Consider the following 55,079-nt stretch of genomic DNA (forward strand, 5'->3'; position numbering starts at 1 on the left):
CAAAATCCACCGGCACCCGCACCCTCACCCGATGGTGCGACTCCTCCACCCAACAAATCACCACCGTCCTACAAGCCCCCACCTGCCCCGACTCCGGCTCCGGCCGATACACCGGCCCCCACACACCTCAGAAACCACCCTCCGCGCCGCCAGCGGCCGCACCAGACGCCTCCTGCACCCAACCCGGCCGCTGGTCGAGGCCTCTGGAGTTCTGCGGCAGTTGCCCCTCGTTAATTCATTGGTTGTCTATGTTACGAAATGCATTGTGCGCGGGGCAGTCTGGCGACGCTGTTGCGCTATATGGTGAGCCTCACGCGCATCAGTTTCTGCGCTGCCGACTGGGAGGAGCCTTCATCATGACCAACGAAGACCACGCAAATCTTGCCGCAGGGCCGAATGGGCCGCTGCGGCAATGGTCCGCGAAAACGCTACGGGTGGCGCTGGCAAGAGAAGGCATTTCCCGGCTCAAGCTCCATCAACGCTTGGTAGAGCGCTTTGGAGATAGCGCACCATCGCAAACTACGGTGTACCGGCTGATGTCAGGCGAGGCGTTGCCCCGGACAGATCACCTCATCATGATCGCCGAACTGCTGGCCATCTCACCACGGGTGCTAGTTCCGGACGACCACCGGCTGCTCACGGGATAGGCCCCCGGGGCGATACAACAACCGTTTTCAAACACCACCTCCTCTACCTATGTCGAGTGGGGAAGGAGGTGGTGCTGGTGGTCGGGGTACTAGGCCAGTCTCGAAGCCACCGCGCCCCGGACGCCCCGCGAGGCAGGGAACCTGCGGTGCCCCTGGGCAGGTCAGTGCACGTTGGCCGGGTACAGCGAGCAAGCCGGACCAAGCTTGACGCTCACGCGCCCGCGGCGGTGTCTACACCGCATTCGTCGCACCGCTCCCCGGCCTCGGGTGGTCCTCGGCGCTGGAAGGTGCAAAGCCCCGTCATGGTCGCTCACGTACCCGCACACCGCTGGCTCGGCTCGTTCCGTCTGATCGGCGTCGAGGACCAGGGCGGCCAGGAATGGCACCTCTGGGCCTGTGCTCTGGTTGACTCGCCGTCTGCCCTGACGACACAGCACAGAGCGTCCTCGAGGCCTCTGTGACGGCGACGGCGTGACCAAGTTCGACGTACGTCCCGACATCCAGCCGTGCGAGGACACTCATCGTGTGGCCGCCGCTTCCGGCCCGACTGTCCCGACTCTGTTCAGCCAATCATCGAGTGCGTCCACTAGATCCTCTGCCCGAGCGTGGATCTCCTCGCGCGCATCGAAGTTGTGCTCGTCGTGACGACGGTAGGCCGATGCGCTGTAGTCGCTCAGATCGCAGTCAGCCGGGCAATCGTCACTGCATTCGTGCATGACGTGGATGCCGTCGAACGCGGCCCGCAGCGAAGCCAGGGCGTCGAGCACCCCCGCTGGCGGGGTCGGTGTGCTCATTTGCCCACCCACTCGTTGCCAAGGCCGACCAGCTCGGGCCGACCGGGGGCATCAACGATCGTGATCTCGAAGCAATAGCCCAAATCGTTGCCGATGCCATGGCCGTCCCCGGTGAACTCCTCAAGCTGCTCCCACAGCTGCTCTAGTTCCTCGAACGGCTCCACCTCGACCGTCTTGACCTGTTTGGACGTGTGCCCATCGCTGTAGGCGTTTTCCACCTTGATCGTCAACGTCAACGACGCGGCGGCAATGTCAGCAGTCAACAGAACTCCCCTTTCCGGGAATTTCGGGGCCCGCCGGAATGGCTTGCCCAACACCGCCAACATACCGCCAACTACCGACACTTCGCGTCAGCCGAAAGCTCCAGCGCCACAGCCATAGCCGCGCCTAGAGTTCTCCGAGGATCTCAGCGCGATAATTCCGGCCCACTGTCGACAGCGCGGCCTGCCAATCCATGCCCAGCGCGTCAAACAGGTGGCGCACATCGGCGAGCATGTCCGTCGCCGCGGTCTCCAGTTCAGACCCAAGGCTGGCGCCGCCCAGGTGCGTGGCGTACCCGACCAACGCCCGTGCACCCCACCGAGCTCGTAGATCGTTGTCGGCCTGCGGGTCCACCATCGTCAACGATCCCCTCGGCACATCTGCAACCAGGTCGGCGAGCTCCTGCGCACATTTCACGGTCAACCGCGTCGCGCGGTACACCTGCCGACCCGAGGGGGCCACCCCGTACACCGGCTGGTCACCATCACCGGTCGTGCTGCCGCGCTCCCAGGGAAACAGGCCATCAAGGTCCGGCCAGCACAACTGCACCGCGGAACCCGCAGACCCGTACACCTGTCGCACCATCGTCAGATCGTCGGTACGGGTCATTTCGACCGCCACCAGATCCACATCCCCGACAAGCACGTCCTCGATGCGCTGCCCCGCCACAATCCCCGCCCCCGCGTCGACCATCCTCCGCGAGACCATGTTGAGCACTTGCTGGCCAACCGGGAGAGGCAGGCCGTAGACCGCCAAACTCCGGCAGGTGTTTTGCCGACAACCCCACCGTGTACGCGAACGGCACACCCTCATCGTCCGACGTCGGAAACACCCCGATCACCGTCCACCCATGCTTGGCGATACTGGCACGAGTGTCCTCGACAACCCCCGCCCGACCAGACCCATCACCCGCATTCTGAAAGCGCTCCACGGGATACAGCCCCTTTCCAGAGCCTCCGAAGGCCCGCCCGCATGGCTTGCCCAACAGCCCCGAGTCTACGGGCCCGCCCCGACACTCCGGCATCGCTGAATACACCTCGGGCACACCCGATTTAGGAACTCACCGCCTCCACACACCTATACCGGGAGGGGAGGCGGTGTGCGGAGCGCAAAGCCAAGCGGTGGCGCTGGACTGCTGCCCAACGCCACCGCCACCACTCCGCCTAGCGCGTCGCTGACTCCAGTTCCGAGGCCAGGAATCGCACCTCGATACCGACCAACGCTCCCGTTGCGGTATCCACGCGGCGGACATCCCGCAGATCGCCCTGCGACCCTGAAACCCTGCACAATGCACCCTCAAGATTCTCGGTAGCAGAGACTCCCGCGCGAACCTTCACATACGAGCCAACAGCGAACATCGCTAATCCCCTCCCGGGATCTTCCGGGGGCCCGCCGGAATGGCTTGCCCAACGACATTCACATTACCGGCACCCACCGACAAATCCGGGCCAGTGACCCCCGCTAGACCAACACTCAAACCCTCACCAGCCCAACAGTTGTCACCACTTCCCCATCCCATACCGGGTGGGGAAGTGGTGACCGGGCGAACGCGGTTACGAGCGCGCGAGAATGCGGGACGGATCATGCCGACTCGGCCGCTCCGCGGTGGGGCACTCCGAGGAAGTACCCCACCGCTCGACCGTCAGTCGACCAGGCTGGAAACTCGCGCCACCTCTGCATCCTCATCGAGGGCCGGCGCCGAGCGCCCCGCTGTCAAGATCTTGTCTACCGCCGTGAACACCGCCCGGATATGGCGGTCGGTGACCTCTTCATCCCCCAACCAGTCTTGGATGTAGGCGCGTGACTCCTCGGGCGCCCACTCCCTCAGACCGGTCTCATGGGCCAGCAGATATGCCACCGACTCAGCCTGGAATTCACGGACACCCCGACACAGCGACTCACCCTCGCCCCGGGACGCCCCGGTAGTGTGGCCAAGCATCACATGCGCCAACTCGTGAAAACCGGTCTTGGCAGGAAAAACTGAGACCGGTGAGATCGCAACCTTACGCTCGTAGGAATACCCCTGGGTGTTGCCGCTGATCATCTCGAACGGCACCTGCTCGATGTCGAGCACCGATAGTGCGCGCTGCCAATCCCATTCGGGCAGCTCCGGCCACACCACATCTTCACCAACAGTATTCGAGTATGGAAAGGTGCTTCGCTTCAACCGAAACCGGCACACAACAACCTTTTCCTCACCGGTCTCCTCATCGGTCTTTCGGAACGGAGCCGGATGCAGCACATACCGGCCGCCACCCTTGACAGGGATCCGGCCCAGGCGCTTCCACACACTGAACGGGGCGCACGGCTCGCTCACCCCCTGGGCCCACAGCAGCATCTGATTTTGCAGCGAGTACTGATAGAACCGGCAATACGTCGTGCCCATCTGCCCGGGCAGCGTGAGCGCCTGAGTCAACAAGGTCGGCCAGTCCACCTGTCCGCTACCGTCGACAGCTGGCGAGATCCGTTCCACAGTGGATGCAGTCATGACACGTTCCCCTCTCGGGAATGCAGGGGCCCGCCGGAATGGCTTGCCCAACAACAAGAAATCTACCCGCACCCACCGACAAAACCCGGATTGCTTGCGAGCGGCGGCAACCACGGCGAAAGCAACAACAACGCAGCCTCAGCAGCAGCGGGCCCACCAAAACAGACCCGCCACCTCCCCACCTCATACCGAGAGGGGAGGTGGCGCGCCGGCCCCAACCGACCGCGCCACCTTGCCCGGCTACGCCCTCTCGGTATCCACCACGTCGTGATCCAGCAGTGCGTCACTCAGAGCGCTCCGGCGACTCGCCAGCTCCATCAACGCATCGACGACCAGCGATTCATCGACCTGAGACTCTGCATCCTCGGCGTTGCGGGCCCGCACAGTCACCCGCACACGCACGGTCGCGCTCACCATGTTGTCCCAGTCACTCATCCTCGGACGCAATCCCTCGCCAACCATGAACGCGTCAAAGTCCGAGCACAGCGAGTGCTCATCGGCGAACTCGTGCGATGCATCCACAATGCGCTCCAAGCGGTCCTGATGAACCTGCAGCGCCGAGCGGGCAGCGTCCCGTTCAGCACGCGCATCCTGGGCCTCCCAATACGACGAGGCAAGAGCCGAAACCCACTCCGGCATCAGTTCATCGGTCGGGATCGGACCCGAGGCCACCTGCACCTCAGAAATCGGACCAGCCGACACCACCGCGCACGCTTCGGCCTGCACGATGGCACACCGCCGCTCCCGCCCCACCACAACCCGCTCAACCACCAGCCAACCCGGCACCGGGCCGCTGTCCACCGTGGCCGCCCACACCGCCGCCCCCGGCTGCACACCACAACCAAGCAGCTCCGCAACAGAACGCGACACCGCCACGGCCGAACCCTCAACGACAGCAGTCAAGATAATCCCCTCTCGGGATCTTTGTGGGCCTGCCGGATGGCCTGCCCTACACCAGCGATTCTACCGCCACACCCCGACACAATCTGACCAATCAGCCAGCGCCACAGCACTTTTCTTACCCACCAACTACCCCACCCCTATACCGGGTGGGGTAGTTGGTGGGACTGCTGACCTCAGCCACGCGAACGGGCCCCACCGACGACGCGATTCGTCGGTGGGGCCCGTCGCCCCTGCTGTCGCCCCTCTACGCCGCTTCGGCCGGCGGGTCTTGCTCCTTCAGTGCTTCATTGATCGCCTTGTTGACTTCTGCGAGTTCAGCACGCGCCGCAATGAGTTCTGCAGGTTCGCTGACATCGGTAGCCCCGGCTGTGTCGCGGGCCTCCTGCGCCTGGCGCTTTGACTCCGCCAGCTTCCCGCGCGTCTGGGCCATCTCACGCGGCACCCCGGCAACCCAAGCAGCCACCATGGCCTCCGCCCAGGCCTTCACCGCCTCAGGCCCACGCCGGCACACCTTGCCGGGCAGAGGTTCAGCCCACAGCAGCCCGTAATCGACGTCGAGTTCCAACCGCTGGCCCGGATCGGTATCGGCGATCCGGATCGATACCCGGCGACCACTCCACTCAGCCCGGTAGCGAGGGTAATGCCGGCTCGGATCTCGACCAGCACAGGCGTCCTCAGCCACCCGCGTCAGATCCACATCACCCATGCCATCGGCGCAATGTTCGGTGAATGTCGTCAATCGCTGCAGCCGACTCGTAGCGGCCTCGGCAGCCCTGTCACTGTAGGCCGCCGAATTGAGCAATGTCCGCACGTTCTGCTGAACTGTGACGTGCGCCAGGCGCAGGGTACGCACGCGAGTCTGCAGCTCGTGCTGACGCAACAGCAGCTCGTTTCCGGCGGCTGCCGCCTTCAACTCACCAAACGTCAACGTCTCATCGCCAATGTCCTCGATCTCGCGTGCCTGGCCATCCATTCGGTACAGCTGAGAAAATCCGCGCGATTTTCTTTCGACCGTGCCGAACATGAAAGCGTCGAATGTTCCACGCGCCACGTGTGAATGGATCCCGACAACATCATGCTGATTGCCGTGGCGCTGCCCCCGCCCATTGCGCTGCTCCCACGCGGCAGCCGTCCAAGTTGGGTCTGCGTGGTGAAGGGAATGGAGCCGGTTTTGCAGGTTGGTCCCAATGCCGACCTTGGCCGTGGAGCCCAGGAGGGCCGCGACCCGGCCGTCACGGCACGCAGCGAACAGCGCCTCGCGCGCTTTCGGCGTCGTGGCTTCATGGACAAACCTAATCTTCTCGGCCGGAACACCGCGCGCTATCAGCCCGTCGCGGATCCGCCCATAGCTCTGTGCGTCGCCCTTTTTTGGTGTGCCCAGATCACACATGACCAGTTGGAACGCACCCGGATTCGGCGACCCTTCATACACCAGATCCCGTGTGTTGTGGTAAATGTCGGCCACCAGCGCTGCCACGCCTTCCAACTTGGGTGCCGTCTCCCGGATTCCCACCAGGTTCGGATCCAGCGCGACCTTGCGCCCATCCCCGCAGATCAACAACATGTTGTCCGCGTTAGCCGACGGCAGGCGCTTTTGCATGGCATCGACACGCTCCACCAGCGTCTCCATGAACGCCCGCTGTCCGGCAGTGCGTTCGGTCAGATGAGTGTGGTTGCTGGCCTCCGGACGGGACAGCCCGACGCTGTCTGCGCGCACCATCGACATGAAGTCCGACAGCATCGTGCGCAGCTCGGGGACGTTCTGAATGGTCCCTGGCCGCCGCCGTGACCGGAATCCCGACCCGTCCGGGGTGGTCTCGATGAGCACCTTGTACCGCACGAACTGAGCCGCCCAGGCGTCAAAGTGACCTAATCCGGTGCGGGCCAACTGCTCTGGGGCCAGCATGGTTTGCCACACGAAAGCCTCAGCGAGCGTGTTGGTGAACGGTGTACCGGTCATCAGGCACGCGTGCGGCCGGTCGGGGTTAGCCCGCCGCAACAGCGACAGCTTCAGGTACAGGTCCAACGCCCGTTTACTGGACCCGAGGCTGAACCCATCCGCTCGAGTGATCACCGGCAGTCGACGAAACTTATCGGCCTCGTCGACTTTTCCAACTGGCTTCCCGGCTGCAATGGAGTTGGCATGCGCTTTTACGTTGCACACATATGTGTGCAACGTTGACCGTTGGTATGAACCCAATAGCCCGCGCCACGAGGTGGCGTACCGCGCTGGCCCACCCGAATCAAGACACCGTCATGTGACTAGAGGTAGCAGACGAGGCCCAGTCCCGGAGCGCCGTCGGGCGGCTACGGATTCTTTCCGGCGCCTGGGTTTGATCGCTGCCGCGACATCTGCGCCAGCCAGGCGGCGACCGCCAGCACCGCCACAGCTTCGACGATAACGCTGATGAGTGCGTAAGGCGCTGGTTCCCAGCCCGTCTCCACGAATCCGAACAATCCCACTGTTCGCGACAGCCCGAACGCCGCCAGCGCGCCTGCCGACAACAGGCCCGACGCCCATCCGAACCACCTCGGAGCACCCACCGCCAGCAGGACGCCGACAGCGCAGAACACCGAAGCCTGCACCAGGAACCCGGTGCCGACTGTCGGGATGTGACCGTAACCGTGCAGGTAGAGGTACGCGTGCACACCGCCGCTGACAACCATGGCCGCCGCGATCACCAGACGATAGACGAGAGTCACAGCAGAGTCCGTTCTTTGAGCGCGAGCGTGTGCTGGCCGGTCTGATAACTCACCTCACGGATACCGAGCGCGTCGTGCAGCTTGCCGGCCGGCAGTGTCAGCGGCTTCGGCGCCGGACCGTCGCCGGGATGCGGCAGCGGATAGGCGGTGGTGGTCCCGCTGTGGAAGGTGACATTGCCTTCCGTCTTGGAAAACACCTGGTGCACATGGCCGTTGAGGCAGGTCACCGAGGCGAACCGCTTCAGGTAGCTCAAGGCCTGCGTGGCATCGTCGGTCCCCCAGCCCCAATCCGGATACATCGCGAACAGCGGAATGTGGCTGAACACCACGATCGGCGTATCACTCGACAGCGAGGCGACGTCCTTCTCCACGAACTCGAGCTGATCGACGCCGAGGTGCCCGAGCTTCTTGAGGTTCAGCGTGTTCACCAGCGCGATGACGTGCACGCCGGCGATGTCGAAGCTGTACCAGCCGTCGCCGCGGGTCCCCGCCCCGAAGGTCTTGCGGTATTTGGCGCCGGCGTCGTCGGCCGAATCATGTTCGCCCGGAACGGTGAACACGTGCGGGGTCCGCAGCCCGGTCATCATCTGCCGGACCTGATCGAACTGCTCCGGGGTGGCCAGATGCGTCAGATCGCCCGTGTGGATCACGAAATCCGGCGTGTAGCCCAGGTTGTTGACGGTGTCGATCGCATGGGTGAACGAGCCCGCCACATCGGTGTTGGCGGCACCCGTGAAGCCGATGTGGCTGTCGCTGACCTGCGCGAAGCGCAACGTGGGCTGCGCCGCCGGCGCGGATGAGCCGCTGCCCGCAACGTGCGACAGCACTTCCCCACCGACCACCGACAACCCGACAGCGGCACCGAACCACGCCGTGTGCCGGAGCAATTGGCGACGGTTCATCTGCTGCGGGTCGCGCTGCGACGAGTCGTCGGTCATCGGACCACCACCGTTCCGTGCATGAAGGGGTGAATCCCGCAGACGTAGGTGAAGGTGCCGGGCGTGGTGAAGGCGTAGCTGAAAGTGGCGCCGGAACCCATTGTGGGAGAACGGAACTGGCCACCTTCGGCGACGACGTTGTGTGGATCTTCGTCGTGGTTGGTCCAGGTGACCGTCGTTCCCGCCGGCACCGTCAGGGTGTCGGGCGCGAACGCGAAGTTGTCGATGTTGACCGCGTTCGGGCCCGCCGGCATCGGCGCCTGGTGGCCCGGTTCGGGCGGGGACATGGTCATCGACCCCATGGAACCCATGGTGGGTCCGGAGCCCGCGCCGGGTCCGCTCATGCCGGGTGTCCCACTGACGTCGGAGCTGAAAACTGGTGTGGGTGCTGCTTTTTGCTGCGGTGCGGTCGAGGTGCATGCGGACAGGAGCAGGGCGGCGCCGCAGAGCGCAACCAGGGTTCGTCGTGACACGACGGGAACCTCCGTAGTCGTCGGGTGCGGGTGCGCCTGCGCACCCTCACCAACAGATACGGTGGCGGGTTACACGTCTCAGGCCGGCTGGCTCGGAGGCGTGGGTGCGAACACCTCGATGACGCCGGCCACTTCGCGAACATCGAACTTCGGCAAGGGTTTTGGCGCGATCGGCAATTGATGGGTCAGGACGTGCCCGTCCGTGGCGAACGACGTGGAATGGCACGGGCACCGTAGCCGGTCGTCCGGTCCGTCGAACCAGAGTCGGCAGCCCTGGTGCGTGCAGACACCAGAGATGCCCTGCACGTTCCCGTCGACCCGGCGCACGAATCCCACGACCGAGCCGAGGTCGAACGGATGCACCGCGCCCTCTGCCACGTCGGAGCTGTCGGCGACCTTCTGCCAGCTGCCGGCGGCCGGAACCAGCTCCTGGCTCGCGGTGTCCTGCTTCGCCGGCTCACCGCGGCCGCTCATCAACGCCCGGTCGACCGCCACTGCGGCGACTGCGGCACTGGCGGCCGCCGACGTCCCGACGATCACCTGACGACGGTTGGCGCGCAGCCAGGTGGGCGGCGGCGCGTCGTCGCCGTCGAACTGCGCGGCGAGTCGGCTCTGCAGGTCGGCGAGGAACTCCGGTCGTGGCTCGTCGGCGCCGGGCCGGGCGGCCTGCAGGTCGATCGCGGTACGCATCTGCGCCGCGTCGAAGTCGTCGGGCGTGAATCCCGTCGGCTTGCGCCCGCGCAGCAGATCGTCGAGGTATCGACGCAACCCGCGCGCGTTCATGGCTCGCCCTTCTCGTTGATCTGTGCCGCCAGCCGTAATGCCCGGTGTTGCAGCACCTTTGCGTTGGCGACGCTGACACCGAGCTCCGCTGCGGACTCCTTGATGGACCTGGTCTGGAGAAATCGCAGCTCCAGTATGCGTCGATAGTTGTCCGGCAGGGCGTCCAACACCGCGGCGACACGGTCCGGCGCGGTGCTGATGGACTCTTCCGCCTCCGGCGGCGCCTCGATATCGAGGTCGATGCAGGTGATCTCCCGCCCCATCGTCTCGCGCCAATGCGCGGCGAGCACGGTGCGTGCCGTGCTCCGCAGGTAGGACCGCACCTCGGCGGCACTGGCCGTCAACCGCAGCGGTCGCAGCGCGGCGAGAAACACCTCGGCAGTGAGGTCCTCGGCATCGGCCTGATTGCCGACCCGCGCGTAGATCGTGCGGTACACCCACGTCGCGTTGTCCTGGTAGACGGACTCCCAGTCCGGATACCGGGAATCCGACGAGACGACACGCAATGACGGTCGGCGTGCAGGATCACGCTGCGCTGACACATTAACCCCGTCTCATCGGTGCGGCCCGGCACACCCCAACGCCACTTCAATTTGTAAATAGCCACCAGGGTTACACGAGGCTGTCGACGTCAGATCAAGCTCGCAAGGGCGCAAACGCGAAGTCACGCAACCCCTCCCGCGGGTGGACCGATGCGGTGAATCCGAGTTCTCGGGCCGCACGTGCCGGATCGGCGACGATGTGCCGCACGTCGCCGTTGCGGTGCTGCCCGGTGACTACGGGTGGCTGCGCGCCGCGCGCCGCGCACAGCAGTCCGGCCACATCGCCGATGTCGATCGGGTGCCCGGAGCAAACATTGAACGCACCGAAACCACCGATGTCGGACTCCACCGCGGCAACGTTGGCCGCTGCGACATCGTCGACGTGGACGAAGTCGCGCATCTGTCCGCCGTCCTCGTAAATGTTTGGGATGGTGCCGTTTTCCAGCGCCGACCGGAAGATCGCCGCCACGCCGGAGTAGGGCGTGTCACGCGGCATGTGTGGGCCGTACACGTTGTGGTAGCGCAGCGCGATGACGGAGCCGCAGACCGCGTCGGCCCAAGCCAGCGCGTAGTGTTCCTGCGCGGTCTTGCTCGCTGCGTACAGACTGCGCGGTCGTAACGGCGAGTCTTCCCCAACCGTGCACCATTGGAGCTCTTCGCCGCCGATCGGGCACCGGTGCTCGAATACTCCGGCATCCAGGTCGGCGCGGCGGCGCGGCAACGGGTCGACCGGCCCATGCCGGCGACATTCGTAGCGGCCCTGCCCGTAGACCACCATCGATGACGCCAGGACCAGCCGCCGGCAGCCCGCGTCGTACATCTGCGCGAGCAGTACCGCGGTGCCGTAGTCATTGTTGCTGCCGTACGCCGGCGCGTCCGCCGCGTTGATGCCAGCCCCGACAACGGCGGCCTGGTGACACACGACATCAATGCCTTTGAGCAGAACCGACAGCGCGTCGGGATCACGCACATCGTTGATCCGACATCCGTCGGGCGGGTGCGCACCCGAGCCGTGCGCAGCGTAGAGCATCGAGTCGATCGCCACGACATCGTGGCCGGCGGCGGCTAGCGCCGTCCAAACACGAGAACCGATGAATCCGGCTGCGCCGGTGAGCAACACTCTCATGACACCTCGAACGTTATGGTAGGTAGGCCAGTGGCGCCGTCGGGCGACGGCGGAGCTTCCTCTGATGTTTGAACCGCGCCGGTGTTATCGGTGGCGCGCGCGGTGATGGTGTGGGTGCCTTCGGAGGCTGCGTCCCACTGGTAGCTCCATAACCGCCAGGTATCGTTCGAATAGCTGGCCCCGAGACGTGCTGGGCGCCAGTCGCCGTCGTCGATACGGACCTCGACCGCCCGGATTCCTCTGCCCTGCGCCCACGCGACCCCACCGAAAGTGGTGGGGCCCGAACGGATCCGCTGGCCGTTTCGCGGAATATCAATGCGTGACTGGGTTTTGATCGGGCCATGTGCCGACCAGCCGAGTCCAGTCCAGAACGCCTGAGCCTTGTCGAAGCGGGTCAATTCCAGTTCGACGACCCACTTGGTGGCCGAGACGTAGCCGTACAGCCCCGGAACCACGAGCCGTGCGGGGTAACCATGGTTGATCGGCAAGGGTTCGCCGTTCATCCCGACCGCCAGAAGTGAGTCTCGACCATCGGTGAGTGCCTCAACCGGCGTGCCCGCGGTGAACCCGTCGATGGAGGTCGATAGCACCATGTCCGCATCGGGGTGAATTCCGGCTGCCGCCAGCAGATCACGCACGCGGTAGCCGGTCCACATGGCCGTTGAGATGAGATCCCCGCCCACCGGGTTGGACACGCAGGTAAGCGTGACCGCCTTCTCCACAAGTGGGAATGCGCGCAAATCGTCGAACATGTAGATGATTTCGCGATTCACCATGCCATGGACGCGCAGTCGCCAATCAGCACGACTGAGCTGTGGTACCACCAGGGCGGTGTCGATCCGATAGAAATCAGTGGTGGGGGTGATGAATGTCGGTAGTGCTACGCCGGGCGGCTGCACCTCGGTCGGCACCAGCGGAGCCCGTACCGCGGCGCTCGGCGTGGCGGTGACGGCTCTTTCGCCGGCCACCGAGTGTGCCCGCCGCGATAGCAGGATTCCCGAACTCGCGCCGGCGGCGCCGAGCCCCAGAAGCCCGAGCGCGGTCAGCCACATCCGGCGACTCGTGTCGGTGTTGTCGACTGTTGACGTGGAGCCCCGGGTCGTCTGCCGGGTGGTCAACATCCGTAGCGCGATGACCGCGACGGCGACCCCGATCGCGGTGGGAATGAAGTCGACCGGTGTGGCCTCGGGGCGCAGTAATATCGCTGCGCACCCGAGTACACCACCGGCCGTGATCACGGCGCTTCCGACCGGTCGGCGTCGAGCTTCAGATATTCCCGCGAACGCCGCGATAGCAGCGACAGTCAGAATGACCGCCACCACTAGAAACAGTTTGTCCGCCGTACCGAATGTCTGGATCGCCCATTCTTTGACCGACCCGGGTGTCAATTCGATAATTTCGGCACCCACCGCAGTCACAGGGTCAGCCGCCGGCCCGAATAGTACGGCCAGGATTTCACTGATACCGAGTCCTGTTGCGGCACAGGCTATCCCGGTCAGCGGCCGCAGCAAACCGTTGTTCAGTGACACGATGTCACACTACCGCCGAAATCCCGCGTCAGATCTTACGAAGTGCTGACACGTAATCATGCCGGCACCTCAGAGCGGGTTACGACCCGAAAAGGCCACCACGCGCTCAGTGGGGCTGGCATCGGTCCCCACTTCAACCTCCGGGCCGAACATGCCTTGAGGTTGTAGCGCCGGAACCAGCTGAGATCCGACGGCCTCGGCCAGAGCCGCCTCGGAGACGTCGAATTCGACCGGTTGGTCGATGGCCACCGCGAGATCCCAGCTATGAATTAGTGTCGAATACGTGATGATGCCGATGGCTTGAGCGGCCGGCATCGACCCGAGCACGGTGGCGACGGGCATGTCCCAATCGGTCACCGTCGCCCACGCCTGCTGAGAACGTTTGATCGACCGCTCGACAACGGCGACCCAGTCCGAACCGAGAATGTCCGATCCGCTGAAGAGCTCCGCCTCGGTCGGGCCGCCCAAACCGTCAACGGCCGCGGCGAATGCATCAATCGAGGCGATCGTGTGGCTCAGCATCGACCGCACCGACCATCCGCTGCACGGGCTGGGACGGTCCAGATCCGACACTGCCAGCGTCGCTACCAACCCCGCCAAACGGCCGTCGGCCCGTCGCAACAGTTCTAACGATTCCATCGCACTTCCTCTCAGTTACTAACGGTTACTAAAATCAGTTGCCGTTAGTTTCTACCCCATCGGACGTAACGGTGTCAATACCGTGCTACCGTTATAGCGATGGGCGGCTGGTCAAGACTCGACAGCGCTCAAACTCTCGGTTTTCCGCTGGCAGACGAGCCGCTCGCGGTCGACTTGGCCGACACGATCATCACCTCCACGAGCCCTGCGACGGACCTGCTTTCCGACGAAACCAGATGCCGACTCTGGTGGGACCTGCAGCACGATCGCGTGCCGGACGGCGCACCAGCGCCCCCACTCGCGCCCACTGTCGAACTACGCCACGCCGTCCGCACGATCCTCGATGGACACCTGGCCGGCACATCACCGGACATCGCGGCCCTGGACCTGGTGAACGGGATTGCCGCCAGCGTGACGTGCACCCGCCAACTCGTGCACACGGAGACCGGATGGGCAACGACAACGACGTATCACCCGATCGGCGACCAGCGGCACCAACTGGCGCTCGCCGCCGCTGCGGACAGCCTGATCGACCTACTCTCCAGCCCCTCGCAGACACGCCTGCGGCGTTGCCAAAACCCCACGTGCAGTATGCTTTTCGTCGCTGCAGACGCGCGACGGAAGTTTTGCACCCAGAACATCTGCGCCAACCGCATGCGGGCGGCGCGCCATTATCGACGTCATCACCACAGCTAGCCTGCCGGCTGTCGTGTCCCGCATGCGATCGGCAGCCGTCAGGGCACCAGGACCACTTTCCCGATGGTCTGGCGCGAAGCGATGGCATGGAACGCTTCCTTGGCCTCCGCCAGCGGGTACGACGTGTCGGCGATGATCCTCACCCGTCCTTGGCTGATCAGGTTGAGCAATTCGGGCACGAGCGGGCGCAGATCGTCCGGCCTGAGCGACGGGAAATTGAAACCAACCACAGTCTGATTGTTGTGAATGAGCTGGCGAACCTGTTCAGGCTGCAATGAGTCGTGCGCATTCTTGGCGCCGAACATTACGACGCGACCAAATGGGGCGAGCAGGGCAAAGCTCGCCTTGCCGGTCTCGCCGGAAGCCATCTCCATTACGACGTCAACGCCCCGACCGTCGGTGCGCTCCAGGACCTTCTTGCCCCAGCCTTGCTGGGTGTAGTCGATGGCCACGTCGGCACCGAGTTCGGTGACGAGGTCACGTTTTTCTGCCGTACTGGCCAACGCGATGACTTGTCCCACCCCCAAAGCCTTGGCGAGCTGGACCAGATACAGCCCGACACCGCCCGCGGCGGCCTGGATCAGCACAGTGTCAGAGGGTGTTGGTTTGGCGGCAAGTTTGAGCAGTGCCCACGCCGACAGCCCTTGCACAACAATGCTGGTGGCCTGGGCGAAGTCGATTCCTTCGGGAATTCGAAGCGCCGAATCTGCTCTTGCTGTGGCGAATTCAGCGTATCCACCGCTGAGCACCGGGGCGGCGATCGTGTCACCGATGGTCAAATCCTCGACGCCCGAGCCGAGTTCCACGACTTCGCCGGCGGCCTCGAACCCCAGCACTGCCGGCAGCGGTCGCTGCAACGGGTAGCGCCCGGTGGTCTGTTCCAGTTCGGCGTAGTTGATCCCCGCCGCGCGGACCTTGATCAATACTTCGCCGGGTGCCGGGCTGGGCTTGTCAACCTCCGATAATCGCAGGCTGTCGAAACCGTCCAAAGCGGTCAATTCGATAGCCTTCATAGGATGCCTCCGTCTGCTTCTGCCGCCGAGATCAAGCGAGCGATTTTCAGGTTGACGGTGACCGTTCAGCAGCCGTCCGGGCAGACGACGTCGACCAGCGCGGTGGGCGTGCCGCCGTCGAGTTTGCGCACACCGTTAACCGAACATGCCGTCAACGAGGCCGTCGGCGTCTGGTTGAGTTGCACGAGATATCCCTCGGCGCGCAGATCATTGATGACGCCATCGGCGGCGGCCGCGGAAGCCGCAGGCGCCTGTGCGAGCATGAGCACCGTGAACGCCGCCATTCCCAAACCAGCAAGTACCGTCTTCATCGCAACTCCTTGTCCGTTGTGAACCAATGAACGTCTAACATCGGCCGTCGGCGTCGACGTCGACGTCGACGGCACGCGAACCGGTCACTGCACCGTGTCGCCGATTTTCGCGTTGATGCCTCCAAAAGCACGGTAGTGCACAATCATTCGTCAAATTGTGACGGAACTATGACTACCTTCGCGGACGGGGTTCGCACCGTGCCTTCAGTCTGATTTCCCGCGGCGACCCGCATGTTGTGCCGCCTGCCGCGCGGCGGTCAGGATCTGGTCGACAGGAGCGATGTCCGCCGCTGTGGTACTGCGGTGGACGTACACAATGCGCGCATCGCTGTCGATGACGAAAGTGCCTCGCCCCTGCAGAATTTCCAACGAGGGCCGACTGATACGACTTCCGGAACGCAACACCCGAACAAGCCGTTTCGGGGCGAACGCTGCGTATCGACCGACGGAGAAGCGCTCAACTTCAGCGGCGCGTTCGAGTTCACGCTCGGGATCGCTGAGACAGTCGAGGGTGATGCCGCGCTGTGCGCATGAATCACATACCGTCTCGACGTCGTCGCGGTAAACGATGGCAACACGCGCGCCGATGGCGTCGAATTCGGCTTTCACGCTTTCAAGGTCGCGGGCGGCTTGCTGACAGAACGGACACCACAGCCGGTGAAACGCCAGGACAGCAGGACCGGTGCCGATCAGTTGCGCGATCGAGATAGGCCCTTCGCGGCCTTCGATGGCGATGTCGACAGGGAACCTGTCCCCCACATCAATACCCACGGTGTTCTCCTTCGGACGCGGCCCACACCGCACTAAAGCGGCAACACTCTGTACTGTACAGTACATTTATCGGATCGCTTGGTACGGTTGCTCGATGATCACCGCACCGTCGACGGACCGTGGCCGTGCGACGGTGACCCGCATCCTCGAGGCGGCATGCGTGCTGTTCGCCCGTCAAGGGGTGCGCGCGACGACTCTTGATCAGATCGGCAGCGCCGCTGGCGCCGGCCGCAGCCAGCTCTACCATTTCTTCGCCGACAAGGCGGACCTGGTGGCAGACGTCGTCGGTTTTCAGGTCGAACGTGTCCTGGCTTCTGTCGAGCCCTCGTTCGACACCGTCAGCACGGCCGACGATCTGCGCACATGGTGCGCGAACGCCGTCCGGGAGCACGCGTCCTCCATTGACCCCATCCGCTGCCCGATCGGCTCCCTGATCTACGAGCTCGATAGCACTGACCACGGCCTGGCACGCGCAGCGCTCAAGGCCGGGTTTGCCCGCTGGGAGCAAGCCATCGCCAACGCACTGGGACGCATTGCCGACCGTGGTGGACTGCGTCCCGAGGCCGACCCCACCCGTTCGGCCGCAGGCCTGCTCGCCGCCTATCAAGGCGGAATGCTCCTGGCAGACGTCCACAATGACGTCGCACCCCTGCGGCATGCGCTGGACACGGCACTGGCAGCGACCCTACAGCCGGCGCCACGACAAAGACCGTCGAGGACAACTGCGCGCACCCAACCGGACGCCACGCACTAATCTCGTCAGCCTACTGGCTGCGTGAGTCGCCTACGCGCCGGACCGCGGTGCCCGTGCCGACGCGGCCCATCCAGACTCCGGCGCTGCCGATGGAATTGCCGGTCGCCGAGACCCGCAGCATCGGAAGCTAATCCGATTCCGACGCTCCACATCGAGATCGATTACCCGCCACTCGATTACACAGCCGGCGATCGACATCGGCGCGACAACGCGCACTCGACGACACACGCTTGAAGGGGGTGGTCGCCCAGTCGGCAGGATCGCCGACGCGTCGCCTAGGGAGATGTGGGTACGTGGTGAGTTGAGGATTACTGTATTCGTAATGTACTTGACGGTACAGTTTGGATACTCCATAGTGTACTAGTCAGTACAAATAACGATCGGAGCCCAACGTGCCCACTTTGCAAAATGGACAGCTGTTTCCGGAGCTGAAGTTATCGGCCGTCGGCGGCGGAACGCTGTCGCTGCCGGGCGATCTCGCTGGTTCCTACGGGATCGTCTTGATCTATCGAGGGTCCTGGTGCCCGTATTGCAACGCCCAGCTCGCCGCGTTCAGTCGGGCGCAGGGCGCGCTCGAGGAAGTCGATGCGCGGGTAGTCGCGCTATCGGTCGATGATGAGGCCACCACCGCTGCGCTGATCGAGAAGCGGCGGTTGGGTTTCCCGATCGGGCACAGCGCGGACGCCGCAGCCGTGTCCGCCGCCGTCGGGGCTTACACCAACTCGGACCCGGTCTATCTCGAGTCAACCGGATTCGTGCTCGCTCCTGATGGCACAGTGCTCACCGCTGTCTACTCCAGTGGCGCGATCGGTCGGCTGATGCCCGACGACGTGCTCGGACTTTTGGCCTATATCCAGTCCCACGGTTAACGGCGCTCCCGTGGACATATGCCCCCGCCTTCACGCGGTCTGCGGTGATTGACGACGCGGTGTTGTCACAGCGGCAGCGTGCAGGGCAGCGGCCAATTCCTGGCGATCGGGCAGCCCGTCGGTTGTCGGGTAGAGCCGGCACGCTATGGCAGGTTGTGGCCGCCTCGGGAGCCACGGGTCGATGCCGTCGATCAGGATGGTCGGCGATCCGCTGAACCCCAGCCGGAGGGCTTCGGCGGGGGTGTCGATCACCGAGGTGCGCACGGCAATGTGGCCCAGGCCGAGCTGGTCGAGCATTACCCGCACGAGGGCCTCCGTGAGAGTCCGATGCGGGCAACCGGCAATGACCAGCAGTTCTACCTGCGGCGCCGGTCTGGCATCTGTGTATGTCATGAAAAGTACTGCCTGCCTTTCGAATTCGTCTTCCAGACAGCGGTACGCATGAATGCGCTCACATCCCCGGCGGTGGAGGAGGCGGCGGGTAGCATGGGTCGTCCATCATCGCGCCAACAATCATCTCGCAACACTTCATCATCTCGATGGGATCCATTGAGGAATCAGCCCTTTCGACGTTCCGGGACTGGACGTGCTCCGGTCCCCCAACCCATCATGAACATTCTCCTGCGGTGGAAGGTCAAGGAGGACACGCACACCCATGCGCATCAGTGAAGTCGCCCACCTCAGCGGGGTCCCGGCAAGAACGCTGCGGTTCTACGAAACGCAGCGGCTGCTTGCGCCGCCTCAGCGCCTGGCCAACGGCTATCGCGACTACACGCCGGACGTCGTCGGCAGGTTGCGTTTCATCCGGTCGGCACAGGGCGCAGGGTTGACGCTGACCCACGTGCGTGACGTCCTCGACCTGCATGATCGAGGTCTCGCACCATGCGCTCGAGTCAACGAGCTCCTGGCGCAACGACTGGCCGCCGTGCAGGAACAGATCAGCGAACTGATCACGTTGCAGTTGACTCTCCAAACCCTGCTGGGGAGGGCTCGCAACGATGCGCCCGACACCGACGTCGATGTGTGCTGGATCCTCGAATCACGCGTGTGCGATGGCGCCGCGGTCGCGGGTTCATGAAATCGTCACCACTTGATCTCTGCGTGTGCTTTTAGGCTGGGACTCGTGAATATCGGTCGTAGGACAGTGACGGCAGCCATCGCCGGCCTGGTGCTTGTCGTCGCGGCATTCATGGTGCCGCGCATGCACCTCGACGGTGTTATCCCGTTGATCAACAGCACACCTGCGCAGATCCGCGCTTTCGCGCAGGCCGCTCCGATCTTCGGTTGGTGGAACGCGCACATCGGCTGGGGCACAGTGCCGGCGGTGCTGATCGCGCTGGCGGCAGTTCTGTGGGGACAGGCCGTGGCCGCGCGGCTGCCGTGGCGAGCGGTGCCCCTGACGGCGTGGGCTGTGTCGTGCGGCTGGGCGTTCGCACTGTCGATGGTCGACGGCTGGCAGGTCGGTTTCGCCGGACGCCTGACCGCCCCTAACGAATATCTGCGCCAGGTTCCCAGTGTCACCGACATTCCCGAGGCGCTGCGTACCTTCTCCTCCAGAATCCTTGACTTCCAGCCACACTCGTGGATCACCCACGTCTCCGGCCATCCACCGGCAGCGCTGTTGACGTTTGTGTGGCTGGATCGTGTGGGGCTGGGCGGGGGCGCGTGGGCGGGGCTGTGGTGCCTGGTGATCGGGTCCAGTGCCGCCGCGGCCATCGTCGTGACGCTGCGCACGCTGTGCGATGAGACCACCGCCCGTGCGGCCGCCCCGTTCGTCGCGGTCGCACCGACCGCCATCTGGATCGCCGTCTCAGCCGATGCCTACTACGCGGGCGTCGCCGCGTGGGGTATCACCCTGCTCGCACTGGCCACCCGCAACCGGCGCCCCGCGCTCACCGGCGCCGGCGCGGGGCTCCTGCTGGGTTGGGGCATCTTCCTCAACTACGGCCTCGGCTTGATGGCGATACCGGCGGTCGCGGTGCTCTGCACCGCACCTAGCCGGCGCGTGGTGACCCGAGTGCTGCTGCCCGCGGTCGGCGCCACGCTGGCGGTGGTCGGCGCGTTCGCTGCCACGGGATTCTGGTGGATCGACGGTTACATCTTGGTGCAGCAACGGTATTGGCAGGGTATCGCCACGAACCGGCCGTTCCAGTACTGGTCGTGGGCCAACCTGGCATCAGTGGTGTGCGCCATCGGGCTCGGCAGCGTCGCCGGGCTGAGCCTCGCCTTCAACCGAGCCGCGCTGCGGCGGCGCAGCGGCCTGCACCTGCTGGTGCTGGCTTCGTTGGTAGCCATCATGTGCGCGGACCTGAGCATGCTGAGCAAGGCTGAGACCGAACGGATCTGGCTGCCGTTCACCGTCTGGCTGACCGCCGCGGGCGCCCTGCTGCCGGCGCGATCACGACGCTGGTGGCTGGTCGCCAACGTCGTCGGCGCTCTTGCTCTCAACCACCTGATTATGACGAACTGGTAGAAACCGCCGACCCACCAGATAACCGGGCACACACGCCCACACCACCGCGATCGAAATCCACAGTCCAGCATGGTAATCCCGATCGAGAACGGTGGCGTTGTCCAGAGACGCCCCGGGTTTGTCGAACACCGGGATGGCGAGCAGCACCAGCACCACCGTGCACAACGCGGCCACCGCGCCGGGTGCCTGCCACACCGTCGGCAGCACCCGGCGAGACGAAAGACCCATCGCCGCGCACAGTGGCGCGAACACCACATCATGGAGCGCCACCGCCACCAACGCCCAGACCACGATGCGCATGATGATCACCGGTGGGTTCTCCGACACCAGGACCGCGCCGTAACCGGCAAGGGCCAGACCGGACATGAACAGCAGCACCCTCATGGCAGCACCTCGATCCGGGACAGCCATTTGGTCTGCAGCACTCCGGGCCGCGACGGTGCAATGAGCCGGCACGGATAGCCGTGATCGGGATGTAGCGTGTCGCCGTTGAGTTTCAGCGCGATCAGGGTCTGGCCGTCGTGAGCATGCCCGGCCGGGAGCACGGTGCGCGAATACGGCCCGGGTGGCTCCAATGACACCATCCGCACATCGGCGTCGCGGGACCCTCCGACCATGGCGATCAGGTCCGCCAGCACCACACCGGTCCATGCGGCGTCGGCGCTCCAACCCTCGACGCAGGCGATCGGCAGATGGAAGGTCTGCTGCGGCAGGGCGTTCAGCTCGGACACCGAAAAGGCGCGGCTGAGCGCACCGTTGGTCACCGTCAAGCGGTACTGCGGTGAGGCCGCGGTCTGCAGCACGCCAGCTGCAACCGCGGTTCGGTTCACCGGAATACCTTGTGGCCCTTGGCCGGAGCGCGGCGCGAGAACCGACATCCGGCGCAGCCACGGTACGGTCTGGCCGGCCGTGGCCACGGTCGCTGCCGCGACCGCCAATCCGGTGCCGCGCAGTACCGTGCGCCGGGTCGGGCCGACCGCGGCGGTGGACAGTTCGTCGAGCGGTTCGCCGAGAGCGCGTCGGATCACCGGCAGCTTGACCGCGAGGTGCACTAGTACCGCGCCCGCCGCGAGGTAGGCCACTGCGTAATGCGTTGTGGTGAAGAAGAATCGGAACACGTACCACTGCGCAATGTTCAACAACCCGGTGGACAGCTCGAACAAGATCGCCCCGACGAGCACCAGGATCGACAGGCGCTCCAGCTGCCGCGTGAGGCCACCGATAATCGGGCGTTCAAACAGCTTGGGCCACACCGACCACAGCTTTACGACCGTCAGCGGGATAGCGGCGATACCCGAAGCGACATGGAGTCCCTGGGTCACCCGGTACAGCCACGCCGGGTGCGCGGGCCAGTAGAACCAGGGTTGCGGATGCTGGATGAGGTGACTGACCAGACCGGTCAGGAAGCACACGCCGACGGCGATGCCGAGCATCATGCCGACCCGCGCGGTCACCGCGGTGCTACGCAGTCCCGACGCATTCATCGCTGGGCCAGACTGGCGAGCATCCGGTCGCCGACCGGATGCATGTCCAGTACCGTCAGGCCGGCGTCACCGGCGACGCGTTCCGCGCTGTCCACCCCCACCGTGGCCCACCGGAACCACGGTCCGACCGTCCGCGACGATTCCAGCCGCACCCACTGCGTCTTGACTCCGCATGGGGCCGAGTCGAATTCGGCGATGCACGATCCGCCGCGCCGGAGCAGGTCGGCGGCGCGGCGCAGCACCCGGATCGGGTCACCACCGAGCCCGACGTTGCCGTCGGCCAGCAGTACCGTCTGCCACCGGCCGGTGCCGGGGAGCGGGTCGAACACATCGCGGCGCAATGCCGGGGCGCCGCTGCGCCGCGCGAGTTCCACGGCGGTGGCGGACTGGTCCACGCCCAGGGCTGGCACACCGCGCCGGATGAGATCGGCTACCAATCGGCCCGGGCCGCAGCCCAAGTCGATGGTCGGCCCGTGGCACAGGGCCAGCACCGCCCGGTCGAACTGCCGGTCCGCACGGCGACCGCCCAGCCAGTTGTGTACCGGCAACCGCTGGCGGGTGCCGTCGTCATGCCGGATCCAGCACCGCTCACCTACCAGGGCACGCTCATAGAGGTTCCCGAACATGTCACGCCTCGATCGCGGCGGTCAGCCGCCGGAATCGGCTATCGGCCGAGCACACACGCTGCACGGCGGCGATGTCATCGACGACGTCCACGTCAGTCAGCTTGGTCACCAGGCCCACGGACAGTCCGGCTGACGCCAGCGCGTGCAACGTCAGCGCACCCGTATCAGGTTGCGACATCGGTACGGTGCGCAAGCAATCGGCGCCAAGTATGTTGCGCAGCCCGAGCAACCACCAACCACCATCGCTGGCCGGCCCTAGCACCGCGTCCGTGCGCAGCAGACGGCGGGCGCAGTCGGCGAGCAGTGTCGCGCTGATCTGCGGGGTGTCCATGCCGATCTGCACCACGGGGTAGCCGGCGGCGGCTGCGTCGTGGTGGGCGTTGGCCAACCGGTCACCGAAATCTTGTCCGCGCTGCGGTATCACGGTGAACGTGGCGAGCCGTTCCCGAATTTCTGCGGCCGCCCGCGCCGCGCCCACGTCTCCCGTCATGGCCACCACGCGCGAGGCCACGGGTGCGGCCGCGACCGCATCCAGCGTGTCCAGCAGTGCCGCGGCCGCGACGTCGGCTGCACCGCCAACCCCCAGATCGGGCGCCAATCTCGTCTTGGCCAGCCCGGGTACCGGCGCCTTGGCCATTACCAGGACGGTCACCGGAATCGTCATGAGAGGACTCGCCAAAAATCCAGTGCAGCATGGAAACTGCCGCGCAATGAGCCGCTCACCTTCGATCGGCCGCCGGTGCGCGGGCCGTAGCTAACATCGCTTTCGGCCACCTGCCAACCGACCTGCGCGGCGCGCACCAACAGTTCCAGCGGATACCCGCACCGCCGGTCGCGCACGTCAAGTTCCACAAGCGCGTCGCGGCGCGCCACCCGCATCGGCGCGATATCGTGCACCGCAAGGCGATACTTCCTCCGTAGCCGCCAGCAGATCACTGCGGTGCCCAGCCGGGCGTGCCACGGCCACCGCAGTCCGGGCACCGCGCGGCGCCGCCCGACGGCCAGATCGGCACCGCGATCCACAGCCTCAACCAGGTATGGCAACGACCGCGGGTCCAAGGACCCGTCGGCGTCGAGCACCGCGATGGTGGGTGTCCGCGCCGCCAGCACCCCGGCGTGGACCGCGGCGCCGTAGCCGGGTTGACATTCGGTGACTACCTCGGCGCCGTGCGCCCGCGCCACCGCTGCGGTGCCGTCGGTGCTGTTGTTGTCGACCACCAGCGCGCGGTACCCGTCGGGTAGGGCGGCCAGGATCGCGGGCAGTGACTCCGCCTCGTTTAAACAGGGCAGGATCACTGTGATCGCAGTGCTGGACATAACCCGACCGTAAGGCGCAGCGGGCGCCCTCGCCAGGGTGCAATGATGACGAATTCGTGACATAGGTGCTGGTAGGGGCCAGGTAACGGGCTATCGGCCGACTACGCTGTCTGGTGTGACGAGGGTTTTGATCGCCGACGACGATCCGATCGTGCGGGATGTCGTGCGCCGGTATCTGGAGCGCGACGGCCACGACGTCAGTACTGCACGCGACGGCCACGAGGCATTGACGCTGCTGGATTCGCAGCACATCGACATGGCGGTGCTGGACGTGATGATGCCCGGACCGGACGGGCTGACGCTGTGCCGCAGCATGCGCCGCGGCGACGGGTACGGACTGCCGGTGATCCTGTTGACCGCGCTCGGCGAGGAGGACGACCGGATCGCCGGTCTGGAGGCCGGTGCCGATGACTATCTCACCAAACCGTTCAGTCCGCGTGAACTCGCGCTCCGTGTTCGTTCCGTGCTGCGCCGCACGCCGGCGCGCGCGGTCGTTGAACCGCTGGAGATCACCACCGGCGCGCTGCAGATATCGACCGCCGCGCACGCGGTGACCGTCAACGGTGCCGCGGTGAGCCTGACCAACCGCGAATTCGATCTGATTGTCTTCCTGCTCACCCATCCAGACACCGTCTACTCGCGTGAGCAGCTGCTGAAACTGGTGTGGCAGTGGGACTTCGGCGATCTGTCGACAGTGACGGTGCACATCAAACGCCTGCGCGCCAAACTCGGTGACGCACACCGGATTCAGACGGTGTGGGGTCGCGGCTACATGTGGGGAGGAGATCATGCAGGCGACTGATCTGTGGGAAATCATCGGCTGGGCATTGGCCTGCTCGGTGCCGGTGGTAATCACCGGCGCCGTGCTCATCCGGCTCGCCCGATCCTGGTCACTGGCGGTCAGCATGGTGGCGCTCGTGCTGATTCCCACCCTGGCCACCTTCACCGGGGTCTTGGGAGCCAGCGGTTTCATGATCACCGAGACCTTCGAACGGATTGCGGTGGTATTGGTGATCGTCGCGGTGGTGACCATTCCAGCTGCGGTCATGTTGGCCCGCTACCAAGCCCGCCGCACCGTGTGGGAGCAGGAGATTCGCGCATCCGAACGCGCCGCTGAACAGTCCCGGCGCCGGCTGGTGGCGTTCGTCAGCCACGACCTGCGCACCCCGCTGGCGGGCATCCGCGCGGTATCCGAAGCGATCTCCGACGGTGTTGTGGATACCGCAGAGGTGCGTGCCCACGCCAAACACATTGAACAGGAATCGATTCGGTTGTCCGAGATGGTCGATGACCTTTTCGAGATGTCGAAGATCAATGCCGGCGCAGTGCAACCGGCGCACGACACCGTCGCACTCGACGAAGTCGTCGATGATGTATTGGCTGCGCACCGGATCGCCGCAGAGCGCGCCGGGGTGCAGTTGGCGGCCCAGCTGCCGGCTGAACCTGTCCGGGTGATCGGCAGCGACCGGGCGCTGGTGCGGGTGCTTTCCAACCTGGTGGCCAACGCCATCGCCCACACCCCCGAAGGCGGACGCGTCGAACTGACGCTGGGCCGCGACGCCGACGGCGCCTGGGCCCGCGTCGACGACACCGGTGTCGGCATTGATGAGGCGGATCTAGCCAGAGTGTTCGACGTCGCCTACCGCGGCTCGAACGGCCGTGTGCCGCGGGCAGATTCATCGCTGCCAAGCGGCTCAGGTCTGGGACTGGCCATCGCCGCGGGCCTTGTACAGGCCCACCGCGGCACCCTCTCGGCGCACAACCTCGACAACGGAGCGCGCTTCGAGGTGCGGCTACCACTTGCCGACGGCGCATGAAGGCCCCCGTATCACGCCGGGGCCTCCTCGGGCTCGCGGCCGCAGCAGGCCTGGGCGTAAGCCAAGCGTCGTTCGCCACGGCTGCTCCCAGCCCACCCGGTCCCATTCGGGCTGTTGCATTCGACGCTTTCACCGTGTTCGACCGCCGCGCGGTCGATGCCGCCGCCGAGGACGTATTTCCCGGCACGGGAACCACATTGATCGACACCTGGCGTACCCGGCAATTCGAATACACCTGGCTACGCACCTTGACAGGCACGTACACCAACTTCTGGACGATCACCCAAGACGCACTCGAATTCGCCGTACAGCAGTCCGGTCTGCAACTCAGCCCCGCCGGTCGCGAACAGCTGATGAACTCATGGCTCCAACTGACACCCTGGCCAGAAGCCCCGGCCGCGCTGCACGCGCTCAAAGAGAGCGGACTACACCTCGCGTTCCTGTCCGACGCCACCACCACCATGCTCGACTCCTGGGTCACGAACGCCGAACTCGAAGGGGTGTTCGACCCACACCTAAGCACCGACCGCGTCCAAGCATTCAAACCCGACCCCCGCGCATACCAGATGGGAGTTGATGCATTCGGGCTTCCGCGCACACAAATCGCCTTCAGCGCACACGGCGGCTGGGACTCAGCCGGCGCCAGCACATTCGGCTACCGCACATTCTGGGTAAATCGAACCAACGCCCCAACCGAACGCCTACCCACAACCCCCGAAGCCACCGGCCCCAACCTCACCCAACTAGCCGCGTTCATAGACGCACAGCAGTAAGCCATACACCCCGGCATCGTCGATGCGTGGGTTGGAATCCAGCTGAACTAGCTCAACTATGACACAGCTTGACTTCGGTATATAACGATCAGTGATGCGGTAACCGAGTTTTTGTGGAAGTTAAAGCGGTGCAGTTGATTTCGGTGACCTCGACGTCACAGATTCAGAAGTCAGTGCTCGAGATGCCGATCCCGTCCGTGGACGTAGTGCCGGGAAAATCCCGTCCGATAGGACGTTTCGATTGAGAGTCCAGCTCGATGGCATCGTGGGCATTCGTCGACGCGGCAGCATCGCAAACAGCAAGCCGCACCTTCCATCGGCGACTGTCACGCTCCGGCTGCCCCGCGAGCGCCTGATGGGAGCTTGCCTTTGGAGCAGTCTCGATTCGGTGCGCGGACCATCGCAGGACTATGTACTAATAAGTACAGTTGGTGCGTAGTCTGGTCTCGCCATCCATCAGCCGTTAAGGAACCAGTATGCAAAACGCAGTACTTATCACAGGCGCCAACTCTGGAATCGGCCGTGAATCAGCCCGCCAACTGGCGGTGCACGGCAACTATTCGGCGATTTACCTGGCCTGCCGCAACCGCGTCAAGGCGCAGCGAGCACGATCGGAGCTGCAAGCTCTGACCGGCTACACACGATTCATCACCGTCGATTTCGACGCTGCGAACCCGGAATCTGCACAGCGCCTGGTCCAGGCCCTCGATAATCCTCTCCATGGTGTCCTGCTCAACGCCGGAGGCACCGGAGGCAACATGCCGTTTCAACGGACCGATACAGGCATGACCAGAATCTTCGCCGATAATATCGGCGGCCACGCCGCGCTCTTGGCAGCGCTGATTGACTCGGGAGCACTCCTCAATACCGGGGTGCTGGCCGGCAGCGAAGCCGCCCGCGGCGTACCCGCGCTACGAATTACGCGGCCTGCATTCCAGCAGCACTCCGTTGATGAATACGCGGCCGTAATCGACGGGTCCTTCTTCGAAGGGCGCACGCGAAACCCATTGCACGCCTATGCATACGTAAAGTTCCTCGGAGCCGCCTGGATGGCCGCATCAGCACGCCGCCATCCGAATCTGCGCCTCCTAACGATGAGCCCCGGCAATACCAGCGGTACCGGCGCACTCGACCACAGCGGATTGCTCGCACGCACGCTCGGCGCGCGGTTCGTGTTTCCGTACGTCGCACCGTTATTCGGTCTCGCACATCCTTTGCCTGCGGGCGGCGAACGGATGGTCAAAGCCCTGACCAATCCCGAACTCAAAACTGGGCTGTTCTACGCGAGCCACGCCAAGACGCTGACCGGTCCGGTCACCAACCAGGAGTACATCTATCCCGCATTGGGCAATCTGGGCTACCAGGATCACGCACTACAGGCAGTTGAACAATTCCTCGCGTGAGCACCACCGAACCAAATTACCGATGAAACCGGCACGCACCCAGATATGGCTGCGAAGCTCACAGACTGTCTCAATCAATTAACGATGCCCTCGGGCAATGCATGCCTGACGTCGAGAGCCTGCGATGCAGCCATCGCTGTAGCGGCGATTTGCGTTGAACCGGGCCGGTGGGGGGCTTTCCATCGAGCACAACGCGTTTGGCAACGTAGCCAGAACGGAACTCCGATTCATCCCATCTCAGCGAAGTGGTCGCCCTGATCATTGAGGACCACGGCTAGGGCCCAATTAGAACAGCGACTTCCTCGATAGACCAATTTCCGGAGTTGGTCGCATCGACGGGTGGTCAAGCGTTGTCCCGCACAACGGATCGGTCGATGAGTTGAGCCTCGAGGTCAGCGATTCGGTTATCCAGGAATCGATTGTTGTCGCGCGCTGCGTGGAGTCGCTCGTTGAGTCGGTTCTTTTCGTGGGTGAGGTCTTGGATTTGGCGCTTGAGGGTGGTGCGCTCGGTGATCAGCCGTTGCACGCCGTCTTCGGGTAGGTCAGCTTCGAGGTCACGGATTTTGCCGAGGAGGTCACCAATGGTGTTGCGCTGTTTAATGATTTCACGGTTCAGACACGTGAGTTGTTCTTCGGCGTTGAGTGCGCGTTCACGCCATGTCGCCGCCGTTTGCTTGTCTCTCTCGGATTGTGCTCGTGCATGGCGATCGGTCGTCTCGGCGATGGCCTCAGCGACGGCTTGGCGTGCTGCCGCATTTTGGTAGAGGAATGTGCGCGATACGTTTGCGCGTCGCGCCACGGCCGCGGCGGTGATGTCCATTTGTTCGCGTTTCATGTGTCGCAGCGCATCGTGCACACGCTCGACCATGGCGGCGGCCGCGGTGCGGCGGGACTGTAGCGCGGCCGCGGTGCGACTCGATGTGGGGCCTGCCATAGTTAGGCGATCTCCTGCCCGTCAGGATCGTCAGCGCCATCAAGGGTGGTGAGGTCAGCGACCGGAAAGTTCGTACTCCACACCCGGTGGAAGTAGTCCTGCGGGCGGCGCAGATCGAGGCTGAGGGCCTCGTCAAGCAGGCCAAGGCCAGCTAGTGCGCGTTCCAGTCCGGCGATGGCCCGGGCGGTCGGTTCGAAGACGTCGTGCAGATAGTTGGCGGTCGCTTCGTCGGGTGCACGCTCAGCGATCGAGCGCCATTGCTGTTGCTTTCTACGCCAATACAGCAGATCCGCGCCCGACAGAACAAATTTGTCGCAATTGTGGCAGTCCAGGTTCCAGGGGCAGGCCGCACCATTGACCACCGGCTGGAAGGTGCAGAACCCACCTTCGGCCGGTGTGCTGCGTCGGGACAGGTCGACGGCAATCGCCATCGCGTGCTCGCGGGTCAACGGTCGCTCGTCGGACAGCATTTCACCGGGGTTGGCAGTGGCCGGTCCGGTGACCCACACGCACGCCAGGATGTCCTCCAAATCGGAGTGGGCCACAGTGACGTAATGCTCAGCCATGCGGTCACTGACCTGGCCCAGATACCGGCGGATGTGCGCCAGGCTCGCCCCGGCCCGCAGCAGGTTGGTGGCCAGCGTATGGCGAGCCTGGTGCGCAACGGTCCGAGGCAGGGCCAACTCAGCCACCCATTCCTTGAAGCTACGGCTGAAGAATCCGTAGGAGATCGAACGGGTTTCGGCGCGATTGCGCACGTTGGAGGGAAACAGCGCCATCACCGATCGCTCCGCCGGGGTGGGCAGGCGGCCGTGGCGGCGTTCGAACCTGGCAATCGTCTTGGTGCGGCGTTCTTCGATTCGCACGAAGAGTGGTTCGGGGATGCGGATCCCTTCGTTGTAGTTGCCGACCTTGGTCTGGTCGTGCCAGAGCATCGGCAGCTGCCCATACCGCCCGATGCAGTCCAACCGCAGCGTGAGAACCTCCCCGCAGCGCCGGCCCGTGACCACAATGGCTTCCCACACATCGCGCAGACCCCGATCGTGAGGATCGTAGGTAGCCGCGAACGCCGCGAGATTCGTGTCATCGGCGAGGGCCTGCGCGACGTCGTCGCTGAACGGACTGCGGGATGTCTTCGGGTCAGGGCCACCGGCCGGGAATTCGACGATAAAATCGCGCTTGAGTTCAATCTCGGCGGCGCGGCCGGATTCCAGTGCGCGGTACAGCAATTTGCGGATGGCGTTGAAGACCAGCCGGCGGGTCACGTTGGTGACGATCGAGGGTTTGCCGTCTTGGCGCACCATGCCCAGCGATACCAGGCCATGCTGCTCGCGATGACGCTGATCGGCGACGAAGCCCTGCGCATCCTGCGCTGTCAGCAGCGCCGGGACGTGACCTCCCTGTGCAGCGTTGAGTTCCAGGTAGGCGCCGAGTTCCACGGCCCCGCGGCGCAACGCGTCGAGCGGGCCGCGGCTGCGGGGCGGCCGTTCCGATCGCAGCAGTTCGGCCAAATGGTCCCACAGCAGATCGCGCAGCCAGCGTTGCGGAACAGTGGTCAAATCGAACTTGCTGCGCAACACCGGGAAGCGTCGGCCGAAATGATGGGTCTCGATGAATCCGGCCTCCCGGGTATCGGCCGGACTGTAATACACCATCCGCAACGAGTCGATGATTTCGCGGCCGATCTGCGAAATACGGGCGTCCAGAACCGATTTCCCATCGACGTCGGTCCATCGCTGCCCGTCGTGATCGGCCAACGACACACAACCTAGCCGCCGGCAGACGTTCACCAGCCGCTGAATTTCGAAGACCTCCCACGCCGTGGGATCGCGGTCCTGGCAGTGCGCGTGCAAGCCCCATTGGAATTCGGCCTTGAGCATCGGAGCCAACCCGATCAGGTTGATCACCCCGGACCGGTAGACCGGGTTAGCCTGCGCACACCATTGGCCAAAGAGGATGGGGTCGTCGTAGGACACCGGTACCGGCAAACCTTTGGGCTCCAGACTCAACGCCCAACTGTCGGGCAACCGCGCACCGCCGGGTTTACCGGCCTGTTTGTAGCGGTCGCCGTGTTGCTGGCACAACCCCAACGGACTGGCTGCCGGGTCCGAGCACACCATGCACCGACAAACCCCGTAGCTCGGGTAGGAATGTTGGGCCTGCAGCCAGTGATCGAAATCCGCGTCCCCGTCCGCGGTGAAGCGGCGCCACCAGGACTGATAGTGGCGCTTGCACAACCGCGTGTCGCGGTGAAAAACAGCCCGATCATTGCAGATTCGACACATCTCCAGGCCGGCACCCAAGCGCGCCGTCAACGGCTGCGCGGCGGCAACGAACACACCCAACGTGACACCCGAAGCCTGAGCCTGCAGCCACTCCTGATGGTGGCGTTCACATACCCGCGCACTGTGGCTGCGGCGGGGCCGCTCACAATTGGCGACCGCACACCCCCACCCATAGACCAGATGATCGCGCGGGATGACAATCACGTCGTCCCGATAGAGCGGATCGAACCCCGGCGCCGAGATCAGGGCAGTCAGTAGCTCCAAACGGTCACGCGTGGCCCGGCTTTCGCTCTCGTCGGGTACCAGGGTCAACGGGATCATTTTGTCCGGCCCCACACATGGTCCAGAGCCGCCGAAAAGGTCGGGTCGTCGATGTCGGCGTGGCCGTACACCTGCTCGACCGTCGTCGCCGATGCCCAACCGCCGGCATCACGCGCAATAATGCTGTTGCCGCCCGACGCCTCGAGCACATCGGTGGCGAACTGGTGCCGAAACGCATGCGGCCGAACCTTTCCCACATCAGCCCGCTTGCTGGCACGTGCCAGCATCCCCCGCACCGCAGCCGCCGCTAATGGCTCGCCCCGATTGGCTCCGTGCAACTGCACCAACAACATTCCGTGCTCCACATCCGAGGGGTATTCGGTCGTCAGGTACTCGAAATAGGCGTGCACCATGGCCGGACTGGCACGCCGGATCAATCCACCGTGCACGGTGCCTCCGTCAATTCGCCACGGGTGCTTGGTTTTCGCTCGCGCCCCGTTCGGGTTGGTCTCCCGGTGACAGATATGGACATGCCGCGACCGGCATTGCCCGCAGCCAGCACCTTCACGCAGATGGAGATCTATCAAGTGCAGACCGCACAATTCGCCGATGCGGAAACCGCCGTCGGCCAACCAGGTCACCACCATCCGATCGCGCGCGCTCGACACAGCATCTACAAGATGACCACGTGCATCCTCCGGTGGCAGCTTCGGATGACGCCGTCGCACCGTCTTCGCCGGTGTCAATGGGTTAGATGACATCTCATTGACCGTGTGGCCTAGGAAGATTCGCCGCCGGTCTGCTGTCGTCGGCAGTCGTGTGTGTTCGAGCTCCTTGGCAAGGTCGGAACGTACGCCTCGCGAGCCCTGGTACAGATACATACCTTTTAGGCAGGCCGCGGCCGTCTCCAATGTGCCCTGGCTATAGGGACGTTTGTCGGTGCGCCACGGACAGCCGAACGGGCCGTGGTACTCCGCGCCGACGGCACCCATGTAACGCTGCAAATCCCGCAGCTGCACCGTTTCCGTTGTCAGAGACTCGAATTCCAGCCACCGCAGATGATCAACCAACAGATACGCGTATGTGCGGTCCGTGCCACCGGCGCACCTGCGCAGGTAGCCATCCGCGACACCATAAACCGCGCCGACGCCATCGAGAATCGTATAGGCGCGGCGTCCATCACCTCGCGTAATCTCCTGCACACGGAGCCCAACCACCAGACGACCCGCCACAATCCACCACCTACCGCAGACGTTACGAACATTGAATGCGAATTTGGTTAAGCAGACGGTACCTTCCCGACCACACATTTCGACGAACGACACGAACGGCAATAAGGTAGGTCGGTTAAGTCAACGATCAGATAGTCCAGACCCAGACTCTTGAACGTGATCGCGCGCGGGTCGTTGACCGATGACCGTAGCCGCTTAATCCGCCCCTCCAACGAGCGCACAGCAGCAGCGATCCGCTTACCGGTGTACCCCTCGGACCGCGCAAAGTTCTCCAGCTCGCCCAGCTGGTCCTCCAACCAGGCCCGCTCCACAGTGGCCGGCACCGGAAGCGACGAGAACGTTTCGTGAGTCATGATCACCAGATCCCAGTCCCCAGTGGCGCACCGGGCGACAAACTGCCGCCGCGCGTCACCGTGCAGATCATCACGGGTCACGATCAAAAACCGGCCCGCCGGCCACGCCTGGTAGCACTGGCGGGTGGCTTGCTCTATGAGGTGCAATGGTACGATCAGCGCGGGCCTGTTAGCTAACCCAAACTGACGTAGCGTCATCGCCAAAGTTATTGCCGTCAAGGTTTTTCCGAGACCTACCTCGTGTGCACAGTAAACACTTGGAGTGGATACGCCCCGGTCAACAAAGTCGCGTTGCCACGGCCACAATTCGATCCCGTCGGCCAGCCCCGGGAATGTCAAGTGCGAACCATCATGGCTGCGCAACACGTGCGCATTCATGGTCCGGTTGTACTGCTCCACAATGCGCTGCTCACGCTCGCCGTTCTCCCACACCCACAGCGAGAATCGCTCTTGGAGCACCAAAAGCTTCTGCTCGGCAGCCTCGGTGGCGTCGGCGTTGCGCACCTTGCGATGTGTGCGCGTTTCCTCGTCGTAAATCTCATCCCACACCACCGGAGCCGCACCGTTGAGCCCGGTCTGCAGCAGGTCGAACGCGTCCATGCGCGGACTGCAGTACTCGATACGCGCCTCGGGTGCCAGCTGCCCCCGACCGGTGATCTCCCACGCCGCCAGCGGGGCAACGTGTTCCACGCGCGCCCTCGCCCCGAACACCTCAGCGCAGAATGTCGCGATATCAACAGCAGTAACCCATGGCGATCCCAGTTCGATGCGGATGGCCTCACGTCCCAGCCACGGCGGCTGCACGGACTGCAACGCCGCCACGTTGCGCTCATATCGAGGGTCCATCGTCGCCGCCGCCAGCGCCTCACGCAGCTTCGCCCGCACATCCCCGCACAGGTAGTCCCGGGCGATCAGGGCCCGACCATGGCTGGGGTCGCGATAGACCAGGTCGCCGAGCTCGTCGAACACCTCTTCGCGGTCGGTCAGACCGAGAAGTCCGCCGATCCGGTCGAGATCCAGACCGCGGCCCTCCCCCAGGCAGATCGCCAGCGCCTCACCGGGCGCGCCGGCACGCGTGACAGCCTCGGGCCGCTTGTTGACCCTGCGGGTCAGAATCGGCGCCGGGGACGCTCCGCCGCTGTCTTGGTCGAACAGCTCCAATGCGAACACGATCGGTGCATCTGGATCTCGCCGGAACCCGCCCATCGGTGGGGTGCGCCACCCCAGGCGTGGCATCCCGGTCTCCGGATCGGGTCGGCCCTCTGTGACGGCGCCCCGGTTGAGCGGCCCGTACCGGGCCACATATGCCTCATAAGCCGTACGGCAGGCAACCCGCAGGGGTTCGACCGCATCGTCGGGTCGGTCCCAGTCCGATTCGGCCTCCACCAGCGCTACAGCGGCGTCGCGCAAGCCGATCAACGCCCGCAATTCGGCGCTGGGCCGCGAGAGCACCGCCAAGTCTCCGTCAACCACCCGGACCACCTGGCCGTCAACCACATGCAATGAGCCCTGCTTGCGGCCCTGGTCGTCGGTCAGCCGGATATCGGCCAGATCCACCCCAGCCGGATCCCCGGCCGCGTACGGCACCAACAGAGGCCCTACAGCCGCGAATGCCGACGCGACCGCAGCACTAGGGTTGTCCGTATCGACCGCCAACGGGAGGCGATCAAATCCGGTCAGGCGCATTGCGCCGGCCACCAGCTCCGGGTGCTGGTCCCAGAACGCACTCACAAACTCGCGCACGTAGCGCTGGCCTAACTCGCCCGTCAGCAGCGTGCGCTCTTGCCCGCCTGCAGGGTGCCACCCGTGCACGTCGTCATCCCCGTCACGCACCCGCAGGACCAAGACGTCGGCAACAACCTCCGTCCCGAACTCTCGGAAGTACCCCGAGGGCAGCCGCACCGCTGCGAGCAGGTCAGCATGGCGCCCGATGTCTGCCGACAGCCCATGCGTTGCATCCAGTTCATGGCGCGAGGTCACCACGACCACATAACCGCCCGGGCGCACCGCCGTTACGGCCCGCGTGACGAAATACTCATGCAATGGACCGTAGAAGCCGATAGCGCCGTCATGCACGCGCGCGGCCGAGAACGGCACATTCCCTACGCAGGCATCAAACCGCTTGTGCGGCAGCGACACCGCCTGTAGATCGCCTGTGATGACGTTCGCGCCGGGATGCAACGCGCGCGCGATGTGCGCTGAAATCGGGTCGGCCTCAACCCCGGTCAACTCAATAGGCAGGTCCGCTGGCGCATGCGTGAGGAAATTTCCGGATCCACAACCCAAGTCGAGCACAGATCCACCGGTGAACCCTGCAGCCCGCAACACACCCCAGATATGGGAAACGAGCTCGGCCGGGGTGAAAAACGAGGTGTCGACGACGCGTGCCGCCTTTGCCATCGCCTCACCCGCCGCATCGTCGAGCTCGTCGGCCAAAGCTGCCCACGCTCCGGACGGTTGCGCGTCGAACAACTTCGAGACCGGCCCCCAGCCCGGGAACGCCGCCAAGGCCTTGCGCTGCCGATCATCGGCAACACGACCGGCGCCCAACTCAGCTACAGCTTGCGCCGCGCAGATCGCCCGCCTGGCGAGCTTCGCGCTCTTGCTGTTTCCACGGTCATTCGACTGCGCAATTTCGCACGACGACATAACAATTCCCTCCAAGGGGATGTGTGGGCCCGCCGGAATGGCTTGCCCTGCACCACAAAGATTACCGCGACCCACCGACAAAACAGCGCGGCTGATCGGGCCGAAATGCACACGTACACAGCAGCTTTCCGCGCCCGCGCGTCCCCTCCCGGTATAGGGTGGGGAGCGGGTGCGAGAGTCGCGCAGATGCCGCCGCCGTCGCGCTGCCGGGCCGCACGTCCTCGTCAATATCTTCGGCGGCGCGTGGGAGTGCTCACCGTGGCCGGACCGCCCTCGCGCTCAGGCGGGCGGCGCAACGCACAGTGCTGGCGAACACCTGGTCAGGGTCATCCACGACCCAGGTAGTTCTACCGATCCGGGCGCCCACCTAATGGCCGACGATGGAAGCCATGAGTCAGGAACAAGACCGTGGCGTGATGTTGTCAGTCGCCGCTGTTGCCGCCATGGTCATCGCCTACCTGCTGACGTTCACCGTTCTTACGAACACCGGCATGGCATCGAGATTCGAAAACGGAGTCGCCCCGCCGGGAACCGACATCGCCGGTCTCCGCGCCACAGCGATTAGCTGCATCGTCGCCGCGGCCGGCGCATGGGTCGCTGCCGTTGCAAGCCGCAGGGCAGTCCCAGTCGTGTTGGTACTCATTGCTTCTGTACCGTTTGCGCCGCTAGCACTGTTCGCGCTAGGGCTGGCGTTCTGACCACCAGAAGTGTCCACACATCAGGCGAACACGACCGCAGTCATTGCTTCGCGATGTTCTGCCCGATCTGCCAGGCGATCTGGATGCCTTGATCTTCGACGTGGTGCATGCAGGCGCTGACATCGACTATCACGTTGTTCTCGGCGGTCAGCGCTCGCTGACAGGACCAGCCGCGGGTGCTTTCCTCTTCCACCCGGGTGATCGTGAGGATGCCGTCTTTGTCGGTGGCTTTGCTCAGCGACCAATAGTGGGCGTTGGGGTCACCGGCGTCGTGCAGGTCGACGCGCCGATCGTCGCATTTGGCCCATCCGGTCAGCTGGCTGTCATAGAAGTCGTGGGCGGCCAGACCGTCAGGAAACGTCACAACCGCCTGATAAGCGATGTGGTCGGCATCATCACGGCGGTCAACGAGCCGCTGCGTGCGCACAGCGGTCCAACCACTGCCTTGATAGTTGTATCGCTGGGATCCAGCCCACACCAGACAGCCATCAGCCAGCGGATCGTTGATGTACATGGAGTCACTGGATTCAACAACGCTCATCCCAGCACCCACGATGGAGCTGATCTCACTTGCACCGAGCAGTAGACCGACCAGCGCCCGGGTGGGCAGGGGTTGGGGCGCCTGGCCCAGTGTCGAGGCCGCGACTACTGTCCCGTTGGTGGTCACGGTGCACCCTGCGGTCAGCGCACACAATGCCAGGACAACCAGCTTCCGGACCATTCCCATCATGGGTTCTACGCCCTCCTCTGCTCAGAGCTCATGCAAGGAGGTGAGGACCCCGATCGCTAGGACGAGCAGCACCAGGTAGATGGTTGTTTCCTTGGCGATCCCGTATCGAACCCGGCATGTGATCGCCAAGACGGCGCTGACGCCGATCCAACCGAGCGCGACGTACCCGAAGCCTTGCCCGACGTGCATGGCGAATGGGTCTGCGATGGACGGCATTTCGAGACCGCCATATTCGTCGCGCACCCGCCGGTGGCTGTCGGCGAACCGTTGGCACAGGTGCGCCATGACCGAAAAGCTGATGCTGATCCACACGGCGATGTCAGCGACCCACCACGCCACACGTCGCACCGCCACGTGGTGATCGTCCATCACTGAGTCCTCGATATCACCCACGAGGTACGCGATCGGCTGTTCTCTGAAGCAGAACTACCCCTTTCGAGCTGCCTCCGAATTCGGAGTTCAGCATGACTTCTCTACTGTTGCCCAAGTTCGAGTTGCGATCATGATGGAGATTTGCAGGCCGAGTTGATCAACCGCGTCAACGCGGCAGCCGTCAGCGCCAGGTAGGCATCATTGCCCGTATACGTTGGAATCGCGGCAACGAATGCGCGACGGTACACAGCTGCCAAGGTGGCTATGTCTTCGAGGCTCGCGTTAGCACTTTGGCGCCCTAGGCGTTCCAAATTATCTGCACTGGCCAACATCAGCGGTCCAACGGCCTCGTGGATCGATTTCTGTTCCGGTGTCCAGTCTTTGGCCTGGATCTGCTTGTCGATGTCTTTCCACGCCTGTGTATCGGCATCAAGTTTGGTGGCGGACTTGGTCCAGTCGCTGCACACCGAATTGTGCTCTTTGAACATCCTTATGGGCATCGATAACTCCTCTGGTGCATGGGTATTGGTAGGGCCCTCCACCTCTTCTGCGATCGGGGCAGCAGCTTGCGCCGAGTGGCGAGTGATTGCTCCGCAAAGGTTCACCACGGCAGCGCTGGCTCCGTAGGAGACGCTGACAAGCCAGTCGTCGTCCTCGACGTAGGTGGGAATGCTCTCAATGAACGCCTGGGAGTAGGCGATGAATTGCTGGTACACCACGCGTACCGCTCGATGCGGCGTCTTCGACACCAACTTGCCGGCTTGGTCGACCTGGTGTGCCAGCGCTTCCTCAACGGTTTCGTACTGTTTACGCTGTTCTGACGTCCACGAGCTAGCGGGGACAGTCTCGTCCCGGTCATCGAATTTCACCGAGGAGGAAACTTGATGGAACTCGTCGACGGCCTTGTTCCACGCCCCGCATGTCGGGTCGTCGGTGATGATGGTGATCGGTCCGGTGTCGTTGGCGCTGGCCAGATCTGACCCGCTACCGGGTGCTCCGTTGCCGTCTGGCCGGACAACAACCACGGTGACGATGGCCGTCAAGACGATCAACGACAGCACAGCCAAGCCGAGAAGCACCCACTTGGTTCCCCCGCCGCGCGATGGCGGGGTCAGAGCTGGGCCCCACTGCTGTTGTGACTGCCACTGTGGTGGGCCATTGGGTTGTTGCGGGTTCTGCCACCACTGCGGCTGGCCTCCCGATTGGCCCTGCGGCGGAACCCCGTAAGGCGGTCCTGGCGGTTGAGTCATCGAAACCTCACCAGCCAACCAGCCCTGGACACGATTCTCATGCCTTGATCGTAAAGTCGGCGCCAGACCGCGCACGACACGAATCTAACGGCACTCCTGCAAGCGATGCGACCCAGCTTCTTTCACCTATCGATCCGCGTGTTGAATCTCGTATCCGTCCATGTCCGAGATCGAGTCGTCATAGTTCGATGGGTTGCCCCGCCAGTCGTCGCGCAGCCTTTGACCGCTCGCGTTGTAGCAGGCACCGCAGTTGCTGCAGTCGACATCGGAGGTTCCGCGATATCTGCGGACCTCCTTGCCACAGCGGCCGCAGTCCCAAGCTGTGTAGCCAGCGGCGTCGGCGGTGTCGTCGACGCGTCGAAAATTCAGTGCCACCTTGCGTACCTCCCCTATCCCGAGCTGTTGGTCCACCGGTCGTGGATATGTTTCAGCGCCCACACTGCGCCGTCCCAGTACGCGCAGTAGCGCTGATTCCACGGTTGCTGTTTTCGTATCGCCAGTTTGGCCAGGCGGTCCTCGATATCGCCGACGGTGACGACTTCGCCTGCAGCAACGACGAACAGGACGCTGCGCACCGCGTCGGCCGCGCCCTGGTGGTAGGCGACGTCGTTCTGATCTGCGCCGGGCTCACCGGCATGGGCGCTGGCAGTTTGACGCAGTTCCGCCAGTTCGAGCATCGTCATCGTCACGGCTTCACTGTCTCAGGGGCCACCGACAATTCCCGCTTGAGTTGCCCCGCCGTTCCATCGCCCGGCGGCGACCGGAGTTCGGAGTTGGCAGTTGTCCGTGGTTGACCCAGTACCGCGGTGATCTGCTCTCGCGGCGCGGGCTTCTTGGTCAGGGTGTGCGCTAGCTGCGATGTCTCACGACATTGGTGACACCGCGCGTTTCAATCTCGCGCAGATCCTCGGGCGGCGTTGTCGGGCAGTTTCAGGCACAGCCGCATCCCACGAATCCGACACGCTAACAGGACTTAACCATGCCAATGTTAAATGCTGTTATTGTTCGTGCATGGATATCGCCCACACCGCCCACATCGGCGCATACCTTCAACAACACCGACTGCAGCGCGAGCTCAGCCAGAGCCAGGTCGCCGACCTCGGAGGTCCGTACCGCCAAGCCCAAGCCGCCATCGAAGCCGGCGACAACACCGACATCAGCCGCTACGCACGCGAATACGACCGCGCCTACAGCTGGCCCGTCGGCATGACCGAGCGCCTGCACCAGCACATCCAAGCGGGCCTCACCGAAGAACCACATACCGCCACATACGGCGACCGGTACACCGAAGCCGTCAACACCTCCGGCGAACCGCCACGTATCGCCACGCTCGGATTCATCGCCGAACCTGGCCCCGACCTCGGCCAGCCCGTCGACCTCGAACCCGAGCAGACACTGCTCACCAACGGCCATCCCCTGGCGCTCACCACGCTCGCCAACAGCCGGGCCGGCATCACCTTCCTCGACACGACCGTCGACAACATCACCACTGCCGATGGCGACACCCACTACCTGCGGCAGATCCACAATGAACTCACCAGGTCTGAGACCAACCCCGCTCGGAAAACCGTCACCTACCAGGTTGGGGCAGACCAGGACTACAACCGGTTCGGTGACCTGATCACCGTCGACCCGGTCAATTCCCTCACCGGGACCTCAGAAGCCCGAACCCTCGCCGCCGGACTCATCGCAGCAGCCCAATACGACGCACAGCCAGGAAAAGTCGAGTCCATCGCTTACACACTGCTGGGCATCGCTGCGTATGGCGGCGGGATGCAGACCATCACCGACCTTGATCCCCAAGGCCCACAGGGATACACCAGTTTCCTGGACTACTGGAACACCACGTTCTACAAGGCCAGCCAAGCCAGTCCAGCCTTAGCATCACCAGACCTGACAGTCTGCGCCCTCTTCGCGGGCCTGCTCGCCGCTCGCGTCCGCGACAGCACCTGGCGCATCGACGGCCAACAACGGCCCGCCACACACATTCCGCACACCGGCCCCGCCCTCGTCGACGTCGACGAATGGAACCTCAGCGACAACATCGTCATCACCTACGACGCCCAGCTTGCCCCCGAAATCCCCGTTGCCATCACCAAAGGATTCCGCACCGGCGCCCTGCACTACTACGCCGCCAACGCCTGGACAAACACGGCAAGCCACACCGTCGCCCAACACCTCGGCAGCGGCATCGGCCTCACCACAGCCCCCGACGAAGCCATCCTCGCCGCCCGCGATGACAAAACCGCAACCCTGACGCACTGGATCGGGTCGACCGCGATCTACACGCCAGCGCACGGGCTTCCGCGTCGGATCAACCTGCCAAACCGTTGATGGCGCCGAAGTCGGCGCGGCGACTGCGCTCCGAGTTCACGTACTGGCATCCGTCGGCGATCGCGGATCCAGTTCCCACTCCCCGACGCCTTCAAGCTTGTCCAGGTACCGCCAGAAGGCGTCGGCCAAGGCACTAGATGGCACCGGCACCGCGCACAAGGCGCTACACGTCGCTCACCACCCGAAAAGTGGAGCGGTTCAACGGCACCCTGGCCCGTGGGTGGGCCTACGTCCGCGAAGTACGGCTCAGAAGTCGGACGCCGCGCTGGAGCACAAGCCGCCGGCCAGCCGCAGCAGCTCTCGTTCGACGATCTTCTCGCGCAACCAATGTCACGAGATAGCACAGCTAGCGGAGGTCGGGATCGAGATGAGCGATCGCGATCCGGTCTTCCTCTTGATCGGCGGCCGTCAATATGCGCTCTTCGGCAGGGTTGAGGTATGGGCGGTACGGTGTGCCGCTGCGGCGACGGGAGATATCTCGACCGAGGACCGTGGCGGCCCATGTCTCGCCGCGGCGGTCAAGGACGCGTTCGCATTGCGCGCTCACGTTCGGGTCGACGAACGGACCGTTCGCGGTTTGGCTTTCGCGGCGAAGCTCGACCAGCCAAGACTCGGGAATATCGGTGATATCTTCGGGCTTGGAGTGCTTGCCCATGTTGCGTATCTCCTTGCGTGTCAATCGTATTCGTAAGGCTTAGCGGATTCGGCGTGGGGCGTTGGCGCCGTACATCAGGATGTCTGTGGCCACGATCTGGTCGCCTCGCTGCTCGACGAGGCCGTTGCGGCGAAGTTCACCGAGGTAGGTGGAGAATGTGCCGCCTGAGGCGGTCACTCCGGAGAAGTCGGCGAGCTGGATCTTGGTGAGGCCGTCGGGGTGGGCATCGATGACGGCTTGGAGCATTCGTGCGGCGCCGGCTCGCAGGATCCTCAGGTAGTGCTGTTGCAGCTGGTGGGCGCTCATGGGTTCGGGTCGGGTGCCTAGGTAGTCCCAGCCGGCTTGGGCGAGGGTGAATCCGGTGGGGTTTTCGTCGATGAGTCCGGCGCGGCGGATCTCGCCGAGGTAGGTCGACCAGGTACCGCCGGTGTGTTTCATGTGCGCGACGGTGGCCCATTGGGCTTTGGTGAGTCGTAGTGGAGCCATTGCGGCCAGCGCGTTGATCATTCGGTTGGCACCGGCCCGGAACCGTGCCGTGGTGGACTCTGGCGGCTCGCTGGGCGGCTGCGGCGGCGCCGGTGGTAACGGCAGCTCTGGCGGCACGCCGGGCGCGGCGGTGGGCATGGCTGGCCGAGATGGAACAGCGGCGGCAGCCGGCGGTGCTGGGCGGGCGGTGGCGAGTGTGTCGATCGAGGCCTCGATCAGTGCGATCGCTGCGCTCAGCGATTCGACGGCGGCGGTGTGCACCTGGTCGCCCGTGAGCTCATCGACCACCAGGGCGCGCAGAGTGTCGATTTGGTGGTCGCGATCGGCCAGCTGTTGGCCGAGGGCGGTCGCGTGTGCGGTGGCTTCGTCGACGCGCCGGTTGGCTGCCGTCAGTTCGGTTCGCAGGGACTGGAGTTCGGCCTGGAGGCGGCGTGGATCGCTGTCCTGTGCGCGTTTGCGGGTGGCTGCGATCTCGGCGCCTAGCTTGTCCAGGTCGATCTCGGCACGCTCGTTGGGGACGATTCTGCGTTGGCCGGGTTTAGGGGTGGCATGTGAGTCGAACGTGGTGAACATCGGGAATTCGACGCGTTCGAGGATGCGCAAGAACGCCGGGCTCCAGATCCACCCGTGCCCGGTCGGCAGCGACGGCAGGGAGGCGATCACAGCACGGGCGGTAGTGTCGTCCTGGTCGGCGTTGACCGAAATCCAGTCCAGGACAGCCTTGATGGAGCGCGGGCCGGTCGTGCGCAGCAGGATGACGGTCTCCATCAAGTCCAAGACAGATTTCGCGGTCTCCTGGGCGCGTTGCGAGCAGATCGTCATGCCAATCCCGCGGTTGCGACCGCGTTTGGCGAGGTCCTCCATCGCCCCGAGCAGTCTAGCGGTCGCAGCTGAGGCACGTTGGGGCACAAGGACGTCGGCCTCTTCGATCACAACGTGCAACGGATCGCGGTTGCGATGGTAGAGCCTCTCGGCAAACCCCGTGGCGAAGGTGCGGGCCTGGGTCTTGCTCATGTGTGACAGGTCGAGTACCGCGGGGATGCGGTCATCGACGATCAGGTCCGCCAGCAGTTCGCCGGCGGTTGGCTCCAGGGGCAGGTCGCCGTGGTCGCCGCCGAAAATGTAGAACGGCAGCCCGGGGTTGGTGCCGTCGGCGCTGGAGCGGATGCCCCACCAGTCACCCTTGATGTCGATGACCACCACGGGCAGGCCTGCGGCGTACATCAGCTCGACAAGGCGGTGCGCGACAGCGGACTTACCCCCTCCACGATTCGCCAAAATTGCTACTGTCGCGGTCACAATCTCCGGCGGCAGCCGTACGCCTGGTGCCAGATCGATGTGATCTGGCACCTCAGTGGCGGCTCTCGGTGCCAATTCAGCGCACGACGCACCGAAGTCGTTCATTGTGGCGGTCCAGGCAATCTATTCCGCTCTGCCATTTCGTCGTAGGAGCTGAACAGCTCTGGCCAGTCTCTGCCGGGCTGCAGCACGGCGGCCGGCAGGCGGCCGAGTGCGACGGCGAACCGGATACCGAGGTGGTCGACCCCGGCCACGGCAAGCCAACCCGCACACGCGCGGTCACGCCCCGGCTCGGACTTGTGGCATGCAAAGATCGGAGCGGCGAGTTCTGCTTCACGTCCGGCAGACCCGATCGTCACTCGCAACGCTTCGTACCTCTCCGCTGAAAACTCGCCTGCTGCGGAATCCCTACGCCACGGACAGTTCTCGCAGGGCCGAACACAATGCGGCAGCTCTCCCGTTGAAGCCCTCGAACTGTGCACTGTCACTGGACACCTACCCAGCGCAGATCGGCCACCGGGTCGCCCTTATCGCTTACCAGCACAGTACCGGTCCGCACCACTACCCACTCCCCAGTGACGGGTAGTTGCGTCAGTTGCGCTCCGCGAGCGGCGGAGTGGTCAGCGATCTCAGAGTTGACGCGCCGCACATCGTCTGCCGTCAGTGGCGCCCTGCGAACGACCGTGAAGGTAACCTCATCAGCGCCGGGAGCTGTCTCGACGGTCAAGGTGACGTTGCCGCGGCTGTACGTGCTGATCACTGTAGCTCTGCTAGGTCGACTCGGCGCCATACCTGGGCGACTGAGCTTGCGAGAAACGGCCGACGATCCCGGTAGTAGTCATCGCCGAGCAGCCCCGCCAATTCCTGTTCGGCCTGAGCGCGTGTGCTGAACGAATTCGTCACTGGCTCAATGGTTCCGTCGCTTCGGAATGCAGCGGGTGCGTACACACGCGATCCAAGGTCTTCGATAGTGACGCCGCGCTTGACAAGCTCCTCAGCGAGCGCGCCGGCCCCCAACAAATGACTGCCGTCAACTTCACGAAGCAGCGCAGCCAATGTCTCAACAACATTGGGATCGTCGTCAGCATTCTGCATGTTGTCAGCTCCATCTGTCCTGCTCGTATGTTTCACCGACACTGATTCCCCGACGTGCCACCGCTTAGCGGAACCCCGGTCATGCGGGTGCCGGGCTACTGTGGCGGGCCAGCCAGGTGTCGATACGGGCGCGGACTTCAAGTGCCTGTTCTCGCGTCACAGTCGCCTCAACGGTGGTCAACAAGCCGGGTACGCCAGCGACAGCCCGGGCATCAGCAATCATCAGATTCAGGCATGGCTGGGCGGTGCCAGCAGGTTCGATCAGCTCGATCGTGGAGGCGTTCGTTGTGTCGACAATCGGCATGGCGCCCAATCGGATGTCACCCGTGGCGGCGGCAAGCCTGTCACCACCGCTAGTTGGTGAGACCGTAGGCGGCGGAAAGTCGAGGCGACTCTGCACACGTATGACCGCCTTGCGCCCGTAGCAGCCGCACCGCTCACAGCCTCCTCCGCAGCAGTCGGGGCATTCGATCGAGCATTTCGGGCACAGATCGATCGGATCTCCGTAGGTCCACAGCCAGCCGTCGAGGTAGTGGCCAAGTTCGGAGCCTTCGACAGCCGAGTAGGTGTCGGCCATTCCGTGATAGCTGTCTTCGATGTACCCGCAGCCGTCACAGACGGCCTGAACCCACGTCGTGCCTTCAATGTGGTTGTAGCCCATGACCACATCCCTTCCTTTGACTAACCTTCATCGGACCAGCTGCGCGTGCGCTGCGGTTAGTCCTCGTCGAGCAGTCTCAATCAACACGGCGAGATCACCACCGCGCTCAGTTTCTGCGTACTCAACGTCATAGATCGGACCTGCCAACTCAGCCAGCGTGCGCGACGCGCGCCGAGCAGCAGCGATCGCCTCGCCTAGGTCCTCATCAAGCCGGCCACGCAGCTCGTCAATCGCTACCTCGTGGTCGAGCTCAGCCGCCGTCGGTCGCCCTGCAGCTCGGTCAGCAGCATCCTGGGCCGCAATCCCCTGCCGCACATGCTCGCTGATTGCATCGGTGAATTCGCTCATCGTGGGCCTTTCCCTGTCGTGCTGGTGGTGTCAGTAGGGCCGGTGTTCTGCGACGTAGGCCGCTTCCGGTGAAGTCTCGCCAGCTGGGTAGCGGTGGACGGTTCGTCGATCGTGTTTGCGGGCCTCGGCGAGGGCTGCGGCGTTGGACCAGAACGTGTGGTCGGTGTCCGCGTGCGCGGCGCCGCCGCAGATGAAGCAGTTTTGCGGCGCGAGGTGTGCGGGTGTCGCCATGGGCCGATCATGCTCCGTGGTTCTGACAGGTGCGGGCGACTCGCCCACCGGCCGTCGACGGCGCCCCAGCAGCTGGTGGCGCGATATCTGACCCTGCGGTGCTCATCAAGCCGCCTCCGCAAGGAGATCGACGGCACGGCTGGCTTTGTCCCGTCCGTCGGTCACGGCACCGATGAGTGAGGAGCGAGAGCGCGCGGCCCGGTCCTCGACAGTGCCGCGGTAGGCCCACGCCGTGAGCACTTGCCCGGCCTCACCGAGGCGGACGTAGAAGACCTGACCTCCCTTCGTCCAGGCGCGCTCGCTGGACGGGATGTCAATTGCGCGGTAGTCCACCTCGGACCAGCCGTAGTGCGCCGCCGCGGCCACGATGCGTTCCTGTCCCGAGCCGCGCTTGGTGTCGCGTTCCATGACGATCTTGCGCGGGTAGCGGTTCGGTGTCGCAGTCGCGTTCATCGGCCAATCCCTCTCCGTCTGGCGGGGATAGCGCTGCGTGGCTCCCGCTGCTCTTTACGCAAATTTACACGCATGCGCGCATGCGCGCAATACAGATTGCGCGCATGCGTGCAGACGATCTAAAATCTGTGCCGTGACGACGCCCGATGCGGACCCCAACAAGGTGAACTGGTCGATCAGGCTCGATGGAGACGAAGTCGGCCAATGGGACGAGCTGCTGTACAGCCTTCGTCGGGAAACGGGCCGCCGAACACTGAGCAAGGCCGACATCATGCGCGCCTTGGTCTATTTGGCGTCGGATGGGAACGCTTCGGTCCGTTCTGTGCTGATTGGCGCCCTAAGACACGGAAACCCCCAAGCGGCCGCCAATGCCCAACGATAGGCATTCTCAACCCCATTGACACCAGGCAGCGGGTCCATCAAATGCGCGGAAAACCGTCATTGACGGGTACGCCAATGACGTAGGTGTGATGACTGGGCCGCGGAGAACCGTTGGCGAACTTGTTGGACACCGCCACCGGTCACTGCATCACAGTAATTACGTTGCGGCGGGCAGCAATTCGACTGACCTCAGCACCGCCACGTCAGTCCAGAACCGGCTTCCATGGCGACGACTGGGAGAGACCGGGGAGCTCGTGGGCGTGGCGCAGGACCGCAAGGCGCGCGAGCATCCGTTCGCACATGACTTCGTCGTCTGCGACGCCAGCTGCCAGCAGTGCGCGTTCTAACTTCGCCGCACGCGACCAGGGCCGTCGCGCCGGCCGCGCGAGCACTGCTGCCCGGTGCGCTTTGCGATCGCGAATTCGTTGGGCAGCGTCGCGACCGTCGTCACCCAGGCCCAGTCGGGAAAGCAGTCGTTCGCGCAGCTCGTGGCCAACCCGTGCGGCCGCGCTGTCGGCGTGTTGATTTCGGGCACGCAGTTCGAGGCCGAGTCCAAGATGGAGCATGACAGCACCGAGCACAGGTCCAAGGATGATTCGGCCAATGGCTTCATCGGTGCTCGACATGGCCCACGCCATGTAAGCCATGGCGGCGCACATCGCCCAGACGATTCCGCGGAAGGCACCAGGGCGTCCAGTCCGTTTGACGCTGACGGCCATACCAGCCCCGCACACGACGAGTGCGAGCTCGGCGACTGCGAACATCGCCCCACGTTCCCCGTACGCGGTGGGGATGTGGAGCACTTGGTCGAAGAACCGCCATGAAGTGTTGAGCGAAACGGCCATAGATACCACCGCCACGGCGTAGCAGGCGAAGGCAACCGTTGGCGCGCGGTATTCACGATCAGCACCGGCGGGCAACACGACGGTTCGGTGCGCGCTCATCGGATCGTCGTCGGGTGTCATGTGCCGCAGGAACGGCGGCGCCGACGCTGCCTGGCTACCAGCCGTAGCTACCTTGATCCCGTTGATGCGGTGAGCATCTCGGTAGGCTTTGACTTCGCTCAGCACTCTCCTTCTTGACGGCGCGTAGCCGAAGCTCTTGAGCCAGGAGGAAACTTCGGCCGGCGTCGCACCATCGAGCACTTCGACGGCGTATCGGATCATTGCTACGTCATTCTTAGCGTGGGACAACGCCTCTCGATGATCCCGGGCATCAAAACTTGTCATTGTCTCGGCATGTGGGGCCGCGATGATGCGGCCGGCGTGCAGTGTTGACTGGTTGGCTTCCGCCTGGTGGACGGTCTGCTCATGAGCAGTCGCGGATAGAGTCACTGGGGATTCCTCACCCTCGATTTCGGACTATAGGGCTCTCGAAATGGACCGTGACGGATACGGCGTTCATCGGAGATGTGGTGCGCGAGTCGGGAAGTCCGACCTAAGATTCGCGGTTCAGAGTCCGAATTTGATCCGAGTCCGACACCAACAATTCTTGCATGAAAAGCCGCGGATACGACCCCATCGACTCAAAAGTGGTGGGCTGCGTCAAGAATGGCAAATGCCAGACAGCGAGTCAATACCTCGATCCAACCTATCAAGCGCTACACCGACCGCGATCGGAATGTTTCGTCTGAAACGGCTGGCACGCCGTCGGCAAAGTCAAGCCGCTGCGGATGACGACGTCCTCTAGCGTGTGCGGGCGGATCTGCGCGAACCCTCAGCGCGCGGCGAGGGCACTGAGCGTGAGGCTGGCCACGCCGAGGTCGATCTTGCTGGCCAGTTTGACGGTGAGACACCGGAACTGGCGCTTGAACTTCGCCCATCGTTCCATCCGGGTTAAGCCGTCCCGTTCTTCAAACTGCGCCGGTAGCGACGACGAAAGAACCGCTGCGCGAACAACAGCACCGGGAAGACCGCGCGCCACAACCCCGACGGCGCTGGCCGAGTCAGCGACCGCAAAGTCAAGAACACCGTGCCGGCGGGATCGCGGTGCACGATGAATGCTTCCTCCCCGCAGACCGGGTGCCCGTGTAGGGTGCCGTAGGCGAATCCGCACCGATCAGTGCGCGATACCACAGCCACCACTCGTACAGGCTCACGCACCACGAACGGCCACCGCCCCAGCGAAATCCGGTAGTCCACGCCCTCGGATACCGTTGCTTCGGGACAGACTCGGAACCCGCTGCGCCGCTTCACGCCCCACCTAAGAACTTCACCGCTGGCGAACGCCCACGCCTTGGCGCCGCGCCCAATGACCACGGTGCACTCGTACCGGCCGAACCCGGCCGGTGTAACAGTCCATACGTCGGCAGCCGGATCAGTGAGCCCGGGCCCCGGGTATGTCAGTTCGACCACGGTAGCACTCTCACGCTTCCGCAACGGCCGTTGGCGGTATGTCAGATGCGTGAACGCGCCTAATCAATCGCCGCGATCCGCACTGCTTGGTCGGTCGCGTCAAGCGTGCCGGCGCGCCGGCCTGCGGCCACCCAAAGCATCCGGACGGAGTACGGATTCCCGGAACGCTCGATAAGCGCCTTTGGATAAGCCTTTTCGAATTCCTCTTGATCATCCGAGACCAGGATTACGCTGACCCCGTCCTCGACTTTGAGATCAAGTTTTGCGGCTGTGTCTGCGATGAAGTCATCGAGCCTCTGCAAATCGCTCAGCGACGCCTCTCGCACCACTCCCTTGCGCTCAGTCGCAAAGTACGACTTCTCATTGAGCCCCAACAGGTGGGCAGTCTCTGTCTTGCCAAGCCCGACAGCGAACCGGGCCGCGGCCAGATCGAAGCGCCGCTCGCCGCGGTACACCTCAACGTCGCGGCCTCGCCGTCTCAATTCGGCCGCGGCACGTCCAACTGCGACATAGTGCAGCGTTACCGGGTAGGGATATTCGAGCAAGCGGGTGCACGCATCCGGATAGTCAGAATTGAACGCCTCTTGGTCGATGAGGGCATGGAGCGTCACCACACCAGAGTCCGGCGCTGCCTCGATCAGCTGTTCTGCTTCGTCGGCGACAAACGCTTCCATATCGGCCAATTCGCTGACGAATTCAGGAGGTACGCTGTCCGCGCTCGCCTCTCCCGCACGTATGGCTTTCATCGCCCCCCGCCGGCCAGCGGCCTTCTTTGGCACGCCTTCCGCGCTGTCGTATTCATACGTGAGGTAGAGGGCGGAATCGATCCCCAACACCGGGGCAAGACCCTCAGGCCATAGGCTGAGCGCATTGCGTCGCGCTTTCAGATCCGACCACAGGTAATCAACAAACGGCTGCTCAGCGATGGCGATGCCGCCTTCCTCACGGCCAGGGACGAATATCGTCGCCCCTGGCGATCCGATGCTCATCATGATCCTCTTCTGCGGCTTCGGGGCCTGCCTTGTGGCCTGCCCTACAGGTCGAATGCTATCAGCCGTGTCCACCCGTTAGGTCCATTCGGGCAGGCGTGGCAGGGCGTCCGCCAGCCGGTCGAACAGGTCGGGCCAGCCTTTCTGGAGGAAGGCGATGTGCCCATTGGAGAGTTTCGACGCGTCGATGATGGAGTCGACCCTGATCTGGTGCTCCGGAACCCCCAGTTTGGCGAGCTTGTCGTACAGCGGGTTGGGTTCTATGCCGCGGCCAGCCAAGTATTCGAACACCTGGCTCCTCTGCCAGTCCCAGATCGGCCCGTAGGTCACGGTGCCGTCCTTGCGACGGATGACCCCGCCGGCGGCGGCTCGCACTTCCTCGCGTGATTGTTCCTGGCGCGCTTGGGTTTCGGCTGCCAGATGCTGTCGGTATAGCGCCTTCCGGCCCGGGGCTTCCTGAGTGCGCACGCCCCATAACGAGCCGCGGCCATGGCGCCGGTGTGCCTCGGCGGCCGGGTCGGTGATCATGAGCTCAGCCAACTCAGCACCTAGGCGCTTGTCTGGGGCATGGTGGTCGAATCCGCCCTGCACGACCATCACGGTCAACAGGCTTGCTTCGGCCGGGATCACCTCAAAGTTCAGCTGCCACGCCTCCGAGAGGTCGGCCAAGTAGTTCAGCGTCTCGGGGAATTGAAGGCCAGAATGGAAGAACACCACCGGCACATTGGGATCGACCTGGCGGGCGAGATCGACCACGACAGTGGAGTCTTTGCCTCCCGACCATGACACGAATCCGTCGTGCTCATCGAGGTGCTCGGCGATTCGATCGAGCAAATGCCGATGAGACGCCGTACCTCGCCGGCGCGCAGCGATCGCGCGCAGCGCCTGCATGTTCAAACCCGGTTGAGCGCTCACGGTTCGTCGGGCGCCGCGACCAAGCGCGCGTCGGTCACGGTCACAGCCATTCCCGGAAACAGTCGGCGGAAGTACTCCTCGACGTAACCCACCGCGTCTGGCCCTTCCAGGATCGACTCCTCAGTGGTGGTGCCGTCCCACCACCACCACAGTCCACGATCCTTGAATCCGAACGGCAATGGGACCTCAACCTCGGTGTGTATGCGGGCGAACGTGCGGGCCGCGCCGACGACGAACAACCAGTCATAGCCACCGAAGGTCCTGGACCCGTCCTCATCAGTCAGATCAGAGAGACTGTCTGGCAATTCCACTCGGGCCAGGCACTTGTTCTCAGTCGGAATTTTGCGGCGCCGTCGTAGGTGCCCAATCGGCCGGAAGTGACCGTTGCGCCCCGGTTCATCGGGTCCGAGCTCTGACCGATTCGGATGGACCACCCATTCCCTGTTGCTCACGCCAGCTCCCTCAGCTGCAGGACAAGACGATTTCCGTAGCTGTTGCCAATCCCGTAGATCGCGTCCGCGGCAGACACCACTTCACAGGCCAAGCCGCGCGGCAACACGTGGGCGGTGTCTTCCACAGTGTCGGAGTGTCCGAAGTACATTCCCCGGCTTGTCGTTAACTCGAACATGAGGTACCGGTCGCTGTCGTGGCCGGGCGATTCATCCAAGCTGTGGCGCGCGATCGTGAACTGGTCGAACGATATTCTCGAGCCCGGGCGGAGATTATCGGGTACTTCGTCGACATCACCGACGTCGCGGTGGGTGTCGGGCAGTTTGACTGCAACATACACAGTATGGGTCCGGTCGTTTTCCCGCTCGTAGGCCTGTATCACGCGGTCCAGGCGTTGCACTTTGGCCCGGTCGATGTCGGGTAATTCCTGGACGTCTCCGGCGGTGCGATGCAATGCGCTGTTGATGCGTTGCCACTCGACAGGGTTGTCGTCGGTCAACATGCTCCGAATTGCTCGGCGCTGAGATTTCGGGGCCGCGTCGATGACCCTGTTTTTTGTGGCGGACCGGATCTTGCGTTGCCGGCTGCTTAGCGAGCGCCGAAATCCCTCCGGTGAAGGTAGTTCGGCGCGCAAGCGCGTTGAGTCGACGTGGCTTTCGTCGCGTGGGGTAGCGCGGTCTCGGTCGCGCGTCGCGCGGGTCAGCGACGAGTCGGCGTCCCGCATTTCGTCGCGCACCCGGCTGGCCAAACGATGAAACTCAGCGTCGGTCATCGCCGACTCGGCGATCTCGCGGGCCGCCTTGACGTCCCTTGCGGTGACCGCCCCACCCTCGATGTCGACCTTCACCGGTTCTTGGTTCGGTCTGGCGGTCTTGGCACCCATGTGGTCTCAGGCTCTCAATTGCTCGACGACTACTCGTAGTCTAAGAGACCAACTCCACTCGACTCGCCCTTGAACACAACAACCTGCTAGCAGGTCGACGACCAAACACACAGGAGGGCGGCCCCGGTCACAGCTGAATCCAGCCGGTCCGAAGCCGCCCCAGGGACACCATCTCCCAAACCCAATACGCGTTTCGTGCTGTCAACAGTAGCAATCGCTGCCCGTAATGTGGCTACCAGCATGCTTTCCGATCCTGCCGCCACCGCGTGGGTTGTTGCCGGACAACCCTCCGTCAACGCTCCCCCGCCGATAGCGGGCCGCTGTGGCCGGTGTGGGGAGGACGGCCCAACAGTGACCAGCTCTCACATCATTTCCGAGAAGTTCACCGGCTTCGACGCATGGCCTTTCGGATCACGCCGGTTGTGTATGCCGTGCGCCTGGGCTTACAGCCGCCCACCGATAGCTGTTCCGGCGATGGTGATTACCTCAGATACCGTCACCGAGCACCCCGAGGGTGCCGACCTGGCTCCCCTACTGAGCGCCGGCGCGCTCCCGAATACCCACGCCGTGGTACTTCCCTCGTCGCGGCGCCGGCACGTCCTGGCGACCGCCGAATGGGGCCATCTAGCAACCGACGGACTTGTCAGCATGTGGGACGCCACCTCGGCAAGCCGCCTTGTCGCACTCGCCTCGGTGCGACCGATCGTCACTGCATGGGTGCGCGCGCAGGCGATCGATTCGATTAGCGAGCGGCAGATCGCGTTGAAGATCGATCGGATCCTGATGCGGGAAATGCCGCCCTATCCCCTGTTGTCCGCTGTTGCACAGAGCAGTTGGACGCAGTTCCTTGGGGCCTGGTCTGCGCTGCAGCCGTGGCGCACAGTGGAGCCGCTGTGGGCAGCGGCCAGGACCCTCACAAACACACCGCACGGTATTTCAGCTTCCACAACCGCGGCAAGCGGAAACTAGCGTCGTAGTCGGAGCTAGGCTGGTCGGCATGGTCGACGAGCTCCCGCCCACCCGAAGATGGCAGGCGCTGGTGCCCGAGCTGCGTTTGTTGCCAGCGCTGACAGGTTCGGCGCTCTCCGCCGGGCACGCCGACATCGACCGCGCTGCCGACACTGCGGAGCGGTTGCTGTTGTTGTTGCACTACAGCATCGACTGGGACAACACGTGGATCGGCGAGGAAAAGCACCGCAAAACCTATTGGGACGATGTGCTTATCTCTCGGGTACGTGTGGCCTCCTACCGTTCGGCCACGCTCGATGAGTGGTGGTCTACCGCCTCATCATTGCTCGATGCGACAGCGCCCCGACACAGCGACCGACGCCGAGAACTAGCACAACTGCTGCAGGAGCCTCCGCTGCCTGTGCTCAGCATCCTTCAAACCAGCCTGCCCGCCTTGCTGCTGAGGGTACGGATCATCACCGAGGCTGTCTCCGCCGAACGCAAGGCACAAAACCGATGAGCCGTTTGTCCAAAATCAAGTGGAATATCGACATGGTGGCCCAGTCCTCGATCGTGCACCGTGAGGTCATCACCGCCGCCAGCGGCAACTTCGCCCTGTTTCGCCGAGAAAAGAGCATTACCCCCGACAACATCGCATTGCAGGTTCCCATGGTCTCAGGCGGCGGCTTCCGCGGTGCCCTTCGCCGCATCGGTGAGGAGCTCACCGCAGAGGCCCTCGACTACGAGGACGCCGCCCTACCCGTTCCCGCCGCCCATCTACTCACCAACGGTGGCCGGCTTGCCAAATCGAAGACTCCCCTCGACAACGAGGGCATACGTCGTCTCAGAGATCTGGTGCCGTTGATCGCAGTATTTGGCGGCGCCGCTTCGGGACGGATCATGTCCGGCCTGCTGTACGTCGGCAAGCCGGTGCCCGAGGTAGCCGAAACGACCCACATTCTCGACCGCCCACCACAGTCCGCGCCGCTGCCCGCTGTGCGAGCGCTCGGCGCCGAGTGGTTCGGCCACCTGTCTGACCACCGCACCAATCTCGATCAGCCGCCGTGTACAGATCGTGACGAAAAGACAAGTCCCCTCGCACGATTCGGTGTCGAAACCCTGCCGGCAGGTACCCGCCTGCAAACATGGGTGCTCCTCAACAACGCGACCAGCTTCCAAGCCGCATTCGTGCGCGACATCCTCGACACTTTCGCCAGCGACGGCCATCTGGGCGGCCGTGCGGCGGCCGGCCACGGCCGCGTCATCGTTAACCTGAGCCACGAGGTCAAACGTGGACAATTCCCCGGCGAAGCCGTCGACTGGCGTGCTGAGCTCAAGTCACGCCGCGACGAGGCGATCGCCGCGCTTTCGAAACTCTCGTGACCCGCCCATGATTGCGCTGCAGGTGACGGCAACGATGCCCCATGGAATCGTGCTTTCACGCCCATGGGGCGTTGCACTCGACGGATTGCTCGCCTCCGTGCTGTGGGACCGGCGCAAATGGGCTGCTCGTGAAGCCGGGCACCACTTGGCGTTCGAGTCTGACGGGCCCCAAGAAACACTCCAGTTGCCGCTGGCCACTTGCGGCGACCCCGAACACGACAGCGACTGGCATTGGATGGCCACTTTCGCCGACCTGCATCCCCGAATACAAGATGTCGCCGAGCCCGATATCCGCTGGCGCACTTCCCGAACCGACC

At 64.1% G+C, this 55,079-nt stretch carries 63 protein-coding genes and 1 pseudogene (1 of these 64 running past the window's edge); 17 read left to right on the forward strand and 47 right to left on the reverse strand.

Features of this window, described 5'->3' with window-relative positions; genetic code table 11:
• Window positions 1–356: 356 nt before the first annotated feature.
• A complete protein-coding gene (locus AC4LGL_RS27380) occupies window positions 357–647 on the forward strand; it encodes a hypothetical protein (protein ID WP_491841502.1) in 291 nt (96 codons plus the stop codon).
• Between the two features lie 518 nt (window positions 648–1,165).
• On the opposite strand, the gene AC4LGL_RS27385 is transcribed toward AC4LGL_RS27380, so the two are convergent.
• From AC4LGL_RS27385 to AC4LGL_RS27455, 15 genes and pseudogenes are all read right to left on the reverse strand, one after another.
• Window positions 1,166–1,441: a hypothetical protein gene (locus tag AC4LGL_RS27385; protein WP_491841503.1), complete on the reverse strand. Its 276-nt coding sequence runs from the start codon at window positions 1,439–1,441 to the stop codon at window positions 1,166–1,168.
• On the reverse strand, window positions 1,438–1,704 hold the full coding sequence (locus tag AC4LGL_RS27390; RefSeq protein ID WP_491841504.1) for a hypothetical protein: 267 nt from the start codon (window positions 1,702–1,704) through the stop codon (window positions 1,438–1,440). Before AC4LGL_RS27390 ends, AC4LGL_RS27385 begins: the two co-directional genes overlap by 4 nt.
• 124 nt (window positions 1,705–1,828) lie before the next feature.
• On the reverse strand, window positions 1,829–2,410 hold the full coding sequence (locus AC4LGL_RS27395) for a DUF4262 domain-containing protein (RefSeq protein ID WP_491841505.1): 582 nt from the start codon (window positions 2,408–2,410) through the stop codon (window positions 1,829–1,831).
• A 97-nt stretch (window positions 2,411–2,507) separates the two neighbouring features.
• Window positions 2,508–2,726 (reverse strand): annotated as a pseudogene (locus AC4LGL_RS27400) (hypothetical protein); the annotation flags it as partial.
• A 618-nt stretch (window positions 2,727–3,344) separates the two neighbouring features.
• The gene (locus tag AC4LGL_RS27405; protein ID WP_491841506.1) at window positions 3,345–4,190 is read right to left on the reverse strand and encodes a hypothetical protein; all 846 of its coding nucleotides are present in this window, start codon (window positions 4,188–4,190) and stop codon (window positions 3,345–3,347) included.
• A 240-nt stretch (window positions 4,191–4,430) separates the two neighbouring features.
• A complete protein-coding gene (locus tag AC4LGL_RS27410) occupies window positions 4,431–5,093 on the reverse strand; it encodes a hypothetical protein (protein WP_491841507.1) in 663 nt (220 codons plus the stop codon).
• Between the two features lie 244 nt (window positions 5,094–5,337).
• The gene (locus tag AC4LGL_RS27415; RefSeq protein WP_491841606.1) at window positions 5,338–7,257 is read right to left on the reverse strand and encodes a helicase-like domain-containing protein; all 1,920 of its coding nucleotides are present in this window, start codon (window positions 7,255–7,257) and stop codon (window positions 5,338–5,340) included.
• Window positions 7,258–7,400: 143 nt separating this feature from the next.
• Complete coding sequence (locus AC4LGL_RS27420) at window positions 7,401–7,760, reverse strand: hypothetical protein (RefSeq protein ID WP_048896566.1); 360 nt, start codon at window positions 7,758–7,760, stop codon at window positions 7,401–7,403.
• Between the two features lie 32 nt (window positions 7,761–7,792).
• On the reverse strand, window positions 7,793–8,734 hold the full coding sequence (locus tag AC4LGL_RS27425) for a metallophosphoesterase family protein (RefSeq protein ID WP_016343873.1): 942 nt from the start codon (window positions 8,732–8,734) through the stop codon (window positions 7,793–7,795).
• Entirely contained in the window at window positions 8,731–9,207 is a 477-nt protein-coding gene (locus tag AC4LGL_RS27430; RefSeq protein ID WP_242413820.1) for a cupredoxin domain-containing protein, read from the reverse strand. The genes AC4LGL_RS27425 and AC4LGL_RS27430 overlap by 4 nt, the downstream gene beginning before the upstream one ends.
• A 78-nt stretch (window positions 9,208–9,285) precedes the next feature.
• Window positions 9,286–9,990, reverse strand: a complete 705-nt coding sequence (locus AC4LGL_RS27435; protein WP_048896562.1) for a Rieske (2Fe-2S) protein — start codon at window positions 9,988–9,990, stop codon at window positions 9,286–9,288.
• Entirely contained in the window at window positions 9,987–10,532 is a 546-nt protein-coding gene (locus AC4LGL_RS27440; protein ID WP_029374069.1) for an RNA polymerase sigma factor, read from the reverse strand. Before AC4LGL_RS27440 ends, AC4LGL_RS27435 begins: the two co-directional genes overlap by 4 nt.
• A 94-nt stretch (window positions 10,533–10,626) precedes the next feature.
• Window positions 10,627–11,658 (reverse strand): NAD-dependent epimerase/dehydratase family protein, encoded by a 1,032-nt coding sequence (locus tag AC4LGL_RS27445; RefSeq protein ID WP_016343869.1) that lies wholly within the window; start codon window positions 11,656–11,658, stop codon window positions 10,627–10,629.
• A complete protein-coding gene (locus tag AC4LGL_RS27450) occupies window positions 11,655–13,187 on the reverse strand; it encodes a molybdopterin-dependent oxidoreductase (protein WP_016343868.1) in 1,533 nt (510 codons plus the stop codon). The genes AC4LGL_RS27445 and AC4LGL_RS27450 overlap by 4 nt, the downstream gene beginning before the upstream one ends.
• Window positions 13,188–13,256: 69 nt before the next feature.
• A complete protein-coding gene (locus tag AC4LGL_RS27455; protein WP_016343867.1) occupies window positions 13,257–13,826 on the reverse strand; it encodes a TIGR03086 family metal-binding protein in 570 nt (189 codons plus the stop codon).
• A gap of 99 nt (window positions 13,827–13,925) precedes the next feature.
• Here AC4LGL_RS27455 and AC4LGL_RS27460 point away from each other — a divergent pair, with 99 nt between their 5' ends.
• Window positions 13,926–14,522, forward strand: a complete 597-nt coding sequence (locus AC4LGL_RS27460; protein ID WP_029374070.1) for a CGNR zinc finger domain-containing protein — start codon at window positions 13,926–13,928, stop codon at window positions 14,520–14,522.
• Between the two features lie 38 nt (window positions 14,523–14,560).
• Here the strand turns inward: AC4LGL_RS27460 and AC4LGL_RS27465 are convergent, their stop codons facing one another.
• From AC4LGL_RS27465 to AC4LGL_RS27475, 3 genes are all read right to left on the reverse strand, one after another.
• The gene (locus AC4LGL_RS27465) at window positions 14,561–15,535 is read right to left on the reverse strand and encodes a quinone oxidoreductase family protein (RefSeq protein ID WP_016343865.1); all 975 of its coding nucleotides are present in this window, start codon (window positions 15,533–15,535) and stop codon (window positions 14,561–14,563) included.
• A 65-nt stretch (window positions 15,536–15,600) separates the two neighbouring features.
• Window positions 15,601–15,846 carry a hypothetical protein gene (locus tag AC4LGL_RS27470; RefSeq protein WP_016343864.1) on the reverse strand — a complete coding sequence of 82 codons (246 nt, stop codon included), beginning with the start codon at window positions 15,844–15,846 and terminating at the stop codon, window positions 15,601–15,603.
• A gap of 204 nt (window positions 15,847–16,050) precedes the next feature.
• Window positions 16,051–16,617 (reverse strand): redoxin domain-containing protein, encoded by a 567-nt coding sequence (locus AC4LGL_RS27475; protein WP_016343863.1) that lies wholly within the window; start codon window positions 16,615–16,617, stop codon window positions 16,051–16,053.
• 94 nt (window positions 16,618–16,711) lie between these two features.
• Here AC4LGL_RS27475 and AC4LGL_RS27480 point away from each other — a divergent pair, with 94 nt between their 5' ends.
• Both AC4LGL_RS27480 and AC4LGL_RS27485 read left to right on the forward strand, forming a co-directional pair.
• Complete coding sequence (locus tag AC4LGL_RS27480; protein ID WP_016343862.1) at window positions 16,712–17,371, forward strand: TetR/AcrR family transcriptional regulator; 660 nt, start codon at window positions 16,712–16,714, stop codon at window positions 17,369–17,371.
• 392 nt (window positions 17,372–17,763) lie between these two features.
• A complete protein-coding gene (locus AC4LGL_RS27485) occupies window positions 17,764–18,240 on the forward strand; it encodes a redoxin domain-containing protein (protein ID WP_016343861.1) in 477 nt (158 codons plus the stop codon).
• Between the two features lie 30 nt (window positions 18,241–18,270).
• Here the strand turns inward: AC4LGL_RS27485 and AC4LGL_RS27490 are convergent, their stop codons facing one another.
• A complete protein-coding gene (locus tag AC4LGL_RS27490; RefSeq protein WP_016343860.1) occupies window positions 18,271–18,633 on the reverse strand; it encodes a hypothetical protein in 363 nt (120 codons plus the stop codon).
• A 262-nt stretch (window positions 18,634–18,895) separates the two neighbouring features.
• On the opposite strand from AC4LGL_RS27490, the gene AC4LGL_RS27495 reads away from it, so the two are divergent.
• Both AC4LGL_RS27495 and AC4LGL_RS27500 read left to right on the forward strand, forming a co-directional pair.
• Window positions 18,896–19,318 (forward strand): heavy metal-responsive transcriptional regulator, encoded by a 423-nt coding sequence (locus AC4LGL_RS27495; protein WP_016343859.1) that lies wholly within the window; start codon window positions 18,896–18,898, stop codon window positions 19,316–19,318.
• Window positions 19,319–19,363: 45 nt separating this feature from the next.
• Entirely contained in the window at window positions 19,364–20,713 is a 1,350-nt protein-coding gene (locus tag AC4LGL_RS27500) for a hypothetical protein (protein ID WP_016343858.1), read from the forward strand.
• Here the strand turns inward: AC4LGL_RS27500 and AC4LGL_RS27505 are convergent.
• The 5 genes from AC4LGL_RS27505 to AC4LGL_RS27525 are packed head-to-tail and all read right to left on the reverse strand — an operon-like array spanning window position 20,639 to window position 24,140.
• Window positions 20,639–21,097 carry a hypothetical protein gene (locus AC4LGL_RS27505; protein ID WP_016343857.1) on the reverse strand — a complete coding sequence of 153 codons (459 nt, stop codon included), beginning with the start codon at window positions 21,095–21,097 and terminating at the stop codon, window positions 20,639–20,641. The two genes, AC4LGL_RS27500 and AC4LGL_RS27505, sit on opposite strands and share 75 nt — an antisense overlap.
• Complete coding sequence (locus tag AC4LGL_RS27510; protein ID WP_016343856.1) at window positions 21,094–22,197, reverse strand: molybdopterin-dependent oxidoreductase; 1,104 nt, start codon at window positions 22,195–22,197, stop codon at window positions 21,094–21,096. Before AC4LGL_RS27510 ends, AC4LGL_RS27505 begins: the two co-directional genes overlap by 4 nt.
• Window positions 22,194–22,823 (reverse strand): methyltransferase domain-containing protein, encoded by a 630-nt coding sequence (locus AC4LGL_RS27515; protein ID WP_016343855.1) that lies wholly within the window; start codon window positions 22,821–22,823, stop codon window positions 22,194–22,196. Before AC4LGL_RS27515 ends, AC4LGL_RS27510 begins: the two co-directional genes overlap by 4 nt.
• Window position 22,824: 1 nt before the next feature.
• A complete protein-coding gene (locus AC4LGL_RS27520) occupies window positions 22,825–23,487 on the reverse strand; it encodes a TIGR04282 family arsenosugar biosynthesis glycosyltransferase (protein ID WP_016343854.1) in 663 nt (220 codons plus the stop codon).
• Window positions 23,484–24,140, reverse strand: coding sequence for a glycosyltransferase family 2 protein (locus tag AC4LGL_RS27525; RefSeq protein ID WP_095786048.1), 657 nt, complete (start codon window positions 24,138–24,140; stop codon window positions 23,484–23,486). The genes AC4LGL_RS27520 and AC4LGL_RS27525 overlap by 4 nt, the downstream gene beginning before the upstream one ends.
• Window positions 24,141–24,255: 115 nt before the next feature.
• Between AC4LGL_RS27525 and AC4LGL_RS27530 the strand changes: the two genes are divergently transcribed.
• From AC4LGL_RS27530 to AC4LGL_RS27545, 4 genes are all read left to right on the forward strand, one after another.
• Entirely contained in the window at window positions 24,256–24,942 is a 687-nt protein-coding gene (locus tag AC4LGL_RS27530; RefSeq protein WP_016343852.1) for a response regulator transcription factor, read from the forward strand.
• A complete protein-coding gene (locus AC4LGL_RS27535; protein ID WP_016343851.1) occupies window positions 24,929–25,957 on the forward strand; it encodes a sensor histidine kinase in 1,029 nt (342 codons plus the stop codon). Before AC4LGL_RS27530 ends, AC4LGL_RS27535 begins: the two co-directional genes overlap by 14 nt.
• Window positions 25,954–26,730 (forward strand): haloacid dehalogenase type II, encoded by a 777-nt coding sequence (locus AC4LGL_RS27540; RefSeq protein WP_016343850.1) that lies wholly within the window; start codon window positions 25,954–25,956, stop codon window positions 26,728–26,730. The genes AC4LGL_RS27535 and AC4LGL_RS27540 overlap by 4 nt, the downstream gene beginning before the upstream one ends.
• Window positions 26,731–27,206: 476 nt before the next feature.
• A complete protein-coding gene (locus AC4LGL_RS27545) occupies window positions 27,207–28,133 on the forward strand; it encodes an SDR family NAD(P)-dependent oxidoreductase (RefSeq protein WP_064774192.1) in 927 nt (308 codons plus the stop codon).
• 343 nt (window positions 28,134–28,476) lie between these two features.
• Here AC4LGL_RS27545 and AC4LGL_RS27550 read toward each other — a convergent pair whose 3' ends face one another.
• From AC4LGL_RS27550 to AC4LGL_RS27565, 4 genes are read right to left on the reverse strand one after another with little or no spacing between them, the layout of a single operon-like run.
• A complete protein-coding gene (locus AC4LGL_RS27550; protein WP_029374208.1) occupies window positions 28,477–29,067 on the reverse strand; it encodes a DUF6262 family protein in 591 nt (196 codons plus the stop codon).
• 2 nt (window positions 29,068–29,069) lie between these two features.
• Entirely contained in the window at window positions 29,070–31,664 is a 2,595-nt protein-coding gene (locus AC4LGL_RS27555) for a tyrosine-type recombinase/integrase (protein ID WP_205626366.1), read from the reverse strand.
• A 5-nt stretch (window positions 31,665–31,669) separates the two neighbouring features.
• Window positions 31,670–32,938: a tyrosine-type recombinase/integrase gene (locus AC4LGL_RS27560; RefSeq protein WP_230589224.1), complete on the reverse strand. Its 1,269-nt coding sequence runs from the start codon at window positions 32,936–32,938 to the stop codon at window positions 31,670–31,672.
• Window positions 32,893–35,847 carry a DUF8437 domain-containing protein gene (locus AC4LGL_RS27565; RefSeq protein ID WP_491841508.1) on the reverse strand — a complete coding sequence of 985 codons (2,955 nt, stop codon included), beginning with the start codon at window positions 35,845–35,847 and terminating at the stop codon, window positions 32,893–32,895. The genes AC4LGL_RS27560 and AC4LGL_RS27565 overlap by 46 nt, the downstream gene beginning before the upstream one ends.
• 389 nt (window positions 35,848–36,236) lie before the next feature.
• On the opposite strand from AC4LGL_RS27565, the gene AC4LGL_RS27570 reads away from it, so the two are divergent.
• Entirely contained in the window at window positions 36,237–36,545 is a 309-nt protein-coding gene (locus AC4LGL_RS27570) for a hypothetical protein (protein ID WP_491841509.1), read from the forward strand.
• A 40-nt stretch (window positions 36,546–36,585) separates the two neighbouring features.
• Here AC4LGL_RS27570 and AC4LGL_RS27575 read toward each other — a convergent pair whose 3' ends face one another.
• From AC4LGL_RS27575 to AC4LGL_RS27595, 5 genes are all read right to left on the reverse strand, one after another.
• The gene (locus AC4LGL_RS27575; RefSeq protein ID WP_491841510.1) at window positions 36,586–37,212 is read right to left on the reverse strand and encodes a sensor domain-containing protein; all 627 of its coding nucleotides are present in this window, start codon (window positions 37,210–37,212) and stop codon (window positions 36,586–36,588) included.
• 84 nt (window positions 37,213–37,296) lie between these two features.
• A complete protein-coding gene (locus AC4LGL_RS27580) occupies window positions 37,297–37,644 on the reverse strand; it encodes a hypothetical protein (RefSeq protein WP_491841511.1) in 348 nt (115 codons plus the stop codon).
• A gap of 131 nt (window positions 37,645–37,775) precedes the next feature.
• Complete coding sequence (locus tag AC4LGL_RS27585) at window positions 37,776–38,726, reverse strand: ESX-1 system-associated protein (RefSeq protein WP_491841512.1); 951 nt, start codon at window positions 38,724–38,726, stop codon at window positions 37,776–37,778.
• Window positions 38,727–39,023: 297 nt separating this feature from the next.
• Entirely contained in the window at window positions 39,024–39,374 is a 351-nt protein-coding gene (locus AC4LGL_RS27590) for a hypothetical protein (RefSeq protein ID WP_491841513.1), read from the reverse strand.
• Window positions 39,287–39,586, reverse strand: a complete 300-nt coding sequence (locus AC4LGL_RS27595) for a hypothetical protein (protein WP_491841514.1) — start codon at window positions 39,584–39,586, stop codon at window positions 39,287–39,289. The genes AC4LGL_RS27590 and AC4LGL_RS27595 overlap by 88 nt, the downstream gene beginning before the upstream one ends.
• Before the next feature lie 322 nt (window positions 39,587–39,908).
• On the opposite strand from AC4LGL_RS27595, the gene AC4LGL_RS27600 reads away from it, so the two are divergent.
• The gene (locus AC4LGL_RS27600) at window positions 39,909–41,231 is read left to right on the forward strand and encodes a helix-turn-helix domain-containing protein (RefSeq protein WP_491841515.1); all 1,323 of its coding nucleotides are present in this window, start codon (window positions 39,909–39,911) and stop codon (window positions 41,229–41,231) included.
• 346 nt (window positions 41,232–41,577) lie between these two features.
• Here the strand turns inward: AC4LGL_RS27600 and AC4LGL_RS27605 are convergent, their stop codons facing one another.
• The 8 genes from AC4LGL_RS27605 to AC4LGL_RS27640 form a co-directional block, all read right to left on the reverse strand.
• Window positions 41,578–41,886 (reverse strand): hypothetical protein, encoded by a 309-nt coding sequence (locus AC4LGL_RS27605; protein WP_491841516.1) that lies wholly within the window; start codon window positions 41,884–41,886, stop codon window positions 41,578–41,580.
• A gap of 39 nt (window positions 41,887–41,925) precedes the next feature.
• Complete coding sequence (locus AC4LGL_RS27610) at window positions 41,926–43,650, reverse strand: hypothetical protein (RefSeq protein ID WP_491841517.1); 1,725 nt, start codon at window positions 43,648–43,650, stop codon at window positions 41,926–41,928.
• A gap of 122 nt (window positions 43,651–43,772) precedes the next feature.
• Window positions 43,773–44,159: a DUF6283 family protein gene (locus tag AC4LGL_RS27615; protein ID WP_491841518.1), complete on the reverse strand. Its 387-nt coding sequence runs from the start codon at window positions 44,157–44,159 to the stop codon at window positions 43,773–43,775.
• 268 nt (window positions 44,160–44,427) lie between these two features.
• Complete coding sequence (locus AC4LGL_RS27620; protein ID WP_491841519.1) at window positions 44,428–44,766, reverse strand: hypothetical protein; 339 nt, start codon at window positions 44,764–44,766, stop codon at window positions 44,428–44,430.
• 79 nt (window positions 44,767–44,845) lie between these two features.
• The gene (locus tag AC4LGL_RS27625) at window positions 44,846–45,427 is read right to left on the reverse strand and encodes a hypothetical protein (RefSeq protein WP_491841520.1); all 582 of its coding nucleotides are present in this window, start codon (window positions 45,425–45,427) and stop codon (window positions 44,846–44,848) included.
• A gap of 27 nt (window positions 45,428–45,454) precedes the next feature.
• Window positions 45,455–45,775 carry a methyltransferase type 11 gene (locus AC4LGL_RS27630; protein WP_491841521.1) on the reverse strand — a complete coding sequence of 107 codons (321 nt, stop codon included), beginning with the start codon at window positions 45,773–45,775 and terminating at the stop codon, window positions 45,455–45,457.
• A 30-nt stretch (window positions 45,776–45,805) separates the two neighbouring features.
• Window positions 45,806–46,006, reverse strand: a complete 201-nt coding sequence (locus AC4LGL_RS27635) for a hypothetical protein (RefSeq protein ID WP_491841522.1) — start codon at window positions 46,004–46,006, stop codon at window positions 45,806–45,808.
• Window positions 46,007–46,111: 105 nt separating this feature from the next.
• Window positions 46,112–46,459 (reverse strand): hypothetical protein, encoded by a 348-nt coding sequence (locus AC4LGL_RS27640; RefSeq protein ID WP_491841523.1) that lies wholly within the window; start codon window positions 46,457–46,459, stop codon window positions 46,112–46,114.
• 133 nt (window positions 46,460–46,592) lie between these two features.
• Between AC4LGL_RS27640 and AC4LGL_RS27645 the strand changes: the two genes are divergently transcribed.
• Window positions 46,593–46,841: a hypothetical protein gene (locus tag AC4LGL_RS27645; protein ID WP_491841524.1), complete on the forward strand. Its 249-nt coding sequence runs from the start codon at window positions 46,593–46,595 to the stop codon at window positions 46,839–46,841.
• 202 nt (window positions 46,842–47,043) lie between these two features.
• On the opposite strand, the gene AC4LGL_RS27650 is transcribed toward AC4LGL_RS27645, so the two are convergent.
• The 6 genes from AC4LGL_RS27650 to AC4LGL_RS27675 form a co-directional block, all read right to left on the reverse strand.
• Window positions 47,044–48,174: a hypothetical protein gene (locus AC4LGL_RS27650; RefSeq protein WP_491841525.1), complete on the reverse strand. Its 1,131-nt coding sequence runs from the start codon at window positions 48,172–48,174 to the stop codon at window positions 47,044–47,046.
• 501 nt (window positions 48,175–48,675) lie between these two features.
• Window positions 48,676–49,194 (reverse strand): DUF1990 domain-containing protein, encoded by a 519-nt coding sequence (locus AC4LGL_RS27655; protein WP_491841526.1) that lies wholly within the window; start codon window positions 49,192–49,194, stop codon window positions 48,676–48,678.
• Window positions 49,195–49,253: 59 nt separating this feature from the next.
• Complete coding sequence (locus tag AC4LGL_RS27660; protein ID WP_491841527.1) at window positions 49,254–50,183, reverse strand: hypothetical protein; 930 nt, start codon at window positions 50,181–50,183, stop codon at window positions 49,254–49,256.
• 78 nt (window positions 50,184–50,261) lie between these two features.
• Window positions 50,262–51,074 carry a phosphoadenosine phosphosulfate reductase domain-containing protein gene (locus tag AC4LGL_RS27665; RefSeq protein WP_491841528.1) on the reverse strand — a complete coding sequence of 271 codons (813 nt, stop codon included), beginning with the start codon at window positions 51,072–51,074 and terminating at the stop codon, window positions 50,262–50,264.
• Between the two features lie 20 nt (window positions 51,075–51,094).
• Entirely contained in the window at window positions 51,095–51,550 is a 456-nt protein-coding gene (locus tag AC4LGL_RS27670; RefSeq protein ID WP_491841529.1) for a hypothetical protein, read from the reverse strand.
• Window positions 51,547–52,431, reverse strand: a complete 885-nt coding sequence (locus tag AC4LGL_RS27675) for a hypothetical protein (protein WP_491841530.1) — start codon at window positions 52,429–52,431, stop codon at window positions 51,547–51,549. Before AC4LGL_RS27675 ends, AC4LGL_RS27670 begins: the two co-directional genes overlap by 4 nt.
• Before the next feature lie 474 nt (window positions 52,432–52,905).
• Between AC4LGL_RS27675 and AC4LGL_RS27680 the strand changes: the two genes are divergently transcribed.
• The 4 genes in view from AC4LGL_RS27680 to AC4LGL_RS27695 are tightly spaced (at most 28 nt apart) and all read left to right on the forward strand, a layout consistent with a single transcriptional unit that may run on beyond the window.
• Window positions 52,906–53,400: a hypothetical protein gene (locus AC4LGL_RS27680; RefSeq protein WP_491841531.1), complete on the forward strand. Its 495-nt coding sequence runs from the start codon at window positions 52,906–52,908 to the stop codon at window positions 53,398–53,400.
• Window positions 53,401–53,428: 28 nt separating this feature from the next.
• The gene (locus tag AC4LGL_RS27685; protein ID WP_491841532.1) at window positions 53,429–53,899 is read left to right on the forward strand and encodes a hypothetical protein; all 471 of its coding nucleotides are present in this window, start codon (window positions 53,429–53,431) and stop codon (window positions 53,897–53,899) included.
• Complete coding sequence (locus tag AC4LGL_RS27690) at window positions 53,896–54,762, forward strand: RAMP superfamily CRISPR-associated protein (RefSeq protein ID WP_491841533.1); 867 nt, start codon at window positions 53,896–53,898, stop codon at window positions 54,760–54,762. Before AC4LGL_RS27685 ends, AC4LGL_RS27690 begins: the two co-directional genes overlap by 4 nt.
• 7 nt (window positions 54,763–54,769) lie before the next feature.
• Window positions 54,770–55,079 carry the 5' portion of a hypothetical protein gene (locus AC4LGL_RS27695; RefSeq protein ID WP_491841534.1) on the forward strand. It continues 410 nt past the right edge of the window, so only the first 310 of its 720 coding nucleotides appear in the window; the start codon lies at window positions 54,770–54,772; its stop codon lies off the right edge, out of view.

Source organism: Mycolicibacterium arcueilense, assembly GCF_058536225.1.

What these genes read in the sequence shown, in the direction of transcription:
- AC4LGL_RS27570 (WP_491841509.1), top strand. Translation starts at nt 36,237, where the DNA reads ATGAGTCAGGAACAAGACCGTGGCGTGATGTTGTCAGTCGCCGCTGTT.
- AC4LGL_RS27405 (WP_491841506.1), bottom strand. Translation starts at nt 4,190, where the DNA reads ATGACTGCATCCACTGTGGAACGGATCTCGCCAGCTGTCGACGGTAGC.
- AC4LGL_RS27600 (WP_491841515.1), top strand. Translation starts at nt 39,909, where the DNA reads ATGGATATCGCCCACACCGCCCACATCGGCGCATACCTTCAACAACAC.
- AC4LGL_RS27620 (WP_491841519.1), bottom strand. Translation starts at nt 44,766, where the DNA reads ATGCAGAATGCTGACGACGATCCCAATGTTGTTGAGACATTGGCTGCG.
- AC4LGL_RS27380 (WP_491841502.1), top strand. Translation starts at nt 357, where the DNA reads ATGACCAACGAAGACCACGCAAATCTTGCCGCAGGGCCGAATGGGCCG.
- AC4LGL_RS27520 (WP_016343854.1), bottom strand. Translation starts at nt 23,487, where the DNA reads ATGACGATTCCGGTGACCGTCCTGGTAATGGCCAAGGCGCCGGTACCC.
- AC4LGL_RS27565 (WP_491841508.1), bottom strand. Translation starts at nt 35,847, where the DNA reads ATGTCGTCGTGCGAAATTGCGCAGTCGAATGACCGTGGAAACAGCAAG.
- AC4LGL_RS27545 (WP_064774192.1), top strand. Translation starts at nt 27,207, where the DNA reads ATGCAAAACGCAGTACTTATCACAGGCGCCAACTCTGGAATCGGCCGT.
- AC4LGL_RS27690 (WP_491841533.1), top strand. Translation starts at nt 53,896, where the DNA reads ATGAGCCGTTTGTCCAAAATCAAGTGGAATATCGACATGGTGGCCCAG.
- AC4LGL_RS27445 (WP_016343869.1), bottom strand. Translation starts at nt 11,658, where the DNA reads ATGAGAGTGTTGCTCACCGGCGCAGCCGGATTCATCGGTTCTCGTGTT.
- AC4LGL_RS27515 (WP_016343855.1), bottom strand. Translation starts at nt 22,823, where the DNA reads ATGTTCGGGAACCTCTATGAGCGTGCCCTGGTAGGTGAGCGGTGCTGG.
- AC4LGL_RS27630 (WP_491841521.1), bottom strand. Translation starts at nt 45,775, where the DNA reads ATGAGCGAATTCACCGATGCAATCAGCGAGCATGTGCGGCAGGGGATT.
- AC4LGL_RS27490 (WP_016343860.1), bottom strand. Translation starts at nt 18,633, where the DNA reads ATGACATACACAGATGCCAGACCGGCGCCGCAGGTAGAACTGCTGGTC.
- AC4LGL_RS27435 (WP_048896562.1), bottom strand. Translation starts at nt 9,990, where the DNA reads ATGAACGCGCGCGGGTTGCGTCGATACCTCGACGATCTGCTGCGCGGG.
- AC4LGL_RS27465 (WP_016343865.1), bottom strand. Translation starts at nt 15,535, where the DNA reads ATGAAGGCTATCGAATTGACCGCTTTGGACGGTTTCGACAGCCTGCGA.
- AC4LGL_RS27550 (WP_029374208.1), bottom strand. Translation starts at nt 29,067, where the DNA reads ATGGCAGGCCCCACATCGAGTCGCACCGCGGCCGCGCTACAGTCCCGC.
- AC4LGL_RS27665 (WP_491841528.1), bottom strand. Translation starts at nt 51,074, where the DNA reads ATGCAGGCGCTGCGCGCGATCGCTGCGCGCCGGCGAGGTACGGCGTCT.
- AC4LGL_RS27510 (WP_016343856.1), bottom strand. Translation starts at nt 22,197, where the DNA reads ATGAATGCGTCGGGACTGCGTAGCACCGCGGTGACCGCGCGGGTCGGC.
- AC4LGL_RS27660 (WP_491841527.1), bottom strand. Translation starts at nt 50,183, where the DNA reads ATGAGCATCGGATCGCCAGGGGCGACGATATTCGTCCCTGGCCGTGAG.
- AC4LGL_RS27535 (WP_016343851.1), top strand. Translation starts at nt 24,929, where the DNA reads ATGCAGGCGACTGATCTGTGGGAAATCATCGGCTGGGCATTGGCCTGC.
- AC4LGL_RS27420 (WP_048896566.1), bottom strand. Translation starts at nt 7,760, where the DNA reads ATGGTTGTCAGCGGCGGTGTGCACGCGTACCTCTACCTGCACGGTTAC.
- AC4LGL_RS27395 (WP_491841505.1), bottom strand. Translation starts at nt 2,410, where the DNA reads ATGGTCTCGCGGAGGATGGTCGACGCGGGGGCGGGGATTGTGGCGGGG.
- AC4LGL_RS27685 (WP_491841532.1), top strand. Translation starts at nt 53,429, where the DNA reads ATGGTCGACGAGCTCCCGCCCACCCGAAGATGGCAGGCGCTGGTGCCC.
- AC4LGL_RS27540 (WP_016343850.1), top strand. Translation starts at nt 25,954, where the DNA reads ATGAAGGCCCCCGTATCACGCCGGGGCCTCCTCGGGCTCGCGGCCGCA.
- AC4LGL_RS27480 (WP_016343862.1), top strand. Translation starts at nt 16,712, where the DNA reads ATGATCACCGCACCGTCGACGGACCGTGGCCGTGCGACGGTGACCCGC.
- AC4LGL_RS27495 (WP_016343859.1), top strand. Translation starts at nt 18,896, where the DNA reads ATGCGCATCAGTGAAGTCGCCCACCTCAGCGGGGTCCCGGCAAGAACG.
- AC4LGL_RS27385 (WP_491841503.1), bottom strand. Translation starts at nt 1,441, where the DNA reads ATGAGCACACCGACCCCGCCAGCGGGGGTGCTCGACGCCCTGGCTTCG.
- AC4LGL_RS27460 (WP_029374070.1), top strand. Translation starts at nt 13,926, where the DNA reads ATGGGCGGCTGGTCAAGACTCGACAGCGCTCAAACTCTCGGTTTTCCG.
- AC4LGL_RS27625 (WP_491841520.1), bottom strand. Translation starts at nt 45,427, where the DNA reads ATGGGCTACAACCACATTGAAGGCACGACGTGGGTTCAGGCCGTCTGT.
- AC4LGL_RS27675 (WP_491841530.1), bottom strand. Translation starts at nt 52,431, where the DNA reads ATGGGTGCCAAGACCGCCAGACCGAACCAAGAACCGGTGAAGGTCGAC.
- AC4LGL_RS27425 (WP_016343873.1), bottom strand. Translation starts at nt 8,734, where the DNA reads ATGACCGACGACTCGTCGCAGCGCGACCCGCAGCAGATGAACCGTCGC.
- AC4LGL_RS27525 (WP_095786048.1), bottom strand. Translation starts at nt 24,140, where the DNA reads ATGTCCAGCACTGCGATCACAGTGATCCTGCCCTGTTTAAACGAGGCG.
- AC4LGL_RS27505 (WP_016343857.1), bottom strand. Translation starts at nt 21,097, where the DNA reads ATGAGGGTGCTGCTGTTCATGTCCGGTCTGGCCCTTGCCGGTTACGGC.
- AC4LGL_RS27635 (WP_491841522.1), bottom strand. Translation starts at nt 46,006, where the DNA reads ATGGCGACACCCGCACACCTCGCGCCGCAAAACTGCTTCATCTGCGGC.
- AC4LGL_RS27455 (WP_016343867.1), bottom strand. Translation starts at nt 13,826, where the DNA reads ATGGAATCGTTAGAACTGTTGCGACGGGCCGACGGCCGTTTGGCGGGG.
- AC4LGL_RS27580 (WP_491841511.1), bottom strand. Translation starts at nt 37,644, where the DNA reads ATGGACGATCACCACGTGGCGGTGCGACGTGTGGCGTGGTGGGTCGCT.
- AC4LGL_RS27640 (WP_491841523.1), bottom strand. Translation starts at nt 46,459, where the DNA reads ATGAACGCGACTGCGACACCGAACCGCTACCCGCGCAAGATCGTCATG.
- AC4LGL_RS27470 (WP_016343864.1), bottom strand. Translation starts at nt 15,846, where the DNA reads ATGAAGACGGTACTTGCTGGTTTGGGAATGGCGGCGTTCACGGTGCTC.
- AC4LGL_RS27605 (WP_491841516.1), bottom strand. Translation starts at nt 41,886, where the DNA reads ATGGGCAAGCACTCCAAGCCCGAAGATATCACCGATATTCCCGAGTCT.
- AC4LGL_RS27680 (WP_491841531.1), top strand. Translation starts at nt 52,906, where the DNA reads ATGGTGATTACCTCAGATACCGTCACCGAGCACCCCGAGGGTGCCGAC.